General features: G+C 73.5%; 46 protein-coding genes (1 of these 46 cut by a window edge). 15 read left to right on the top strand and 31 right to left on the bottom strand.

Annotated elements, in window-relative coordinates; all coding sequences use genetic code 11:
• The 6 genes from WA788_RS20000 to WA788_RS19975 form a co-directional block, all read right to left on the bottom strand.
• Positions 1-558, bottom strand: the start of a protein-coding gene (locus tag WA788_RS20000; RefSeq protein ID WP_335979204.1) for a hypothetical protein. It extends 2,931 nt beyond the left edge of the window; only the first 558 of its 3,489 coding nucleotides appear in the window; its start codon is at positions 556-558; its stop codon lies off the left edge, out of view.
• The gene (gene eccB / locus WA788_RS19995; protein WP_335979202.1) at positions 551-1,927 is read right to left on the bottom strand and encodes a type VII secretion protein EccB; all 1,377 of its coding nucleotides are present in this window, start codon (positions 1,925-1,927) and stop codon (positions 551-553) included. Before eccB ends, WA788_RS20000 begins: the two co-directional genes overlap by 8 nt.
• Before the next feature lie 34 nt (positions 1,928-1,961).
• Positions 1,962-3,362 (bottom strand): type VII secretion integral membrane protein EccD, encoded by a 1,401-nt coding sequence (eccD, locus tag WA788_RS19990; protein WP_335979200.1) that lies wholly within the window; start codon positions 3,360-3,362, stop codon positions 1,962-1,964.
• 142 nt (positions 3,363-3,504) lie between these two features.
• Complete coding sequence (gene eccCa, locus WA788_RS19985) at positions 3,505-7,452, bottom strand: type VII secretion protein EccCa (protein WP_335979198.1); 3,948 nt, start codon at positions 7,450-7,452, stop codon at positions 3,505-3,507.
• 1,517 nt (positions 7,453-8,969) lie between these two features.
• Positions 8,970-11,090 carry a galactosylceramidase gene (locus WA788_RS19980; RefSeq protein ID WP_335979196.1) on the bottom strand — a complete coding sequence of 707 codons (2,121 nt, stop codon included), beginning with the start codon at positions 11,088-11,090 and terminating at the stop codon, positions 8,970-8,972.
• Positions 11,091-11,115: 25 nt separating this feature from the next.
• Positions 11,116-13,680 (bottom strand): MGH1-like glycoside hydrolase domain-containing protein, encoded by a 2,565-nt coding sequence (locus WA788_RS19975; RefSeq protein ID WP_335979193.1) that lies wholly within the window; start codon positions 13,678-13,680, stop codon positions 11,116-11,118.
• Between the two features lie 538 nt (positions 13,681-14,218).
• On the opposite strand from WA788_RS19975, the gene WA788_RS19970 reads away from it, so the two are divergent.
• Positions 14,219-14,977 (top strand): thioesterase II family protein, encoded by a 759-nt coding sequence (locus WA788_RS19970; RefSeq protein WP_335979191.1) that lies wholly within the window; start codon positions 14,219-14,221, stop codon positions 14,975-14,977.
• Between the two features lie 37 nt (positions 14,978-15,014).
• Here WA788_RS19970 and WA788_RS19965 read toward each other — a convergent pair whose 3' ends face one another.
• From WA788_RS19965 to WA788_RS19925, 9 genes are all read right to left on the bottom strand, one after another.
• Positions 15,015-15,539, bottom strand: a complete 525-nt coding sequence (locus WA788_RS19965) for a GNAT family N-acetyltransferase (protein WP_335979344.1) — start codon at positions 15,537-15,539, stop codon at positions 15,015-15,017.
• A gap of 226 nt (positions 15,540-15,765) precedes the next feature.
• The gene (locus WA788_RS19960; protein ID WP_335979189.1) at positions 15,766-16,782 is read right to left on the bottom strand and encodes an ABC transporter permease; all 1,017 of its coding nucleotides are present in this window, start codon (positions 16,780-16,782) and stop codon (positions 15,766-15,768) included.
• Complete coding sequence (locus WA788_RS19955; protein ID WP_335979187.1) at positions 16,779-18,395, bottom strand: sugar ABC transporter ATP-binding protein; 1,617 nt, start codon at positions 18,393-18,395, stop codon at positions 16,779-16,781. Before WA788_RS19955 ends, WA788_RS19960 begins: the two co-directional genes overlap by 4 nt.
• Positions 18,395-19,558, bottom strand: a complete 1,164-nt coding sequence (locus tag WA788_RS19950) for a substrate-binding domain-containing protein (protein WP_335979186.1) — start codon at positions 19,556-19,558, stop codon at positions 18,395-18,397. The genes WA788_RS19955 and WA788_RS19950 overlap by 1 nt, the downstream gene beginning before the upstream one ends.
• A 564-nt stretch (positions 19,559-20,122) precedes the next feature.
• A complete protein-coding gene (araA, locus tag WA788_RS19945) occupies positions 20,123-21,628 on the bottom strand; it encodes an L-arabinose isomerase (protein ID WP_335979184.1) in 1,506 nt (501 codons plus the stop codon).
• Positions 21,625-22,413, bottom strand: coding sequence for an L-ribulose-5-phosphate 4-epimerase (locus WA788_RS19940; RefSeq protein WP_335979182.1), 789 nt, complete (start codon positions 22,411-22,413; stop codon positions 21,625-21,627). The genes araA and WA788_RS19940 overlap by 4 nt, the downstream gene beginning before the upstream one ends.
• An 89-nt stretch (positions 22,414-22,502) precedes the next feature.
• Complete coding sequence (araB, locus tag WA788_RS19935) at positions 22,503-24,170, bottom strand: ribulokinase (RefSeq protein WP_335979181.1); 1,668 nt, start codon at positions 24,168-24,170, stop codon at positions 22,503-22,505.
• Between the two features lie 296 nt (positions 24,171-24,466).
• A complete protein-coding gene (locus WA788_RS19930; RefSeq protein ID WP_335979179.1) occupies positions 24,467-25,528 on the bottom strand; it encodes a LacI family DNA-binding transcriptional regulator in 1,062 nt (353 codons plus the stop codon).
• A 329-nt stretch (positions 25,529-25,857) separates the two neighbouring features.
• Complete coding sequence (locus WA788_RS19925; protein ID WP_335979177.1) at positions 25,858-26,298, bottom strand: GNAT family N-acetyltransferase; 441 nt, start codon at positions 26,296-26,298, stop codon at positions 25,858-25,860.
• A 307-nt stretch (positions 26,299-26,605) separates the two neighbouring features.
• Here WA788_RS19925 and WA788_RS19920 point away from each other — a divergent pair, with 307 nt between their 5' ends.
• From WA788_RS19920 to WA788_RS19910, 3 genes are all read left to right on the top strand, one after another.
• Positions 26,606-27,454 (top strand): oxidoreductase, encoded by an 849-nt coding sequence (locus WA788_RS19920; protein ID WP_335979175.1) that lies wholly within the window; start codon positions 26,606-26,608, stop codon positions 27,452-27,454.
• Complete coding sequence (locus WA788_RS19915; protein ID WP_335979172.1) at positions 27,454-28,083, top strand: TetR/AcrR family transcriptional regulator; 630 nt, start codon at positions 27,454-27,456, stop codon at positions 28,081-28,083. The genes WA788_RS19920 and WA788_RS19915 overlap by 1 nt, the downstream gene beginning before the upstream one ends.
• Before the next feature lie 65 nt (positions 28,084-28,148).
• Positions 28,149-28,685 (top strand): GNAT family N-acetyltransferase, encoded by a 537-nt coding sequence (locus WA788_RS19910; protein WP_335979170.1) that lies wholly within the window; start codon positions 28,149-28,151, stop codon positions 28,683-28,685.
• A gap of 40 nt (positions 28,686-28,725) precedes the next feature.
• On the opposite strand, the gene WA788_RS19905 is transcribed toward WA788_RS19910, so the two are convergent.
• The 10 genes from WA788_RS19905 to WA788_RS19860 all read right to left on the bottom strand — a co-directional run bounded on the left by WA788_RS19905 (position 28,726) and on the right by WA788_RS19860 (position 41,796).
• Entirely contained in the window at positions 28,726-29,490 is a 765-nt protein-coding gene (locus WA788_RS19905) for a 3-hydroxybutyrate dehydrogenase (protein ID WP_335979168.1), read from the bottom strand.
• Entirely contained in the window at positions 29,487-30,359 is an 873-nt protein-coding gene (locus WA788_RS19900; RefSeq protein ID WP_335979166.1) for a VOC family protein, read from the bottom strand. The genes WA788_RS19905 and WA788_RS19900 overlap by 4 nt, the downstream gene beginning before the upstream one ends.
• Before the next feature lie 4 nt (positions 30,360-30,363).
• Positions 30,364-31,176, bottom strand: coding sequence for an alpha/beta fold hydrolase (locus tag WA788_RS19895; protein WP_335979165.1), 813 nt, complete (start codon positions 31,174-31,176; stop codon positions 30,364-30,366).
• 113 nt (positions 31,177-31,289) lie between these two features.
• Entirely contained in the window at positions 31,290-32,738 is a 1,449-nt protein-coding gene (locus tag WA788_RS19890; RefSeq protein WP_335979164.1) for a dihydrolipoyl dehydrogenase family protein, read from the bottom strand.
• Position 32,739: 1 nt separating this feature from the next.
• Positions 32,740-33,303 (bottom strand): hypothetical protein, encoded by a 564-nt coding sequence (locus WA788_RS19885; RefSeq protein ID WP_335979163.1) that lies wholly within the window; start codon positions 33,301-33,303, stop codon positions 32,740-32,742.
• A gap of 146 nt (positions 33,304-33,449) precedes the next feature.
• Positions 33,450-34,892 (bottom strand): aldehyde dehydrogenase, encoded by a 1,443-nt coding sequence (locus tag WA788_RS19880; RefSeq protein WP_335979161.1) that lies wholly within the window; start codon positions 34,890-34,892, stop codon positions 33,450-33,452.
• Positions 34,889-37,240 carry a hydantoinase B/oxoprolinase family protein gene (locus WA788_RS19875; protein ID WP_335979159.1) on the bottom strand — a complete coding sequence of 784 codons (2,352 nt, stop codon included), beginning with the start codon at positions 37,238-37,240 and terminating at the stop codon, positions 34,889-34,891. The genes WA788_RS19880 and WA788_RS19875 overlap by 4 nt, the downstream gene beginning before the upstream one ends.
• 10 nt (positions 37,241-37,250) lie before the next feature.
• Complete coding sequence (locus tag WA788_RS19870; RefSeq protein WP_335979157.1) at positions 37,251-39,353, bottom strand: hydantoinase/oxoprolinase family protein; 2,103 nt, start codon at positions 39,351-39,353, stop codon at positions 37,251-37,253.
• A gap of 20 nt (positions 39,354-39,373) precedes the next feature.
• Positions 39,374-41,008, bottom strand: a complete 1,635-nt coding sequence (locus tag WA788_RS19865; protein ID WP_335979155.1) for an FAD-dependent monooxygenase — start codon at positions 41,006-41,008, stop codon at positions 39,374-39,376.
• The gene (locus WA788_RS19860; RefSeq protein WP_335979153.1) at positions 41,005-41,796 is read right to left on the bottom strand and encodes an alpha/beta fold hydrolase; all 792 of its coding nucleotides are present in this window, start codon (positions 41,794-41,796) and stop codon (positions 41,005-41,007) included. The genes WA788_RS19865 and WA788_RS19860 overlap by 4 nt, the downstream gene beginning before the upstream one ends.
• A gap of 260 nt (positions 41,797-42,056) precedes the next feature.
• Between WA788_RS19860 and WA788_RS19855 the strand changes: the two genes are divergently transcribed.
• Positions 42,057-42,641 (top strand): TetR/AcrR family transcriptional regulator, encoded by a 585-nt coding sequence (locus WA788_RS19855; protein ID WP_335979151.1) that lies wholly within the window; start codon positions 42,057-42,059, stop codon positions 42,639-42,641.
• A gap of 41 nt (positions 42,642-42,682) precedes the next feature.
• Here WA788_RS19855 and WA788_RS19850 read toward each other — a convergent pair whose 3' ends face one another.
• Positions 42,683-43,405 carry an IclR family transcriptional regulator gene (locus WA788_RS19850; protein ID WP_335979342.1) on the bottom strand — a complete coding sequence of 241 codons (723 nt, stop codon included), beginning with the start codon at positions 43,403-43,405 and terminating at the stop codon, positions 42,683-42,685.
• Between the two features lie 180 nt (positions 43,406-43,585).
• Between WA788_RS19850 and WA788_RS19845 the strand changes: the two genes are divergently transcribed.
• The 3 genes from WA788_RS19845 to dmpG are packed head-to-tail and all read left to right on the top strand — an operon-like array spanning position 43,586 to position 46,394.
• Complete coding sequence (locus WA788_RS19845) at positions 43,586-44,404, top strand: 2-keto-4-pentenoate hydratase (protein WP_335979149.1); 819 nt, start codon at positions 43,586-43,588, stop codon at positions 44,402-44,404.
• Complete coding sequence (locus WA788_RS19840) at positions 44,401-45,348, top strand: acetaldehyde dehydrogenase (acetylating) (protein WP_335979146.1); 948 nt, start codon at positions 44,401-44,403, stop codon at positions 45,346-45,348. The genes WA788_RS19845 and WA788_RS19840 overlap by 4 nt, the downstream gene beginning before the upstream one ends.
• On the top strand, positions 45,345-46,394 hold the full coding sequence (gene dmpG, locus WA788_RS19835) for a 4-hydroxy-2-oxovalerate aldolase (protein WP_335979144.1): 1,050 nt from the start codon (positions 45,345-45,347) through the stop codon (positions 46,392-46,394). Before WA788_RS19840 ends, dmpG begins: the two co-directional genes overlap by 4 nt.
• A 39-nt stretch (positions 46,395-46,433) precedes the next feature.
• Here the strand turns inward: dmpG and WA788_RS19830 are convergent, their stop codons facing one another.
• From WA788_RS19830 to WA788_RS19820, 3 genes are all read right to left on the bottom strand, one after another.
• Positions 46,434-47,078: a TetR/AcrR family transcriptional regulator gene (locus WA788_RS19830; RefSeq protein ID WP_335979142.1), complete on the bottom strand. Its 645-nt coding sequence runs from the start codon at positions 47,076-47,078 to the stop codon at positions 46,434-46,436.
• Between the two features lie 77 nt (positions 47,079-47,155).
• Entirely contained in the window at positions 47,156-47,581 is a 426-nt protein-coding gene (locus WA788_RS19825; RefSeq protein ID WP_443034069.1) for an organic hydroperoxide resistance protein, read from the bottom strand.
• Between the two features lie 98 nt (positions 47,582-47,679).
• The gene (locus WA788_RS19820) at positions 47,680-48,492 is read right to left on the bottom strand and encodes an alpha/beta fold hydrolase (protein WP_335979140.1); all 813 of its coding nucleotides are present in this window, start codon (positions 48,490-48,492) and stop codon (positions 47,680-47,682) included.
• A 189-nt stretch (positions 48,493-48,681) separates the two neighbouring features.
• Here WA788_RS19820 and WA788_RS19815 point away from each other — a divergent pair, with 189 nt between their 5' ends.
• Positions 48,682-49,254: a TetR/AcrR family transcriptional regulator gene (locus tag WA788_RS19815; protein WP_335979137.1), complete on the top strand. Its 573-nt coding sequence runs from the start codon at positions 48,682-48,684 to the stop codon at positions 49,252-49,254.
• A 17-nt stretch (positions 49,255-49,271) separates the two neighbouring features.
• Here WA788_RS19815 and WA788_RS19810 read toward each other — a convergent pair whose 3' ends face one another.
• The gene (locus tag WA788_RS19810; protein WP_335979135.1) at positions 49,272-49,838 is read right to left on the bottom strand and encodes a TetR/AcrR family transcriptional regulator; all 567 of its coding nucleotides are present in this window, start codon (positions 49,836-49,838) and stop codon (positions 49,272-49,274) included.
• A 129-nt stretch (positions 49,839-49,967) separates the two neighbouring features.
• Between WA788_RS19810 and WA788_RS19805 the strand changes: the two genes are divergently transcribed.
• From WA788_RS19805 to secY, 4 genes are all read left to right on the top strand, one after another.
• Positions 49,968-50,582, top strand: coding sequence for a cysteine hydrolase family protein (locus WA788_RS19805; protein WP_335979133.1), 615 nt, complete (start codon positions 49,968-49,970; stop codon positions 50,580-50,582).
• A gap of 230 nt (positions 50,583-50,812) precedes the next feature.
• Complete coding sequence (locus WA788_RS19800; RefSeq protein ID WP_335979338.1) at positions 50,813-52,348, top strand: MDR family MFS transporter; 1,536 nt, start codon at positions 50,813-50,815, stop codon at positions 52,346-52,348.
• A gap of 94 nt (positions 52,349-52,442) precedes the next feature.
• Positions 52,443-53,501: an acyl-CoA dehydrogenase family protein gene (locus tag WA788_RS19795; protein WP_335979131.1), complete on the top strand. Its 1,059-nt coding sequence runs from the start codon at positions 52,443-52,445 to the stop codon at positions 53,499-53,501.
• 116 nt (positions 53,502-53,617) lie between these two features.
• On the top strand, positions 53,618-54,931 hold the full coding sequence (gene secY / locus WA788_RS19790; RefSeq protein WP_335979129.1) for a preprotein translocase subunit SecY: 1,314 nt from the start codon (positions 53,618-53,620) through the stop codon (positions 54,929-54,931).
• Positions 54,932-55,002: 71 nt separating this feature from the next.
• On the opposite strand, the gene WA788_RS19785 is transcribed toward secY, so the two are convergent.
• Positions 55,003-55,524, bottom strand: coding sequence for a nuclear transport factor 2 family protein (locus WA788_RS19785; protein WP_335979128.1), 522 nt, complete (start codon positions 55,522-55,524; stop codon positions 55,003-55,005).
• An 87-nt stretch (positions 55,525-55,611) separates the two neighbouring features.
• On the opposite strand from WA788_RS19785, the gene WA788_RS19780 reads away from it, so the two are divergent.
• Positions 55,612-55,935, top strand: coding sequence for an ArsR/SmtB family transcription factor (locus WA788_RS19780; protein ID WP_335979126.1), 324 nt, complete (start codon positions 55,612-55,614; stop codon positions 55,933-55,935).
• Positions 55,936-56,258: 323 nt separating this feature from the next.
• Entirely contained in the window at positions 56,259-57,524 is a 1,266-nt protein-coding gene (thrS, locus tag WA788_RS19775; RefSeq protein ID WP_335979124.1) for a threonine--tRNA ligase, read from the top strand.
• Positions 57,525-57,553 lie beyond the last annotated feature (29 nt).

The following is a 57,553-nucleotide window of genomic DNA, read 5'->3' as shown; positions in this document are numbered from 1 at the left end:
GGCGCCGTCGGGCAGCGCGCCGCGCACCCACACCCCGCAGGGCAGCGGTTCCACGACGGCGTAGGGGCTGGTGGCCCAGGGGCGGTCGGCCATGGAGAACTGCCAGCGGGGCTTGGGGAAGCCCATCGAGTCGTGCTCGACCGGGCGGCCGGGGCGCAGCCGCAGCCAGCCGGAGCCGTGGCCGCCGGGGATGTAGAGCCCGCCGCCCGCGGTGGGGAGCACCTCGCCGTCGGGCACCACGACGACCTTGCCGAGTTCCTCGGCGATCCGCTGGCCGGCCCGCCGGATCTCCGCGGAGGTGCCGTTGCCGAAGACCATCCGCAGGCTGCCGCCGCTGTCGGCCAGTGCGCGGGCCATGGCGTCGGCGGCGGTGTCCGGGGGGATGCCGGGGACGTCCACGACGACGACGGTGTGCTGGTCGTCGCGGGCGAGGGCGCCGGCGAAGCGCCAGGCGGCCTGGTCGTTGCGGCCCTTGGTCTGGAGGAGCAGCGCGTCGCCCGCCGGGCGGCACTGGAGTGCGGGGCCGGGCGGCAGCAGGGACTTGATGCTCTTAAACACCGCTGCCTCCCGTGCCGCTGGTGCCCGGCTTGGTCAGTTCGGGGCCGGTGGGGAGCAGGGCGAGCAGGTCGTCGGGGAGCACCGAGACGAGTCCGGACAGGCCGAGCGCGGCGGTGGTGTCGTCGTTGGCCAGCCGGTAGGCGGTGCCGTCGTCGGTGATGAGGAAGGTCCGCGGGTGGGTGGCCTTCTTGAGCACCTCCTCGCGGCTGGCGGCGACGACGCCGTGGCCGGGCGGGACGACCACGGCGCGGCTGCCGGTGGCGGCGGCGCCGGTCTCCAGGACGACCTGCGAGTCGAGCGTGCGGCCGTCGACCTGCTGGGCCAGGCACACCGCCTGCCCGGTGCCGGCGACGGCGGGCGCGCCGGCCACGTCGGGCAGCGCGCCGGCCATGGCGGGGTCGTCGGCGATCTTCACGGCGGCCAGCGCGGAGGCGGGCACCTGGAGCGGCGCGGGGATGTGCGGCTGGGCGGCGAGCAGCGCGGACTCGGTGGCGGTGGTGCGGGCGACGCCGTCCCGGGTCATCACGTAGTAGTGGCCCGCGCTCCCGGTCGGGTCGGACGAGGTGTCGGCCGCGCCGCCCGCCGCGGTGCCCGTGGTGAACAGCTGCCCGACGGTGACGGTGTGTCCGGCGACCTTCCCGGCGGGTTCGCCCAGTCCGGCGGGGCGGATCGCGGTGAGGGCGCGGCCGGTGGGCACCGCGGCGAGCCAGTCGGCGGGGGCGGCGGTCTGCCGGTCGGTGTCCAGGCCGAGCGCGAGCAGGGTGGCCTGGCCGGGGACGGGGTACTTGGTGCCCTTCCACAGCAGGAAGCGGGTGCCGTCGGGGCCGGCGAGCAGCGCCTGCCGGCCGGCGGGGACGGCGGTGGTGTGCCCGGCGGGGCTGAGGTCCAGGCTCTGCCCGCCGTTGAGCTCCGGGCGCAGGCAGCGGGTCCAGGTGTTGCCGAGCACCTCGGCGGGGGCGGGGACCTCGTCGGGTGCGCCGGGGATGCCGACGGCGGTGCCGTGCGGGATGCCCGACAGGTCCTGCTGGGAGACGGTGTGCGCGGTGGCGTGCCCGGCGAGCAGCAGCACCGAGGCGTAGTTGCGGACCGGGCGCAGCACGCCGCCCACGTACAGGTAGCGGTTGCCGGTCTCCTTCTCCACGATGTAGGCGCCCGAGGCGCGCCAGGAGTGGTCGGGGGCGGGCGCGATCAGGCCGTAGACGCCGAAGCCCACGCAGAGCAGGAGGACGATGCCCACGCCGAAGAAGGTGCCGAGCGAGGCGCGGCGGGTGGGGCTGTCGCCGCGGCCGGGGTCGCCGCTGACGAGTGCGGTGGCCAGTCGGCCGACGGCGAACTGGTAGGCCTGGACGTGGTCGCGGCGGGTCTGCACGGGGTGGTCCTCCTCTCGGTTCCGGTCCGGGTGCTCAGCTCGTCATCTCGCGCAACCGCGCGTAGACGTGCAGGAGTTGCAGGAGCAGCGGCAGCAGCGCCATGGCGACGAGCATTTCGGTGATGTCGCCGCTGTGGCCCCATACGGGCAGCAGGCGGCCGGTCGGCAGCCGCCAGGCGGCGGCGAGCAGGGCGACGACGGTGAGCAGCAGGAGCGCGACGGCCACGCCGCGGTGGCCGGTGCCGCCGGTGGTCCACTGCTGGAGGAGCAGCAGCGCGAGGCCGCCGCCGGCGGCGATGACGGTGGGCACCCGCTGGAGGGTGCCGGTCAGGCCGCGGGAGCGCAGCAGCACCGCGGCGCCGAAGACCAGCGGCAGCGCCCAGCCGATCCAGCCGTGTTCATGGACCATGAACCAGAACACGACGCCGAAGCAGAGTGCGAAGCCGATGCTGAGGGCGTCGAGGTAGGAGGTGGCGGCGCGGACCCGGCGCTCGACCCGCTCCTGCGGTTCGGGCTCCACGTCCTCCTGCAACTCGGCTGCGTTGTGCGGCAGTTGGGGTACCCGCAGCCGGGCGGCGCGCAGGGTGATCCGGGGGGCGAAGTGGCCGAGGACGAACAGGGCGACGCCGGCCACGGCGACGGCCTGGCCGGTGCGCCAGTCGAAGGCGGTGCGCACTCCGATGGTGGCGGCCGTGGCGGCGGCGACGACGGCCGCGGTGCCCGGCACCAGGAAGGGCGTGGCGCGCAGGGCGACCAGCGCGACGGCGACCGCGGTGACGCACCCGGCGGTGACCAGCAGCCCGGGCACGCCCGGGTCGAAGCCGCCGCCGGGGCCGGTGCGGAAGGACAGTCCGGCGAGCGCCGCCATGGCCAGTGCGGCGATGCCGCCGGTCAGTACGGCGGCCGGGTCGGCCGTGAACCGGGCGCCGGTGACGGCGGCCGCGGTGAGGACCACGGCGGCGGCGCCCGCGCCGTATCCGGCGAAGTCGCCGGGGCCGCCGCTGAGCAGGGCGAGGGCGAGGAAGGCGGTGGCGAGCGCGGCCATCGTCAGGGCCAGCGCGCGGGTCAGTTCGGGGCGCCAGCGGCCGGGCAGGGCGCCCACGACGTGGGCGACGCCGTCGGCGATGTCGTCGAAGTGCAGGGTGGGCAGCGGTTCCTCGACCGGGCGCAGGTGGAGTACGTCGCCGTGGTGCAGGCCGAGTGCGTCGGGGGTGCCGTCGGGGTCGAGCGGCGGCTCGCCGAGGCGTTGCAGGGACCACGGCGTACCCCGGTCGCGCACGTCGGAGACGACATGCTCCACGAGGACGGGCAGCAGCGCGGCCAGCGGCAGCGTGACGGGGATCGCCAGGTCGGCCCGGCCGCCGGGGCCGACGACGGTCACCCGGCACACCTCGGTGCCGGTGCCTGCTGCGGGTATCACGGAGGCACTGGTCATCGCGTCGCTCCTGTGCGGTGGGGCACGCCGCCGCCACGGCCGCCGCGGGCGGCTCGGGAGGTGGCGACGGGGGTACGGTCGGCGGTGGCCCTGCGGCGGCCGGGGGCGGGGCGGCCGGGGGCGGCGTGGCGGCGGTTGCGCTTCACTCGGCGGCCACCAGTCCGGTCTGCATGAGCTTGACCGCGCGGCGGGTGACGAGTTGGGCGCGGCCGGCCGGCAGGGTGCGCGGCTTCGCCTCGCCGATGAACTTGCCCTCCTCCTTGGGGTAGGAGAAGAGCAGGGCCGGGTTGCCCAGCTCCCACAGGCGGCGCAGCACCGGGTCCATCATGGCCCGCATCGCCCCGGAGGTGCTGCGGGCGACCACCAGGTGCAGCCCGATGTGCGGGGCCTGGGCCAGCAGCGGCACCAGCGGGGTCATCGGGGAGGGGGCGCCGGGCGCGCCGGAGAACAGGTCGTAGTCGTCGATGAGCACGAACAGCAGCGGGCCGCTCCACCAGTCGCGGCGGGCCAGGTTCTCCGGTGAGATGTCGGCGCCGGGCACCCGCTTGCCGACCGACACCGCGGCGCTGGCGGCGAGTTGGCCGAGCGCGTCGCTGTCCACGACGTAGCCGACCCGGTACGCCTCGGGGACGGCGGTGAGCAGGCCGCGGCCGGGGTCGGCGACCATGATGCGGGCTTGCTCGGGGGTGTAGCGGGAGGTGATGGCGGCGATCATCAGCCGCAGCATGTTGGTCTTGCCGGTCTCGCTGTCGCCGAAGACCATCAGGTGCGGGGTGGTGGCGAAGTCGTGCCAGGCCGGTTCGAGGCGCTGTTCGTCCCAGCCCATGCAGACCCGCAGGTCGCCCTCGGCGGGCGGGAGTTGGGCGGCCGACAGCCGGCTGGGCAGCAGCCGGACGCCGGGGGCGGGCGTGCCGGTCCAGAAGGCGCCGATCTCCGCGACGGCCTCCTTGGTGGCCGCGGTCAGGTCCTCGGTGTGCGGGGAGCTGTCCAGGCGGGGCAGCGCGGCCAGGAAGTGGTGGCCGCCGGAGGTCAGGCCGCGGCCGGGCTGGTGCGGCACGGCCGCGGCGGCGCGGGCGCCGACCTCGGACTCCAGGGTGTCGCCGAGCCGCAGTTCGAACTTGGTGCCGAGCAGGTCGCGCAGCCGGGGCCGGAACTCCGACCAGCGCACCGCGGAGCCGATCACGTGGATGCCGAAGGACAGTCCGCGGGCGGCCATGTCGATGACGCGCGGCTCGATGTCCTCGTAGTCCTGGCGGAGCGTGCCCCAGCCGTCCACGACGAGGAACACGTCGCCGTAGGGGTCGTCGATCTCGCCGGCGGCGCGCTGGGCGCGGTAGCCGGCCATGGACTCCAGGCCGCGGGCGGCGAACTCGCTCTCGCGGCGCTCCAGGAGCTGGGTCAGTTCGGCGACGGTGCGCTGCACCCGGTCCCGGTCCAGGCGGGTGGCGACCGATCCGACGTGCGGCAGGCCGGAGGTGGACACCAGGCCGCCGCCGCCGAAGTCCAGGCAGTAGAACTGGATCTCCTGCGGGGTGTGGGTGACGGCCAGCGCCATCATCATGGTGCGCAGCATGGTGGACTTGCCGGTGCGCGGCGCACCGACCAGGCCGACGTGGCCGTCGGCGCCGGACAGGTCGGCGGTGAGCAGGTCGCGGGACTGCTCGTAGGGCTTGTCGACCATGCCGATCGGGAAGCGCAGCGACGCCAGCCGCGGGTAGTCGGCGGCGCTCATGCCGCGCTCGGGGTCCGGCACGATCGCGGGCAGCACCTGGTCGAGGCTGACGGAGGAGTCCAGCGGCGGCAGCCACACCTGGCGGGCGGGCGGCCCGGCGTCCTCCAGCCGGTCGACGAGCACCTCGAGCAGGCTCTCCTGGCTGAGCGGTTCGCCGTCCGGGCCGACCTTCGGCCGGGCCTGCTCCTCGGCGGCCCTGGCCGCCTCGGCCAGCGCGGCTTCCTGCTCGGCGCGGGCGGAGAGCAGTTCACCGGTGCGGTCCAGTCCGAAGGCGGTGACCTCCTGGGCGGCGCGCTGCTGCGCGGCGGGGTCGGCCCCGGCGGCGGGTTCGGGCGCCGGGCCGGAGACGTAGGCGGCCTTGAACCGTACGAGGTTGGTGGTGTCCACCTTCAGGTAGCCGTTGCCGGGCGCGGAGGGCAGTTCGTAGGCGTGGGAGACGCCGATGACGCTGCGGGACTCCATCGAGGAGAAGGTGCGCAGGGCCAGCCGGTAGGACAGATGGCCCTCGACCTTGTGGATGCGGCTCTCGTCCAGGCGCTGCGAGGCGAGCAGCAGGTGCACCCCGAGGCTGCGGCCGAGCCGGCCGACGGACACGAACAGGTCCACGAACTCCGGTTTGCTGGCGAGCAGTTCGGAGAACTCGTCCACGATGATCAGCAGCGAGGGCAGGGGGGCGAGGGTGGCGCCGGCCAGCCGGGCCTTCTCGTAGTCGAAGAGCGAGGAGTGGCCGGCCTCGCGCAGGAGTTCCTGGCGGCGGATCATCTCGCCGTTGATGGAGTCCCGCATCCGGTCGACGAGGTGGATCTCGTCGGCGAGGTTGGTGATGACCGCGGAGGTGTGCGGGAGGCGGTCCATGTTGAGGAAGGTCGCGCCGCCCTTGAAGTCGACCAGCACCAGGTTGAGGACCTCGGAGGAGTGGGTGGCGGCCAGTCCCATCACCAGGGTGCGCAGCAGTTCGCTCTTGCCGGAGCCGGTGGCGCCGATGAGCAGGCCGTGCGGGCCCATGCCGCCCTGCGCGGACTCCTTGAGGTCGAGTTCCACCACCTCGCCCTCGTCGGTGACGCCGAGCGGGACCCGCAGCCGGGCCGACTGGCTCAGCCGGGGCCGCCACTTGGCGGTGGCGTCGAAGGTGCGGGGGTCGCGGATGTTCAGCAGAGACGTCAGGTCGAAGTCGGACTCCAGCGGCCGCTCGGTCAGGTCGATGGCGCCGCCGGTGCGCAGCGGTGCCAGGCCGCGGGCGAGGGTCTCGGCGGCGACGGCGCTGAGCGCGTCGGCGGAGGCGGAGGCGGAGGCGTCGTCCCCGGCGGGGAAGCTGACGGTGCCGTCGCGGACGGTCAGCCGCAGCACGTCGTCGCCGCCGAGGAGGGTGCCGGTGGCGTCCAGCAGCAGGGTGTTGCGCAGTCCCTCGCCCAGCAGCCGCGAGCTGTCGGGCAGCCGGACGCCCTGGGCGACGACCACGACGAAGGGCTCGGTGACGTTGGGCGAGGCGTCCGGGTCGTGGTCGGGGCGGTCGCGCACCTCGGGGCCGAGCAGCGCCATCAGCTCGTCGTGGTCGCCGGCGGCCAGCCGTACGGCGCCCGCGTCGTCCTGCTCGTCGGGGTGGGCGTTGTGCGGCAGCCACTTGACCCAGTCCCACTCGGCGCGGGCGGCCGGGCTGCCGAGCACGGCCACGCGCAGCTCGTCGGGGGCGTGCAGCACCGCCAGTTGGGCGATGATGGCGCGCATCAGCGCCAGCGCCTCCTGGCCGTCGCCGGCGAACTCCACCCGGGCGAAGCGCCGCAGCGCCACCGGGATCGGCAGGTCGGGCACGGTCTGGTGGGCGCGGGTGAAGCGGCGCAGCGAGATCGCGGTGAGGGGTTCGAGGTCCTCGACGGGCTTCGTCTGGGGCGGGAGGAAGGCCAGTTCGGCGCGGCGGATGCCCATGCCGATCCGGACCCGGGCGAAGTCCTCGTGGCTGGGCCGGCGTTCCCACAGCCGCGGCCCCATCGCGAACGCCCACAGCTCGCGCGGGTCGGGGTTGTCCCACAGCAGGGCGGCGCGCTGCTCGGCGGCGGCGGTACGGGCCTGGCGGCGCTTCTGCGCGAGGTAGCGGAGGTAATCGCGGCGTTCGGCCCGCATCCGGCGGCGGCGTTCGGCGCTGCTGCGACCGACCTGGGTCAGCGTCATACTGATCATCGCGACGCCCATCATCCCGGACATCATGTAGGTGGTCGGGCCCATGCTGCGGACGCTGAACATCAGCACCATGGCGCCGGCGCCCAGCCCCATCGGCAGATACAGCAGGGCCGAACCGAAGTCCACGCCGGCGGGTTCGCCCAATACCGGCGGCTCCGCGAGCTCCACCTGCCCGTCGGGCATCGGTGGCCCGTCGCGACGAGGTGAGCGCTTCACCGGCTTAATGGCCAACGCGGTGACTCCCGGTGTGATGGTGCATGCCGCTTCTTCCTGGGAGGCGACTATAGGGAATCCAGTCAGCGTTGCAACAGTCCCCCATTTCTTTTTTCACGCGCCCGACCTCTTGCCGTAACCGCTTCCCCGGGCCGTTCCGTGACCGGTTCGGCTGTCCGCATGCCCGCTTTGCACCGCGCGATCGGGCAGCGAAGGCTGTCTATTCCGGCCGCCGCCAACGGGCGGCCCGCCGATAGCAACAGGCGATTATTCCCCGGGCATTCACCTTTAGTCCTCCGCACGTCGGTTACCTCGGTTCCGGGTGGTCACGAAGTGGACACGGCGGTGTCGGCGGAAGGGACGGAGACTTCGAGACGGACGGCATCGCCGCAGGTGGCATGAGGTTTACGGATGCCGCCGCGCCCGTTCGCCAGGCACCCGGGCGACCTCGTCGGCGGTGGGCGGCGGCCGTCGATCGCCGCCCCGCGGCGGGCCCGCGCCGCGTGTTTCACCGACTGTTTCACCATGCAACCGGTCAGCGCGGAAGCGCGCATCGGGCAGCCGGCCACCGGGAATCGGATCACCCGCGCGCCCCGCGGACCGACTCCCGACTTCCTCCCCCACCGCGCACGGACGGGGAAAAGACGGCCCGAACAGCGCCTTCTGCGACCAAGAACCCAGTCGGGACAAAGGTCCCCACCGAGCCGACATCCGACAAAGCGGTCACAGTCGGCTCACGGAACCCCGCCACCGGCCTCCGCGGCGGCCAGCTCAGGAGGGCCGGAGCAGACCACCCGCCCACCGCGGCCCGCGCGCCCACCGGTTTCGCACAGCCCGCACCCCCGGGAAGCCCGCGTCGGCCGGCGGGAACACCACATTCGCTCTCGGCCCACTCCAATTCGCCGCCCACGGCCCACTCCGCGCATTCCGCGAAGCGCCGCACCCATTTCCGCGGTGGCGAACTGCGGAGCCCATTCCACGAAATGGCGGGCCGCCGCCCATTCCGGCACCGAACATTGGCGCCCCCGGCCGCTGTTCCCTTCCCGCGGCACCCGCCGCCGGCGCCGCACCGGCCCGCCGGCACCGCCCCGCCATGGGCGCGCTCCCACCGCTCGACCTCTCCGCGTCCCCGCAGGCCGCAGGCTACCGACCGGTACCGACACGTACGACGGGCGCCGTCGCGGCCAGGCCACGACGGCGCCCGTACGTAAGCCCACCAGGCAAGACGCGGTCCGTACCAATTACCGCGCACCCGGGAGCCATCACGACACGCCCGGGGTCTCCCCACTTTCTCCACGACCGGACGTGTGGTCGGCCGGGTGAAATACCGCCGACATGGTGGTGGCCGCATGACTGCACTCGGTCACCGGAATTTCCCCAGTGCCCGGCGAGCGGTGCGAACCGCCCGCCGGGCACCCGGCCGCCGGACCGGCCCAGGAGTCGAAAACGGAACCCCCGCAGGTGCGTTGGCCGCGGCCGGCGTCCGGCTAGGGAGCGGTGGGCACCGCGGTGGCGGTGAGGTCGTCGAACTGGGTCGCCGTCCCGTAGGTGTCCGTGCCCAGGCCCACCTGGCCCTGGGCATAAGTGGAGTCCGTGACGTCCGCGACGGCCGCACCGTCGATCCGCGCGGTGATCCGGGCGCCGGCGAAGGTCAGTTGCAGTCGCGACCAGCTGTCCGCGGAGACCCCGGGAACCGTGCCCGAGGCGAGCACGCGGGTGGCCCTGTCCGGCGCGAGGACCTCCAGCGACCAGCTGCCGGAGTCCGCGAGCTTCAGGGAGTAGCCCTCCCACGCCGTGATCCGGCCGGTGCCCACCGTGTTGAGCTGACCGGCCACCCGGCCCATCAGCGTGGAGGTGGTGCCCTGCCCGATCCGCGCCTTGACCGACACCGTGTAGTCGCCCCACGTCGCGTCACCCACCAGCGTCAGCGGGCTCGGCACCCGCGCCCACTGGATCGGCTGCCGGCTGATCATCTGCTGGAGGCACTTCCCCCGGCCCCGGCTGCCGACCGCCGACTGCGCGCCCGCCTGGCAGGGTTCGACCTGGAAGGCGCCCTCCATGTCGGAGACGTAGCGCGCGCTGGCCCCGTCGCGGTAGCCGTTGAAGTCCTCCCGGTACGGCAGCGGCATCGGCTTCGAGGCGGGTGCCTTCGCCGCGGCCCCGCCCTTCCCGCCGGACACGGTGGTCAGCGTGGTGACGGTGCCGGGCTGGAGCGTGGCGGTGTGCGCGCCGCCGGCCGCCGCCGGCACGTCGGCGCCGTGCGCGAACCAGTCGGCCGGGTCGGTGGAGTCCAGCGTGGTCGTCCACCGGTGCAGCGCGCCGCGCGGCAGGCCACCGGAGGGCGTCAGCGACACCGTCTGCGGCGCGCTCGCGCCCGTCGTCTCGAAGACGGTGGTGTACGAGGGGTGCGCGCCGGGCGATCTCAGCGTCACATAGGTGCCGCCGCCGTCGAGGTAGCCGCTGGCGGAGTCGATGTACTGCCAGCCCGGATGGGTGAACTGCGCGGTCTGCGCGACCGTCCACAGCGTCGGACCCAGCTGGTAGGCGCCGCTCCAGGGCTCGTTCGCCTTCAGCAGCCCGCTGCCCTGCATCTGCACCGTGGGGTACCAGGCGTACGCCACTGGCCAGTTGATGAAGCCGGTGATGCGCGCGTCGACGTACTCGTGGTTCATCTCGGCCGCCAGCCGGTCCGCGCCGGTCAGGTAGTTGTTCCAGCCGGACTCGCTGGCGAACAGCGGCTTGCCGAGGCTGAGCGCGTCCGGGGTGCTGGAGCAGTGCACCGCGGTGCAGGGGTAGTGCACCCCGACCACGTCGGTGGCCGCGTCGAACGCCGGGTCGTTCTTCATGTCGGTGGCGACCTGCCAGCCGGCGTTGTCGGCGGCGACCACCTTCACCGAGCCGTAACCGTCGTGCTGGAGCGTGGACTTCAGCTGCTCGTACCAGGCCGCGTCCCAGCCCTTCTCGTTCCAGCCGCCCAGGTAGTCGATGTGCAGGCCGTGCTGCTTGGCGCAGCCGAGCCAGCTGGTGAGGTAGCGGATGTTGTCGGCGGACCAGAAGCCGCCGTCGAACCAGCCGGGCGCGCCCCACTCCAGCCCGTAGAACTGGATGTCGGGGTTGCGCTTCTGGGCCTGCTCCATCAGCCACCACTCGTAGCCGCGGTTGCAGTCCACGTCGGTGGCGGTGCGCATGTGGCTCTGCTCGGCGCCGTTGCTGGAGTTGGTGTCGGAGCCGATCTCCACCTTGAGGATCTGGAGCGAGGCGCCGTAGCCGGGCTTGAACATGTAGTCCAGCAACTGGCTGCGCTCGGGTTCGGGGTAGTCGGTGAGCAGCCGCGAGGTGCCGCCGCCCCCGCTGATCGCGCCGACCCCGGCGAAGGTGCGGCCGGTGCCGTTGCCGTCGACCGTGATCTGCTGTCCGCCCGGCTGGGTGGCCGCGCTCGCGCCGGGCGGCGGGGCGAGCAGTGCCACGCAGGCCAGTAGCGCGCTGCCGACCACCAGCGCGACGCGGTGCGGCAGCCGCCGCTGTCCGCGCGGCCGGCGCAGTCCGTGCGGCCGGCGCAGCGGGGCTCTTCGGGCGCGGGGCGCCGGGGGTGCCGTGGGAGTTGCCATCAAAGGTCGCCCTCCTTCGTCCGGGTCAGAGCCTGATGTGGGAGCGGCCCTTGGGGGCCTTGGTGGTGCGCGGCCGGCCGTGGTCGGGATGGACCTCGATCTGCGTGATGCCGTCGGCGTTGAGGTCGAAGGCGGCGCCGGTGTCGCCGAGCAGGAAGTTGCGGACCGCGACGCGTGCGCCGGTGGCGCGGAAGACGACCTTGCCGTCGCGCGCGAGGGTGGTGCGGTGCGGGCCGGCCGACACGTCGTAGCGGTGGCCGCGCAGTTGCACGTTGGACAGGGTGTTGGTGCCCGGCAAGGTGAGCGAGCCGAACATCAGCGCCGACGGGTCGCCGTCCCAGGGGTTGTCCGAGAGCAGCTCGTGCAGGCCCTGCACCGGCATCGCGTTGGACCAGGAGTAGGTCCGCCAGGCCGAGTCGACCGCCGGGCCCATGATGGACTGCCCCGGTTCGGGGTCGAAGGACTCGGGGAACCAGCCGTCGTTCGTCCAGGAGTCCAGGTACATCGAGGTGCTGCGGGTGGCGAACATGCCGGCGATGTCGTCGAAGCCGTAGCGCTTGACGCCGTCGTAGACGGTGGCGTTCATCGGCGGCCAGATCGCGCCCTTCCACTGCTCGGGCGCGGAGCCCTCGCCGTAGCGGTCGAAGAACTTGAAGTGCTCGGACTGCGGGTGCACCGGGCCGCCGGAGCAGTACGCCGGGTCGTTGCGGGCGATGCTGGGCACCACGTAGTCGCCCCAGAACATCTCCGGGTCCAGCAGGTGCGCCATCATCGTCCTCGCCCGCTCAGGCGTGGCGATGCCCGCGAACAGCGGGTAGAACACGGTCGGCGTGACCACCTCGTTCCAGCTACCGTCGAGGTAGCGGCTGAGGTACAGGCCCTTGCCGGGGTGCCACAGGCGGTCGTTGAGGCGCTGCTTGATCGTCGCGTACTGGGCGGTGAAGCGGCGGGCGTCGGCGGCCTCGCCGAGGACCGTCGCCATTTTCGCCAGCGTCTCGGCGAGCAGGGCGTAGTAGGAGTTGAGCGGCACGTCGGTGAGGTTGGTGTTGTCGCGCTTGTCGCCGGAGCCGCCGACCTTGGCGATGCGCTGGTAGTCGGCGTAGACCGGCAGGTCGTCCAGGCCCAGGTGGTTGCCGCGGCCGCCGACGCGGTCGCCGAAGTACGGTGCCTCCAGCAGCCCGTCGCCGTCGGCGTCCCACTCCGGCATCAGGTCGTTGAAGGCGACCAGGTGCGGGTACGCCTTCTCCAGGACGGTGCGGTCGCCGAACTTCGTGTACAGCCGCCACACCGCGTACGCGTGCATCGGCCCGGAGTTCTCCTGGTCGTAGCGGGGGCCGACCAGGTCCACCTGGTTGGGCGGTGCGGGCTGGTCGAAGACGTCCGACTCGTGCTGGGTGGCGAGGGTCTGGCTGACCAGGGCGGCGTCGATGCAGTCGAAGGAGGAGTCCCAGCCGGTGAACAGCCCGCCACCGCCGCCCCAGCCCCACAGCACGTAGTTGCAGTGGTAGGTCCGGTCGTAGTTGGTGTTCAGCGACAGCGCGTCGCGCACCGCGTCCGCTGCCTGGCCGACCGGGCCGGAGCCGGTGAGGTTGGTGTCGCGGATCGCGGCCTGGGCGGCGGCGAGTTGGCGTTCGGCCTGGTGCGGCTCGGGCGGTGCGACCTTCGGGGTGCCGTGGTCGCTGATCGCCGCGGCGAAGGTGATGCTCTCGCCCTTGGCGAGTTCGTAGCGCAGGGCCGCGGTGGCGTCGCCGGCCGCGCCGGTGCCGCCGGTCATCGCCTTGGTCAGGTCGGTGACGGAGGCGTAGCAGGCGGCGCTGACCGGGGGTTCGGTGGGGGTCAGCCGCAGGTGGCCGGTGGCGGAGGTGTCCACCAGGCCGGGCGCGGAGCCGATGACACTGTTGCCGTCGAGCGCGAAGCTCGCGGTCTCCCCCGCGGTGGCGCCCCACGGCGTGCCGACCTCCAGGAAGACCGTGGTGTCGTCGGCCAGCGCGGTGACCGTGGCGACCACCGAACTGCCGTCGCCGGTGCGGGCGTAGCGGACCACCAGGTCGCGCTTCTGCTGCTGGGCGAGGTCGTACTTGGCCTGGATGACGGGGAGTTTGGCGGTGGCGTCCGCGACCTCGGTGGCCGACCACTGGTCGGGGTGGGCGATGACCTCCTTCAGCGCCTCCAGGTGCGCGGGCATCACCGAGCGGTCGTCGCTGCTGATGTGGACCTGCTTGAAGCTGCCGTCGGGGGCCATCGGGCCGATCCGCCAGAGGTTGTTGGTCATCTTCTCGCGGATGACGGTGTTCGCCTTGGTGAGCAGGACCACGCGCACGGCGAAGCGGGCCTCGCCGGTGCCGACGAAGAGCGCGCCCGTCCAGTCCTGCTCCTTGACGCCCGGCATCGCGAACGGCCGCTTCAGCGTCGGGTACGGCAGGGGCGAGGACTGCCCGCCGTGGTTGCCCGCGGTGTCCGCGGCGGCCGCGGCCGTGCCGTCGGACGTGGTGCCGTCGGCGGCCGCCGCGATGTTATCGCTCGCAAGCGCGACCACCGTGCCGCCGATGCCGGTCGCTCCGGCCGCCTTCAGAAAGCTTCGCCTGGGCATGTGACGATGGGTCATAAGACCTTCCGTTCCAGCGTCTGACGGGCCCTGCGCTTGACAACGGAGCAGGCCGGTACGGCACCGCCCGCCGCAGGACCCGGGGGGCTCACTGCCCCGAGGGGGGTTACGGCATGAACTGCATCACGGGCGACTCGAATTGTTAGCGCTCACGCGACGGGTGTCAACAGATCCGACATAGTTGCTCCCGCGGCCCCCGAACCCACCGCCGGCACCCCCCCCCCGGCCTCGGCGTCGACGGCCAAGTCGGCCCGCAGACCTGGCAGATGCTCGTCGGCAGCTGACCGCCAGGCGCCTTGCGCAGCGTGGGCGCGGGGCGGGCGGGCCTTCGTGGCCGCCCGCCCCGCGCTCCTCCGTGACGGGCACCGGGGCGTCCGTTGGCCGTCCGGGGCGGCCGACACAGCGGTGTACGACCCCTATTGGGCGGAGACGGACAGGGGAGCTCCGGGGATTTTCCGGGGTGGCCCGGCGGGGGGCGGCTTGTTATGTTGCGGCGGAGAGCCGAACCCGACGATGGAGCAGCATGCCTTCCGTGGAAAATCTCTGGTGCCGTCGCTTTGTTCCCGCTCAGGACCCGGCCGCGCGCCTTGTCTGCCTCCCGCACGCGGGGGGTTCGGCGCCCTACTTCCGCCCGGTGTCGATGGCGCTCGGCAAGGAGTTCGACGTGATCGCCGTGCAGTACCCGGGCCGGCAGGACCGCCGCAGTGAACCGCCGATCACCGAGATGTCGGTGCTGGCCGACCGGGTCGCGGAGATCCTCGCCGCCGAGGACGACCTCCCGCTGGTCCTGTTCGGCCACAGCCTGGGCGCGATCCTCGCGTTCGAGGTGGCCCGCCGGCTGGAGGCGGAGGGCCGGCCTCCGGTCCGGATCGTCGCGTCCGGCCGCCGCGGACCGGCCACCCGCCGCGAGGAGGCCCTGCACCGGCTCGACGACGCCGGGCTCATGGCCGAACTGCGCTCGTCGGACGGCACCCACACCCTCCTGCTGGAGGACGAGGAGCTGATGCGCGCCGCGCTCCCGGCCCTGCGCGCCGACTACCAGGTGGCCGAGTGCTACGCCAGCGAGCCGTCGGCGACCGTGCGCAGCCCCATCACGGTGCTCACCGGCGACCAGGACCCCAAGACGACGCTCGACGAGGCCCGGCAGTGGGAGCAGCACACCACCGGCGGCTTCGAGTTCGAGGTCTACCCGGGCGGGCACTTCTTCCTCGGCCAGCACATCCAGCCGATCATCGCCCTGCTCCGCAAGCACCTCACCCCGGCCTCCGCACCGACCAGCTGACCGCTCCGACCGGCCTCCCCGCCTGCTGGGCGCGGGTTCAGCGCCCGGGCGGCAGGAGGTCGGCGCGCCAGCGCACTTCGCCGTCGTGGAGCTCGCCGGTCGGGGCGAGCCCCGCGGCGGTGGCGACGGCGGCCGAGGCCGCGTGGTCCGGGTGGACGTGCGCGAGCACCGTACGGACGTGGTGGGCGGCGAGATGGCGGACCAGCCCGCGGGCCGCCTCCTTCGCGATGCCGCGGCCCTGCCACAAGGTGCCCACCACCCACGCGACCTCCGCGTACGACGCCGCGCCCGGCGCGACGCCCGGGCCGCTGCCCAGCCCGCCGCCTGCCCCACCGTCCCGCACCGTCGCCTGCACGGTGCCCGCGAGCCGCCCCTCCGCGCGCAGCCGGATCACCCAGTTCAGCCAGGTCACCCCGGGCTCGGGCGCCCCCGCGACCAGCCGCTCGTACCGGGCCCGCAGCCCCGCGGGCGTCTCCGGCGCCCCGCCGATGTAGCGGTGCAGCGCCGGATCGCCGAGCACGGCCGCCATCGGCTCCGCGTGCCCGGCCTCCAGCGGCAGCATCTCCAGCCGCTCCGTGCCGAACCCGCCGCCCACCGAGCCCACCGCGCCCACCGCGCACCCCTCTTCCCCGCCGCTGCTGACACCACGGCCCCAGGCTACGGCAGCGCGGGCCGCCTCCCCGAAGCGGCGAGGCGGCCCGGGCGAACCGGCGGCCGGAAGCGCCGGGAGGCCGGAAGCGCCGGAAGCGCCGGAAGCGCCGGGAGAGCCGGGAGAGCCGGGAGCAGCCTCAGCGGCGCTTGGCCACGCTCCGCGCCCGCAGCCGGTCCGCGGTGATCGCCAGCCCCAGCACGCAACCGAGCACGATGTTCGTGTAGTTGGGGTTGATCTGAAGGGTCGTCAGGCCGTTGTTGATCAGCTCCAGCAGGATGGTGCCCGCCACGATCCCGAGGATGCGGCCCTGTCCGCCGACCAGGCTCACCCCGCCGATGACCGCCGCGGCGATCGCCGACAGCTCCCAGCCGACCCCGACGCCGCTGGCCGAGCCGACGCCCATCCGGCCGAGCACCATCATCCCGGCGAACGCCGACAGCAGGGAGCTGGTGACGTACATCGACACCACCCGCCGGTCGCCGCGGATGCCGGCCAGCCGCGCCGCCTCGGGGTTGCCGCCGACCGCGTAGACCTGCCGCCCGGCGTACGTGCGCTCCAGGAAGAACCACGCCGCGATCGCCACCACCGCGAACAGGATCAGCGGCAGCGGGATCTGCGCCACGTACGTCTGGCCGACGTCGCCGAACAGCCCGCCGATCCCGGTGATCGAGGTGCCCGAGGTGATCGCGAGGGTGACGCCCTGCGCGACGGTGTACGTGACGAGGGTGACGACGAACGGCGCCATCTTCAGCCGGGTGACGGCCAGTCCGTGCAGCAGGCCCACCGCGCCCGAGATCACCAGCGTGACCAGGATCGCCAGGATCGGCGGCAGCCCGGCCCGTACGTTGAACCAGGACATCAGGATGACGCTGGTGCCCAGCAGCGCGCCCACCGACAGGTCGATGCCGCCGGTGAGGATCACCAGCGACTCCCCGATGGCGATCAGGCCGTACTGCGCCAGGTCGAAGCCCATCCCCTGGAGGTTGACCGCTCCGGCGAAGGTCGACTTGTCCACGGCCAGCGCGACGAAGACGACGACGCAGGCGGCCACCACGCCGACCTCGGGCGTTTCGATCAGGCGGCGGAGGAACGAGGGGCCCGGCGCGCTGCCGGGGTCCGCCTCGGTCGGCGCCGGTGCGGTGCTGGTCTTCATGCGCTTGCCTCTCCCTGCGGGCCCGCGCCCGGCCGCGTCCCGGCCGCCGCGGTCATGATCGCTTCCTTGCCGAACCGGTCGCGGGGGATGTCGTCGACGATCCGCCCGTGTGCCATCACCACGATCCGATGGCAGATCCACAGCAGTTCCTCCAGTTCGGAGGAGGCCACCAGCACCGCCATGCCCTGCTCGGCGGCGGCGTCGATCAGGCTGTAGATCTCGGCCTTCGCCCCGACGTCCACCCCGCGGGTCGGCTCGTCGAGCAGCAGCAGCTTCGGCTCGGCGGCCAGCCAGCGCCCGAAGACCGCCTTCTGCTGGTTGCCGCCGGACAGCGCCCCGATCGGCTGCTCCGGGCTGTGCAGGCGTACGCCCAGGTCGCCGATGATCCGCGCCGCGTGCGCCTTGTCCGCCTTCGGCCGCAGCACACCGCGGCTGCTGATCCGCCGCAGCGTGGTCAGCGTGACGTTCCACCGCACGGAGTGCGCCGCCAGCAGCGACTGCACCTTGCGGTCCTCCGGGACCAGGCCGATCCCCTTCTCGACCGCGTCCGCCGGGTGCCGCGGGCGGAAGTCGCGGCCCAGGAACTCCACCGACCCGCCGGTGCGCGGCTGCGCGCCCATCACGGTGTGCAGCAGCCGGCTGCGGCCCGATCCCATCAGTCCGGCGACGCCGACGATCTCGCCGGCGCGTACGTCCAGGTCGACCGGGCCGAGGCCGTCGGCGGTCAGCTCGCGGGTGCGCAGCACCGCGGTGCGCTCCACCGTGGACGGCGGCGCGAGGTCGGCGCGGGCCAGCTCGCTGCCGACCATCTCGCGGATCATCCGCTCCTCGGTCGCCTCCTGCGGGGTGAGGTCGGCGACGAGCTTCCCGCTGCGCAGCACCACCACCCGGTCGGCGATCGCCTGCACCTCGTCCAGGCGGTGGCCGATGAAGAGCACCGCGCCGCCGGCGGCGGCGTGTGCGCGGGCCAGGTCCAGCACCCGTTCGGCCTCCACCGGGCCGAGCGAGGAGGTCGGCTCGTCGAGGATCAGCACGACCGGTCGGTGGCCCCACGCCTTGGCGATCTCGATCATCTGGCGCACCGGCACCGGGAAGCGCTCGACCGGGCGGTCGACGTCGACATGGGTGACGCCGACCTCGGCGAGCAGTGCCCGTGCCTCCTCCCTGGTGCCGGTGCGGTCGAACACCGCCCGGCCCAGCAGCCCGCCGCCGGCCCGCTGCGGGCGCCGCCCGAGCAGCAGGTTCTCCGCGACGCTCAACTGCCCGACCAGCGGGAACTCCTGTGCCACCAGGGCCACTCCCAGCTCGCGGGAGTGGTCGGGGCGTCCGGGCTGGAGCGCCCGGCCGGCGACCTCGATGGTGCCGGTGGTGGGGGTGACGGTGCCGGACAGCACGCCCATCAGCGTGGACTTGCCCGCGCCGTTCTCCCCCACCACCGCGACGATCTGACCGCGGGCCAGGTCCAGCCGCGGGATGTCCAGCACCTTCACGAGGCCGTACGACTTGCTGACGTCGCGCAGCGACACCGCGCTCTCCTCGGCCGCGCCGCCCCGCTCTCCCCCGCCGCCCGGGCGGTCCTCGCCGCCCGGGCGGGTGTCGGCGGAGCCGGCCATCAGCCGATCCCCAGGCTGGTCAGCTTGGCCTGGTAGTCGGCGAGGTTGGTCTGGGTGACCAGGCCGACGCCGGAGCTGAGGGTGATGCCGTCGCTCTCCAGGTACGGCTGCGCGATCTTGAGGGTGGCGTCCTTGCCGAGCACCTTCAGCGCCGCCAGCAGGTAGGCGCCGGTGTAGCCCTGCTGGTAGGGCTGCTGGAGGACGGTGGCCTGGATGACGCCGGACTTGATGAACTTCAGCGTCTGCGGGTCGCTGTCGTCGGAGATGATCTTGATCTTGCCGGTCTTGCCGGCCGACTGGACGGCCTGGCCGGCGGACGGGCCGTCGTAGGAGTACACCCCGTACAGGCCGTTGACGTTCGGGTTGGTCTGGATCGCGGTCTCGGCGTTGGACAGCGCCTTGGAGGCGTCCATGCTGTCGCTGAGCTTCTGGGCGACCTTGATGCCAGAGCCCTTCAGGGCGTCCTCGAAGCCCTGGATGCGCTCGACCGCGTTGGAGGTGGTCAGCGAGCCGACCAGGATCACCACCTGGCCCTTGCCGCCGAGCGCCTGCTTCATCGCCTCGCCGGCCTTCTGGCCCGCCTGGTAGTTCGGGGTGCCCAGGTAGAGCGCGGCGCCGTCGTCCTTCGGCAGCGGGGAGTCGATGGCGAGCACCGGGATGCCGGCCTTGTTCGCCGAGGCGATCGGCGCCTTGATGGCCGTCGGGTCGATCGCGGAGACGCTCAGGCCGCTGATGCCCTGGCCGCGCAGCGTCTGGATGATCGACAGCTGCTGGTCGAGCCGGCCGTTCGCCGGGGCCTGGTAGGCGCCCTTGACGCCGAGTTCCTTCAGGCCCTTGTTGAAGCCCACCTTGCCGGCGTTCCAGTAGTCGGTGGCGACGTTGACCACCATCGCCTCGTTGAGCTTCGACAGGTCCTTGCCGGCCAGCGCCTGCTTCAGCGCCGCGTCGAGCTTGGCGAGGTTCGCGTCGTTGAACGCGATATCGCCCTTGATCGCGGTGGCGGACGAGGCGGAGGAGGTCGAGTTGCCGGAGTTGTCCGAGGAGGACGAGCCGCCGGCCCCGCTCTTGCTGCACCCCGCCGCCGCGAGCACCACGGCGAGGGTCACGGCCGCGGCGCCCCAACGCCCGTATCCGGAAACGACGGCACCTTTGGCATCACGCATGGGCGAACTTCCTGTTCGGACGGTGACCTCGCGGTCATTGAGAGCGCTAACAATCCACTGAGTGGATCACATCCGCGGGCGTGGGCCGCATCATCCCCAACGCAGCTCACACAACCGGGCGGAGCGGTCGACGTTCACAGCCACAGGGGCCCGAACCGTCTGCACCAGTCGTGGCGGGTTCCTGTCACCCGCCGCCATAGAGTGTTAGCGCTCACGGAATCACCGTCAAGATGTTGAGCCGAGAAAAACCCCGTGGATCGCGAAGAGGTCGGCCCACGTCGCGGCAGACCCGCCGAAACGCCCGCACACGCTGCGGCTTCGCCCGGACTGCCCACGTCCGGAAGGGAGTTGACGGTACACATCGTGTACGCGCACATGCACCGGGGACGGCCGCACACCCGCACATCAGGGCCGCGCCGAGGGGGTGCGGGGACAGGTGCCGCGCACGCGCGCCGGGCACCGGCACGCACACGGGCACGGCGACGACCTCCGCCCGGGCGGCCCTCCCGTACCGGCGGGAGGGCCGCCCGGGTGGGGCGGGCGGAAACGGGTGCCGCGGCGCCCTCACAGGCCCCCGGCGAGCCGGTAGTACGCCTGGTTCCAGCGGATCTCCTTGGCGAACTGCCGGATCTCGGTGCTGCCGTCGATGAGCAGCAGCTCGGTGCGGAGCATGTCCGCGAGGTCGGCCAGCTCCTCGGCGCCGACGGCGGTGGACAGCACCGTGTGGTGCGGCCCGCCCGCGGTCAGCCACGCCTCGGTGGAGGTGCGCAGGTCCGGCGCGGGCTTCCACACCGCCCGGGCGACGGGGAGCGCGGGCAGCGGCTCCAGCGGGGCCACCACGTCGATCGTGTTCGCCACCAGCCGGAAGCGGTCGCCGACGTCCGCCAGGCCCACCACGACCGCCGGGCCGGGCCGGGCGTCGAAGACCAGCCGCACCGGGTCCTCCCGGCCGCCGATCGACAGCGGGTGGATCTCGCAGCTCGGCCGGTCCGCGGCGATGCTCGGGCAGACCTCCAGCATGTGGGCGCCGAGGATGAGTTCGCTGCCGGGCGCCAGGTGGTAGGTGTAGTCCTCCATGAAGGAGCTGCCGCCCGCCTGCCCGGCCCCGGCGGCCTTGAGCGCGTGCAGCAGCGCGGAGGTCTTCCAGTCGCCCTCGCCGCCGAAGCCGTAGCCGTCGGCCATCAGCCGCTGCACCGCGAGCCCGGGCAGCTGCCGCAGCCCGCCCAGGTCCTCGAAGTTGGTGGTGAACGCGCCGAACCCGCCGTCGTCGAGGAAGGCGCGTAGGCCCAACTCGATCCGGGCCGCGTACCGCAGGGACGCGTGCCGCGCTCCCCCCGCGGCCAGTTGCGGGTCGAGCCGGTAGGTGTCGGCGTACTGCGCGGTCAACTCCCCCACCGCCGCGTCGCCGACCGCGTCCACCGCGGCCACGAGGTCGTTGACGCCGTAGGTGTTGACCGACACGCCCAGCCGCAACTGCGCCTCGACCTTGTCGCCTTCGGTGACGGCCACGTCCCGCATGTTGTCGCCGAACCGGGCCAGCCGCAGCGTGCGCAGCGCGCCGTAGCCCAGCGCGGCCCGCATCCAGGCGTGGATGCGGGCGAGCACCGCGGGGTCGGAGACATGGCCGGCGACGGTCTTGCGGGCCACGCCGATCCTGGACTGTATGTACCCGAACTCGCGGTCGCCGTGGGCGGCCTGGTTGAGGTTCATGAAGTCCATGTCGATGGTGGACCACGGCAGTTCGACGTTGGCCTGGGTGTGCAGGTGCAGCAGCGGCTTGCGCAGCAGGTCCAGCCCGGCGATCCACATCTTGGCGGGCGAGAAGGTGTGCATCCAGGCCACCAGGCCGACGCACCGCGGCGCGGAGTTGGCGGCGAGCACCACCTCCGTGATCGCGGCGGCGTCGGTCAGCACCGGCTTCCAGACCGTGCGGACCGGGGCGCCCGGGGCCGCGGCGAGCCGGTCGCAGATGGCCTGCGACTGCTCGGCGACCTGGGCGAGGGTGTCGTCCCCGTACAGGCCCTGACTGCCGGTGAGGAACCAGATCTCGGGTGCGGCGGGCGATGTCATGCCTGGGACTCCTTGCCGACGGACGGCCCCTGCTGGCCGTAGACGTTCTGGTAGCGGTCGTAGAGCCGGTCGACCGCGCCGGGGTCGATGGGCAGCGGGGCGCCGAGCTGGCGCGAGATGTGCACGCTGCGCGCGACGTCCTCGCACATCACCGCGGCCTTCACCGCCGCGCGCGCGTCGCGGCCGACGGTGAACACGCCGTGGTTCTGCATCAGCACCGCGGGCGAGCGGTGCCCGGTCAGCGTCTCCACGATGCCGCGGCCGATCGAGTCGTCGCCGATCAGCGCGAACGGGCCGACGGGTATCTCCGCGCCGAACTCGTCCGCCATCGCGGTCAGCACGCAGGGCACCGCCTCCCCGCGGGCCGCCCAGGCGCAGGCGTAGGTGGAGTGGGTGTGCACCACGCCGCCGACGTCCGGCATGTGCCGGTAGACGTAGGCGTGGGCGGCGGTGTCGGACGACGGTGCCAGGTCGCCTTCGACCACATTGCCGTCGAGGTCGCAGACGATCATCGCCTCGGGGGTGAGCCGGTCGTAGTCCACGCCGCTGGGCTTGATCACGAACAGGTCGCGGCCCGGCACCCGGCCGGAGACGTTGCCGGCCGTCCACACCACCAGCTGGTAGCGGACGAGTTCGCCGTGCAGGTCGCTGACCTGGCGGCGCAGTGCGGCGACGGCGGCGGTCCCGGGCCCGGTAGCGGTCACGGCCCCGGCCCCGGTGGCGGTCACGGTGGAGTCCTGCTGCTGGTGCTGTTCCTCTTGCTGCTGCTGTGGGTTGCTGCTCATGGCAATGCGGACCTCGCAGGATGGGTGAGCGTTAACAAAGAGGGGGTGAGCGCTAACACTTGGCTGGTCCGAGTCCGGGTCGGCCCCGGTCAGACCGCCCCGGCGGCCTCGGCGCGCAGCGAGCGCAGCCGGTGCATCGCGTCGCTGCCGCCCCGGCCGAAGTGGTCGTGCAGCTCGCGGTACTCGGCGTACAGGCGGTCGTAGGCGGCCGCACGGGCGGGGTCGGGCAGGTAGGCGCGGCGCTCGATCCGGCCCATCGCCGCGGAGGCGGCGCGGATGTCGGGGTGGGCGCCGGCGGCGACGGCGGCGTGGATCGCCGAGCCCAGCGCGGGCCCCTGGTCGGAGGCCATCAGGTTGATCGGGCGGCCCAGTACGTCGCTGTAGGTCTGCATCAGGAAGCGGTTGCGCAGCAGGCCGCCGGCCGCGGTGAACTCCGTCACCGGCACCCCGGACCGCTCGAACGCCTCCACGATGGTGCGGGCGCCGAACGCGGTGCCCTCGATCAGGGCCCGGTAGACGTCCTCCGGCCGGGTGTCGAGGGTCAGCCCGACCAGCAGCCCGGACAGGTGGTGGTCCACCAGCACCGACCGGTTGCCGCTGTGCCAGTCCAGCGCGACCAGGCCGTGCGCGCCCACGGCCTGCGCCGCGGCCTTCTCGGTGAGCAGTTCGTGCGCGGAGATGCCGCGCCGGCGGGCCTCGTCGGCGTACTCCTGCGGGGTGGTGGTCCGCACCGCCCAGGCGAAGAGGTCGCCGACACCGCTCTGCCCGGCCTCGTAGCCCCAAAGGCCGGGCACCACACCGTCCTTGACGACCCCGCACATGCCCGGGACCTCGGCGAGCACGTCGGAGTTCATGATGTGGCAGGTCGAGGTGCCCATGATGGCCAGCATGTGGCCGGGGTCGAGCGCCTGGGCGGCGGCGGAGGTGACGTGCGCGTCCACGTTGCCGACCGCCACCGGGGTGCCGGCCCGCAGCCCGGTCAACGCCGCCGCCCGCGCGGTGAGTCCACCCGCGGCCGCGCCGAGCTGCGAGAGCGGGTGCTCCAGCTTGGCGGTGAAGTCCGCGAAGTCCGGGTGCAGCGAGGCCAGGTACTTCGCGTCGGGGTAACCGCCGTCCTGCCGGATGCCCTTGTAGCCGGCCGTGCAGGGGTTGCGGCTCTCCGCGCCGGTCAGCTCCCACACGATCCAGTCCGCGGCCTCGATCCAGCGGTCGGCGGCGGCGTAGACCTCCGGGTCCTCGCGCAGCAGTTGGAGCGCCTTGGCGTACTGCCATTCGCTGGAGATCTTCCCGCCGTACCGGCCGAGCCACGGCTGCCCGCTGTCCAGGGCGCGTTCGACGATGAGGTCCGCCTCGGGCTGCGCCGCGTGGTGGCGCCAGAGCTTGGGGTAGGCGTGCGGCCGGCCGGCGAAGCGCGGCAGCTCGCTGAGCGGTGTGCCGTCGGCGGTGGTGGGCAGCACCGTGCAGGCGGTGAAGTCGGTGCCGATGCCGACGACCTGCTCCGGTCGCACCCCGGCCGCGGCCAGCGCCCGCGGCACCGCGAACCGCAGCACGTCCCGCCAGTCCTGCGGCACCTGGAGCGCCCAGTCCGGGGGCAGCGTGCGGCCGCCGCCGGGCAGCGCGTGCGACACCACGCCGTGGGTGAACTCGTGCACCGCGCTGCCCAGTTCGCGGCCGTCCTCGACGGCGACGACGAGCGCGCGGCCGGAGAGCGTCCCGAAGTCGACGCCGACGGTCACGGCGGGTGGATCGGTGGTCATGTCTGCCTCCAGTCGTACGAGGGCGCCGGGCGCGGGCGGAGCGCCCGGCGGCCGCTCGGGTGGGGTGAGGTGAGGTAGGTGGGGGGTGGCGGGCCTGCGGGCGGGGGCTCACGTGTTCCCGCGGCGGGGGCGGGGTGGGTCCGCCGTATGGACGGGGCGGGTCCGGCTCGCCCCGCCGTTCGGGCGGGCGCCGGGGCGGTCGGGCGGTCCTGCCCTCGGTCGGGGGTGGGCACCCGCAGCGCCCCGCCCCGCTCCCGCACCGCGGACCGCCGGCTGTCAGGTGCCGCCGGGCGCGGCTAGGACGGGGTGCTGCTGCGGCGGACGATGAGGCGCGGCTCGATCACCACGCGCTCGTCGTCGTCACCGGTCGACCCGGCCTCCAGTCTGCTGATCAGCAGCCGGATGCTGGCCTGGCCGACGGCGGCGAAGTCCTGGCGGACGGTGGTGAGGGGCGGCGCGAAGTACTCGGCCTCGGGGATGTCGTCGAACCCGGCGATCGCGACCTGGCCGGGCACCGACAGCCCGGCCTCGCGGAAGGCGCGCAGCACTCCGAGCGCCATCTGGTCGTTCGCCACGAACACCGCCGACAGCCCGGTGGCGCCCGGGCGCGCGCCGCGCGCAACCACCCGGCCGGCCAGCTCCTGCCCGGCGCGGTAGCCGCACAGCGGTGTCCAGTCGCCGATCAGCGGCTCGGGCACCTCGGCGCCGGCCTCCTCCAGCGTCGTGCGCCAGCCGACGGCGCGGGCCTCGGCCTCGAACCAGCTCGGCGGCCCGGCGACGTGCCACACGGTCCGGTGCCCGGCGGCCAGCAGGTGGCTGGTGACCAGGCGCGCGCCGAGTTGCTGGTCGACCGACACGCCGGGGATGGGCAGCGAGTGCCCGCCCTCCACGGTCACCACGGGGAAGGGCAGCTTCAACTCGGCCAGGGCGCTGACCGCGTCGCGGTGCGGCACTATCACCACGATGCCCTCCACGCCCCAGTCGCTGAGGTGGTCGATGGCCTCGCGCAGCGCCGCGGCGGTGTAGCGGCGCAGGGTGACCGTGGAGACCATGTAGCCCTCCTCGCGGGCGGCCTCCTCCAGCCCGAACAGGGTGCTGGACGGGCCGAACAGCGTGGGGTTGCACGCCACGACGCCCAGGGTCAGGGTCCGGCGGGTCACCAGCGCGCGGGCCGAGGAGTTGCGCCGGTAGCCGAGTTCCTCGATCGCCCGCTGCACGTCGGCCCGGGTCGTCTCCCGCACGTTCGGGTGGTTGCTGAGCACCCGGGAGACCGTCTGGTGTGACACTCCGGCCAGTTGGGCGACGTCCGCCATCGTGGGCGCCCTCCGCCTTCCGGCGCTCTCCGCAGTCTGCGACATGACCCTCCGATCGGTGACGAGGTAATTGTTAGCGTTCACAGCGAACGCGTCAAGGTCATGACGGCAATCGGGTGGCGAAGCCCCCACCGGCCCCGCCACCTCTCCTCGGGGCGTACCCCACGCACCCCGTCCCCCGCCGCGGCAGCGGCAGTTGGGCACCGAAAGCGGTGGGGCGACCGTATCCCGGAACGCCCGCGCCGCGCGGCCCGACGCGCCGCCCCCGGCTCCGCGGCTCGCGGGAGGCAGCCAGGGGCCGTCGGACACGCCCCGGCGCCCGACGGTCGGGGGCGTCCACGCCACGGCACGGCACAGCGCCGCACCGGAACAGGTCACCCCCGCCGGCGCTCACGGGTGAGGGCGTACTCGACGTCGCCGTGTTCGGCGCCCGCGATGGGATTGGGCCATTCCTCGAAGAAGGTGCGGACCAGGCAGAGCCCGGCCTTCTCCATGACGCGCCGGGACGCGGTGTTGACGGTCATCGTGGTTGCCACGATCCGGTCCGCCCCCAGTTCGGCGAACGCGTGGTGCACCAGGGCCCGTGCGCCTTCCGTGGCATAGCCGAGGCCCCAGGCGGACGGCAGCAGCCGGTAGCCCAGTTCCGTGCCGCCGCCGCTCAGCCCCGCGCTGGTCGCGGGCCGCAGCGAGAACCACCCGAGGAACGCCCCGGACCGCCGCTGCACCGCCGCGAAACAGCCGTGCCCGCGCGGCGGTTCGCCGTACTCGCGCAGCATGCGCGGGAGCTGCCGGCCCACGACCACGGACCGGGGCACGGGACGGCCGAACGCCGATGTACCGCATGACGTCGGGGTGGCCGTGCAGGGCGGCGAGATCGCCGGCGTCCGCCTCGGTGAAGCGGCGCAGGGTCATGCGCGCGGTGTCCAGACGGCTCTCCACGACGCCGATTCGAGCAGGCCGTCCGCCGCGGGGCAACCGCGTTTCCCGCGGCCCGGCCCCCGCCGCATCCCACCGCACGCGCATCCCGAGAATCTACAGCTCGATGACAAAAATCGACGAGGTGTAGACTTTTTACCGGCGGGGCCGGACGGGTTTCCCGCGCAAGCTTCTGGAGGAGTTGTGGTGCAGCAGCAGAACTGGCTGATCACGGGTGTGAGCACAGGTCTCGGCCGGGCGTTCGCGCAGGCGGCGCTGGACGCCGGGCACACGGTCGTCGGCACGGTCCGCGCCGAGCGGGACCGGGCGGCGTTCGAGGAGCTGGCGCCCGGTCGCGCGCACGCCCGCATCCTCGACGTGACGGACGACGGCGCCGTGGTCGCGGTGGTCGACGAGGTGGAGCGCGCGGTCGGCCCGCTCGACGTGGTGCTCGCCAATGCCGGGTACGGCCTGGAGGGCACCTTCGAGGAGACCCCGCTGGGCGAGGTGCGCCGCCAGTTCGAGGTCAACGTCTTCGGCGCGATGGCCACCTTGCAGGCCGCGCTGCCCCACATGCGCGCACGCCGCCGCGGCCGCCTCATGGCGGTCACGTCGATGGGCGGGCTGATGGCGGTCCCGGGCATGTCGGCGTACTGCGGCAGCAAGTTCGCCCTGGAAGGGGTGCTGGAGGCGCTGGGCAAGGAGGTCGCGCAGTTCGGCATCCATGTGACCGCGATCGAGCCCGGGTCCTTCCGCACCGACTGGGCCGGGCGGTCCATGACCCGCGCCGCGCGTACGGTCGACGACTACGACGAGCTGTTCACGCCGATCCGCCAGGCGCGGCAGAAGGCCAGCGGCAACCAGCTGGGCAACCCGGCGAAGGCCGGGGAGGCGGTCGTGCGCATCGCGTCGGTGGAACAGCCGCCGGCGCATCTCGTCCTCGGTTCCGACGCGCTGCGCCTGGTGGCCGCCGGGCGGGCGGCGGTGGACGAGGACATCCGGACGTGGGAGGAGCTGTCGCGGACGACGGACTTCGCGGAGGGGGCGCAGCTCTGATGCCCGAGCCCCGAAGCGACCCCCGCCCCGCGCGCGGCCGGCGCGCCGGTGAGCGCAAGGGCGACCTGCGGGAGCGGGCGATCCTCGACACGTGCGAGGCCCTGCTCGCGCGCAAGGGGTACGACGCGATGACCGTCGGCGACATCGCCCAGGGCGCCGGGATCACCCGCGGCGCGCTGTACTTCTACTTCGGCTCGAAGCAGGAAGTGGTCACCGCGCTGGTGGCGCGGACCGTCGAGCACCTGTGGGAGCGGTCCCGGGCCACCGCGCGCAGCGACGACCCGCGCCTGGCCGTGGCGGCGGCGATGCGGCGCACGGTGGAGCTGTGGCGCGAGCACGGCCTGGTGATGCGCACCGCGATCGACCTGTCGTTGACGGTGCCGGAGATCGGCGCGCTGTGGGACCGTACGGCCGACCTGTTCATCGCGGCGATCACCGCCGTGCTGGAGCGGGCCGGGGTGCGCGCCGGCGAGGGGCCGGACGGGGCGCCGGCGATGGGGCGGGCGCTGTGCTGGATGGTCGAGCGGAGCTTCTACCACGCGTGGCAGCCGGACTCCCCCGACCGGCTCCAGGAGGCGTCCGCGACCTGCGAGCACATCTGGCTGACCTGCGCGGGCCTGGCACCCTGACGCAGCGGCGGTCGGGCGCGGAAATCCGTTTGCCCCCGCCTGCCGCGGCCCGGTAGGAAGCTCGCATGCTACGAGGCGACAAGGTCGGGCTGCGGGCCCGCCACGAGGACGACTACCCCGTCCTGCGCGAGGAGATGTTCAACGACGTCGTCTACTCCTCCCGGTCGGGTGTCGACCCGTGGCGTCCGGTCCCGGCCAGTGCGAAGGACCCGCGGCTCGCGGCCGACGGCAAGGACGACACCGCCGTCCCGTTCGCCGTGGTGGACCTGGCGGACGGCGCCCTGCTCGGCACCGCCACCCTGTGGGGCATCGACAGCCACAACCGCCTCGCGCACGTCGGGGTCGGGCTGCGCCCCCGCGCCCGCGGCCAGGGCTACGGCACCGACGCCCTCGCGGTGCTGTGCCACTACGCGTTCGTCGTCCGCGGTCTGCGCCGCCTCCAGGCCGAGACCCTCGCCGACAACACCGCGATGCTGCGCGCCGCCGCGACCAACGGCTTCGTCCGCGAAGGCGTGCTGCGGGCCAACGCCTACGTCCTGGGCGAGATCCTCGACGAGGTCGTCCTCGGCCTGCTCGCCGAGGAGTGGCCCCCGGCCTCCTGACCCCCGGCCCCTGACTCCTGACGGCGCGGCGGGCGGCCGGTCAGGCCGCGCTCCACCCGCCGTCGAGGACCAGCTCGGTGCCCGTGACGGACGCCGCCTCGGGCCCGCACAGGAAGCTCACCGCCCCCGCGACCTCCTCGGGCTCGACCAGCCGCTTGACCGCCGAGCGCGCCAGCAGGACGTCGGACACCACCTGGTCGGCCGCCAGCCCGTGCAGCGCGGCCTGGTCGGCCAGCTGCTTCTCCACCAGGGGCGTGCGCACGTAGCCCGGGCACACGCAGTTGCTGGTCACGCCCTTGTCGGCGCCCTCCAGCGCGATCACCTTCGACAGCCCCAGCAGGCCGTGCTTGGCGCTGACGTACGCGGACTTGTACGCGCTGGCCCGCAGGCCGTGGATGCTGGACATGTGGATGATCCGCCCCCAGCCGCGCTCGTACATGCCCGGCAGCACCGCCCGGCTGAGCAGGAAGGGCGCCTCCAGCATCAGCCGCAGCATGAAGGCGAACCGCTCGGGGGCGAACTCCTCGACGGGCGCGACGTGCTGGACGCCGGCGTTGTTCACCAGGATGTCCGCGTCCAGCGTCAGCCCGGCCAGCTCGGCGGTCCGGCTCAGGTCGAGCACCAGCGCCTCGCCGCCGATCCGCCCGGCTGTCTGCGCCGCGCCCTCGGCGTCGACGTCGCACACCACGACGTGCGCGCCGAGCCCTGCCAGCCGGGTCGCCACGGCCGCCCCGATGCCGCTCGCCGCGCCGGTGACGACGGCCCGGCGGCCGGACAGGTCCGGACCTGCGGACGCGCCGGTCACGACGCCTGCTCCGGTGCGGCGAACGGGTTGGCCTCGGCGTGCCGGTGCCCCCAGACGTCCGGGACCCCGAAGTCGTGCGGCAGCCAGTCGTCGCCGACCTCGATGCCGCCGCAGCCGATCTCCAGGTGGAACCCGCTGGGGTTGCGCAGGTAGAAGGAGATCGCCTTGTCGTTCATGTGCCGGCCGAGGCCGATGGAGATCGGTGCGTCGTTGGCCACCGCCCGATCGTACGCCCGCCCGACGTCGTCGATCGAGCCGTGCTCGAACTCCAGGTGGTGGATCGACGCGGTGTCCGCGTGGGCGAGCGCGATGCTGTGGTGGGCGGAGTTGCAGCGGAAGAAGAACAGACCGGGGGCGCGGTAGTCGGTCAGCCTGAACTCGAGCACGGACTCGTACAGCTCCCGCAGTTCGACGAGTCGGGGGCCGGCCAGCACGAAGTGGCCGAGGCCGGTGACGCCGGGGTGCGCGCCCGGCCGGGCGACGCTGGTGCGGGCCTTGGCCTCGCCGACCGCCAGCTCCACCCGGTAGCCGACCGGGTCGGTGAACCAGCGCATGGCGGTGGCGCCGCGCAGCCCCGTCTCCTGCGGCGAGCCGTCCTCGACCGTGTACCCGGCGTCGGTGAGCCGCCGGGTGAGCCGGTCCAGTTCGTCCGCGGTGTCGACGATCCAGCCCAGCTCGCGGGGGGAGTCCTCGGTCGACGGGTGGAGGGCCACGCGGTACTTGAACAGGTCGAGTTCGGCGAGCGCGACCTCGGTCGTCCCGAACGCCACCGTGGTGACGCCGACGCCCAGCGTGCGGCTGAGCAGGTCGGTCCACGCGTCGACGTCGGTGACGTTGAGCCCGACGTATCCCAGTCTGCGGATTCCCACGGCCTCAGCCCTCCACTGCGGCGGCCGCGCCCCGCAGGAACGTACCGACGATGTGGTTGAACTCCGGCGCGCGCTCGTACTGCACCCAGTGCCGGCAGTGGGGCAGCACCCGCAGTTCGGCGTCGGGTATGCCGTCGAGGATCGTGGCCGCCCAGGCCAGCGGGACGGTCTGGTCCTCCCGGCCCCAGATGAGCAGCGTGGGGGCCAGGACGAGCCCCAGGTCGGGGGTGAGGTCGCCGAAGTCCGGGGGGATCGGCAGTTCCGGGTGGGCCTTGCGGCTCGCCGCGTACCGCTCGTCGATCAGGGACGCGGTCGCCAGCTTCTCGTCGAAGACCATCATGCGGACGAACTCGGCCATCGCCTCGCGTGACGGCCGCGGGTCGGCCATGTAGGCGAAGAGGCGCTCCAGCCCGGCGGGCCACGGCGGCGCGTCCTTCGGGAGGACTCCGCCGGGGGCCATGAGGACGACCCGGTCCACGCGTTCGGGGTGGCGCATCGCCATCCGCATCGCGACGGCGCCGCCGTAGGAGTTGCCGACCAGGTGGGCGCGCTCGATCCCGAGGGCCGTCAGCGCGCGGCTCACGCGGTCCGCCGCGTGGAAGATCAGCGGCTCGTCGGTCCGCGGCCGCGTGGAGTCGCCCCATCCGGGCAGGTCCACCACGATGTTCCGGTGGTCGGCGAAGGCCGGCAGGTTGCCGCCGAAGTTGCTCATGCCCGTGGCGCCGGGGCCCGAGCCGTGCAGCCACACGATCGCGGGGCCGGAACCGACGTCGGTGTAGGCCAGTCGGACGTCCCCGAGATCCACTGTGCTCGTCACTCCGAGCCCCTTTCTCCAGTGTATGTAATGCTCGCTACAGACTTTACACGCGCCGTGGTCCCCGCCCCCGGTCGCCGTCCGACGGGACGGGGGCGGGATACCGGCCGGCGCGCTCAGCGGCCGTACGCCTCCAGCAGCCGCAGCCACACCTCGCTGACGGTCGGAAAGGCCGGAACCGCGTGCCACAGCCGGTCCAGCGGCACTTCCCCGGCCACCGCGACCGTCGCGGCGTGCAGCAGTTCCGCGACGTCGGGCCCCACGAGGGTGAAGCCGACGATCACCTTCCGGTCCTCGTCGACCACCATCCGGGCGCGGCCCCGGTAGCCGTCGGCCTGCAAGGCGGCGCCCGCGACGGCGGCCAGGTCGTGGTCGACCACGCGGGTACGCAGCCCGGCGGCCTCGGCGGCGGCCGCGGTCAGGCCCACGGACGCGATCTCCGGCTCGGTGAAGACCACCTGCGGCACCGCGCGCGCGTCGGCGGTCGCCGCGTGGCGGCCCCAGGGGCCGTCATGGACCGCCTCGCCCTTGGCGCGCGCCACGATCACGTCGCCCACGGCGCGGGCCTGGTACTTGCCCTGGTGGGTGAGGAGCACGCGGTGGTTGACGTCCCCGGCGGCGTACAGCCACCCGCCGCCGACCGGCGCGCCGCCCTCCCCCACGACCCGCATCGTCTCGTCGACGGCGAGCCAGGCCCCCGGGGTGAGGCCGACCGCCTCCAGCCCGATGTCCTCGGTGTTCGGGGTGCGGCCGACCGCGACGAGGAGTTCGTCGGCCTCGATCTGCTCGCCGGTGGCGAGGGTGATCGACACGGTGCCGTCCGCGGCGCGCTTCACGGCCGCGGCCTCGTCCCCCACCCGCACCTCCGCACCGGCCTCGCGCAGCGCCTCGGCGACGTACTCGCCGGCGAACGGCTCCGCCGCCGGCAGCACCCCGTCCCGCGCCAGCACCGTCACCGACGCGCCCAGGCCGGCGTACGCGGTGGCCATCTCCGAGGCGACCACTCCCCCGCCGATGACGGCGAGCCGGCCGGGGACCGCGGTGGCCGCGACCGCCTCCCGGCTGGTCCACGGCGCCGCCTCGCGCAGGCCGGCCACGTCCGGGACCAGCGCGCCGCTGCCGGTGGCGACGACGACCGCGTGGCGCGCGGTGAGCGAGACCGCCGAGTCGTCCTCGCCGGTCGTCACCTCGACGACGCGGTCGGCGGCGATCCGGCCGTGCCCGCGGTAGAGCGGTACGCCCACCTGTTCCAGCCAGGCGGCCTGGCCGTCGTCCTGCCAGCCGGAGGCGAAGGAGTCGCGGCGCCGCAGCACGGCGGCCGCGTCCAGCGAGCCGGTCACCGCCTCCCGCGCGCCGGGAAGGCGGCGGGCCGCCCGCAGCGCCGCCGCGCTGCGCAGCAGCGCCTTGGTCGGCATGCACGCCCAGTACGAGCACTCGCCTCCGACCAGTTCCCGTTCGACGATCGCGGCGGTCAGACCGCCCCGCACCACCCGGTCGGCGATGTTCTCGCCGACCGGACCGGCGCCGATGATGACGACGTCGTATGCGGCAGTCGTGGTGGTCACGTCAGTTCTCCTTGTGCGCGGAGCCGAGGCGCAGGGCCGAGACGAGGAAGAAGACGCCGCCGAGCACCGCGTAGCCGGCAATGTTGCTCAGCTTCGGGTCCGAGGCGGAGGCGCCCATGACGAAGGAGGCGCCGGCCAGCACCGAGATGCCGCCGCTGAGGATCATCGGCCACTGGCCGCCCATGGCGCGGCGGCCGATCCCGACGATCAGCTGGACGGCGCCGGAGACGATCGCCCAGGCGCCCCACACGCGCAGCACCGCCGGCACCCCGGAGGCGCAGGCGGCGGCGAGGCCCGCGGTGGCGAGCAGGCTGATCGCCATGTTCGCCTGGAGGCCGCGCACCTGCTTCGACCCGCCGGAGGAGCGGAAGTCGACGACCGCCGCGGCGACGTCGAACAGGGGGTACACGATCAGCAGGACGACGCCGAGCGGCCCGATGTGGGACTTGTCCACGAACATCAGGGCCGCCCAGACGAGGGCGAACGCGAAGCGCGTGAAGTACAGCCGGCGCAGCGCCGGCGCGAAGCTGACGGCGGCGGGTGAGTCGTCGACGACGGTGGTCACGATGGTCCTCTCGGGACGGTGCGGTGCGAGTCGTCGGCCTCTCTGTGGAGACCGAACGTTCTCTCTCTTTCTAGAGGATGACAACAGCGCCGCCCCGTTGTCAAGACAGAACGTTCTCTCTCGACAGGGGCGGCCCCGTCACGGGGTCACCGGTAGATCGACTTCACCTGCTGGTAGCTGTGCAGGGCCTCCGGCCCGAACTCCCGGCCCAGCCCGCTGGCCTTGATGCCGCCGAACGGCGCCGCGGGGTCGACCGTGTAGTGGTTCAGGCCGATCGTCCCGGTGCGGATGCTGCGGACCACCCGCATGCCGCGCTCCTCGTCGGTGGTCCACACCGCCCCGCCGAGGCCGTACTCCGAGTCGTTGGCGATGCGGACGGCGTCGTCCTCGTCGGTGTAGGCGATGACGGACAGGACCGGGCCGAAGATCTCCTCGCGGGCGATGGTGCAGGCGTTGTCGACGTCGGCGAAGACGGTCGGGGCGACATAGAAGCCCTTGTCCAGGCCCGCGGGCCTGGCGCCGCCCGCGACCAGCCGGGCGCCGTCGGCCAGGCCCTTGGCGATGTAGCCTTCGACGCGGTCGCGCTGGCGCGCGGACGCCAGCGGGCCGACCTGCGTGCCGCGGTCCATCGGGTCCCCGACAATCAGGCCGCGGGCCAGGGACGCCACCGCGTCGACCACCTCGCCGTAGCGGCTGCGCGGGGCCAGGATGCGGGTGCAGGCGAAGCACGCCTGGCCGTTCGCCAGCATCGTCGCCTGGAAGAAGGGTTCGCCGATCGCGGTGTCGAGGTCGGCGTCGTCCAGGATGACGGCCGCCGACTTGCCGCCCAGTTCCAGCGTCACCGGACGCAGCAGGCTGCCGCAGGCCACGGCGATCCGCCGCCCCGCCTCGGTGGAGCCGGTGAAGGCGACCTTGTCGACGCCGGGGTGGGCGACGAGGTAGGCGCCGACCTCGCGGCCGGCCGGGACGACGTTGACCACGCCGGGCGGCAGGCCCGCCTCCTCCACGGCCTCGGCGAAGAGCACCGCGTCGAGCACGGTCTCCGGGGACGGTTTCAGCACGAAGGTGCATCCCGCGGCCAGGCCGGGCGCGTACTTGGTCGACGACAGCAACTGGGGCGAGTTCCAGGGCACGATCGCGGCCACCACGCCGAGCGGCTCCCGGCGGACATGGACGGGCGCGCCGAGCATGCCGTCGCGCACGTCCTCTCCCGGGTCGTCGCGGACCAGGTCGGCGTAGTAGCGCAGCAGGGTGGCCGGCAGGCCGCTCTCGATCTGCTCGGCCAGTGCGATCGTCATGCCGTTCTGGGCGCTGACGGTGCGGGGGATCTCGTCCGCCCGGCGCTGAAGCGCCGCGGCGAGGCGGTGCAGTGCGTCCGCCCGCCGGGCCGGTTCCCAGGCCGACCAGCCTTCGGGGTCGTCGAAGGCGGCGCGGGCGGCGGCCACGGCAGCGTCGATGTCCTGCGGGGTGCCGTCCGGGACGCTGCCGAGGACTTCCTCGGTGCTCGCGCCGAGGACGGTGATCCGCTCCCCGGACGCCGGTGCCACCCACCGGCCGCCGATGAAGAGTGCCTCGTGGTGCGGGTTCACACGGTCTCCTTCGGGCGGGCGTCCGACGCCCAGCCCCGGTAGTGGTCGGTCGGGAGGGGGTGGGCGACGGGCACGACGCGGGAGTTGACCGCGGTCAGGCAGCCCGGGCAGAACAGCTGCCGGAAGACGACCTGCTCGTCCACGTACACCGACGGGTCGGGCCAGATGTGGGGGCCGGCCTCGGCCGGTGCCGCGTCGCGGGCGGCCAGTGCCGAGACGTACGCGCCGCCGGCCAGCGGGCCGATCTCGGTGGCGCAGTGGACGCACACCACGGTGTCGCCCTGCGGCGCCTGCCGGACCGCGAGGTTGTCGTCGAGCCGGCGCAGCCCGCGCAGGTCCGGCGTGCCCGTCGGCACGAGGACGCTGCCGGGCCGGCCGGCGTCCGCGGCGCGGCGCTGCCGCAGCCGCGCCCGGCGCTCGGCGGACTCGCCGGGGTCCACCTCGCCGTCCGCGCCGAGCACGACGCCGTAGACGTCCCGCGCGGCGGCGGGCGACACCCGCACCTGCCGCACGTCGTCGCGGACGTGCTCGGCCGGGCGCAGCAGCGGGTCGCCGTAGCCGCCGCCGGCCTGCCAGTGCAGGTAGAGCGCGTCGCCGGGGCCGAGGCCCGACTCCCCCTCGCAGGGCAGCACCTCGATCGTGCCGCCGAGTTCGTCCAGGTCGGCCGGGACGGTGCTCGCGCCGGCGAGCTGGGGGACGCCGATCCCGCGGACCACCAGGTCGAGTTGGGAGTTGCCGGGGTAGCCGCCGGCCAGGCCGACGTTCTGGTTGGCGGCCTTGCCGGTGCCCGAGACGACCAGGGACATCGTCGTGTCCTGGTCGGGGTGCTGCACGTAGCAGACCGAGCCGCTCATCCCGCCGCGCTGCCGGCCCGGGCCGCCGGAGTCGGTCTGCTCCCGGCGCCACAGGGCGACCAGCGGGTAGAGGTACTCGGTCATCTCCACGTCGGGGGCCCGGGCGGAGGGGATGATCAACCGGCCGCCGGTGTCGACGCCGTCGTACTCCACCTGGGCCCCGTAGCCGCCGGCCATGACGTCGAAGACCGGCGACACGAAGGGCTTGCTGCCGCCGCCGCGGACGTCGACGCCCGACACGACGCACAGGTCCGTGGTGCCGTTGCAGATCGACTGCACGTCCGCGCGGTGCGCCGGTTCCGCGTCGAGCATCTTGGCGAGCACCTCGGCGACCAGGTTGCCCGAGCCCCACGCCGGGCCGAAGGGGCCCTTGCCGACGGCGGCCGGGAACGAGGCGTTGGTGAGGGTGTCCTCGTCGGTGACGATCTCGAAGCAGCGCATCAGGCCGCCGGCGGCCCAGGGGATGTCGCCGGCCAGCAGCGGCAGCATCGTGAAGACGATGCCGGCCCGCAGGCCCGGGTAGGGGCAGTTGATGACGCCGGTCTGGCCGGCGGTGCCGCGGAAGTCGAAGACGAGCCGGTCGGCCTCCTTGGTCATCGCGACCTGGATGGCGTGCAGGCCGCGGTCGCCGGCCCGGGACTGCTCCTGGTAGCCCACCGCGGTCCAGGTGCCGTCGGGCAGGGCCGCGAGCTTCGCCCGCAGCCGGCGCTCGGCGTCGTCCGTCATCCGGCGCATGACGGCCTTGACGGTGTCGGCGCCGTACCTGGCGACGAGCCGGAGGATCTGCTCGCCGGCGTTCCGGTTCGCGGCGATCTTGGCCCGCAGGTCCAGGCCCACCAGGTGCGGCAGGCGGGAGCGGCGCACCCAGGCGTCGGCGACGTCGCGTTGCAGCACACCGTCGCGCACCACCTTCACCGGCGGGGTGGGGACCGCCTCGCCGAACACGTCCTGGGCGGACGGGCTGAAGGAGCCCGGCCGCGGGCCGCCCAGGTCGACCTGGTGGGCGATGGCCGTCGTCCAGCCGAACAGCCGGCCCTCGTGGAAGACCGGTGCCAGCACCGCGGCGTCGTTCTGGTGCAGCCCGCCGCCGATCCACGGGTCGTTGCACAGGAACATGTCGCCCTCGGCGATGCCCGGGTTGTCGCTGCGGTGGCGCAGCGTCCAGGTGATGGCCAGGTCCATCGAGCCGATCAGCCCGATGTTGTAGGCGCCGACCTGGACCTGCTCGCCGAGTTCGTCGCAGATGGAGAAGTTGAAGTCGTTCGACTCGGTGACGACGTGCGAGCCGGACATCCGCCGCAGCGTCTCGCCCATCTCCTGGGTGATCGCCCACAGCCGGTGCCGGACCACCTCGTAGGTCAGGGCGTCGACCCGGGCGGTCCGCTCGTCGTCGATCCGGTGCAGCGGCAGGGCGGGCGAGATCTGCCGCAGCAGTTCCTCGCGGGGCAGGGGCCGGCTGGTGAACTCGTCCGCCCCGGGGATCTGGGATGTCATGGATGCGTCCTCACTGGTAGCGCAGAACAAGGTTGCCGAGGCGGTCGACGCGGCCGGTGGCCCCGGCGGGGACCACGACCACGGTGGTCGGCACGTCGACGATGGCCGGCCCGACGAGTTCGTGGCCCGCGCGCAGCGACGCGTAGTCGTAGACGGGGGTGGGCACGTAGCCGGTCCGGGAGTCCAGGCAGACCTCGCGCGTGCCGAGCAGTGCCTCGGCCGGGTCGGGGCCCGCGGCCTCGGGGACGGCGGGGAGCTCGACGGGGAAGCCGAGTGCGGCCTTGGCCCGCACCCGGTAGGTGATCGCCTGCACACCCGCCTCGCGGTAGCCGGCGCCGCTGCCGTTGATCCGCTCGTAGTTCTCCTCGAAGCGCGCCAGGATCTCGCCGGCGGTGTGCTCGGTGAACTCCGTGTCCGGCACGGGCGTGGCGAGTTCGGTGACCTGCATCGAGTACCGCAGGTCGATCTCGCGCTGGAGCACCACGTCCTGGAACGCCACCTGCTGCCGGGCCAGGGCGTCGCGCAGGTCGGCTTCCAGGCGGGCGTAGTGCGCGGCGAGCACGCCGGGGTCGACCGGGAAGGCGGACGGGTCGGACAGTTCGGCGCTCATCGCGATGTCCGAGGCGGCGAGCCCGTACGCCGAGAAGGCGGAGGCGACCGGCCCGAGCGGGATGACGATCTCGCTGACGCCCAGGTCCTGGCAGTAGCCCGCGCAGTGGGCGGGTCCGGCGCCGCCGAAGGCGTAGACGACGAAGTCGCGGGGGTCGTGGCCGGCCTGCACCACGGCGCGCCGCAGCAGGTCGCCCGCCTGCGCGTTCTGCACTTCGTGGATGGCGATGGCGGCTTCCTCGACGGTCAGACCGAGCGGTTCGGCGACGTGTGCGCGGATCGCCTCGCGGGCCAGGTCCGTCCGCAGCGGCTTGCGGCCGCCCAGCAGCCCGCCCGGGCCGAGGATGCCCAGGACCAGGTTCGCGTCCGTGTTGGTCGGGCGGGTGCCGCCGTTGCCGTAGCACGCCGGGCCCGGGACGGCCTCGGCGCTCTGCGGTCCCAGCCGCAGGTTGCCGCCGCGGTCCACGCAGGCCAGGGCGCCGCCGCCGGAGCCGATGGTGTGCACGCGGATGGTCGCCGCGTTGATCGGGAACTGGTTGACGACGGACCCCGGCGCCATCACCGGCTCGCCGTCGACGATGAGGCCCGCGAGGAAGGTGGTGCCGCCGACGTCGGTGGTGATGACGTTGCGGTGCCCGAGCTGCTCGGCCAGCCGCATCCCGCCGATGACGCCGCCGGACAGCACCGACCCGACGGTGGTGATGGCGTGCTCGGGCGCCCGGTCGGCGGTGATGGTGCCGCCCTCGCTCTGCATGACCAGCAGCGGCCCTTTGAGCCCGCGCTCCTCCAACTGCCGCTGGAGCGGGAGGAGATAGGTGCGCAGCCGCGGTCCGATCTGGGCGTTCATGATCGTCGTGGAGGTGCGTGAGAACTCCCGGATGCGCGGGCTGACCTCCGAGGAGAGCGTGACGTACAGGTCCGGGGCGACCTCGTGGACCAGCTCGCGCACCCGCCGCTCGTGGACGTCGTTCTTGAACGACCACAGCAGGCAGACCGCGATCGCCTCGACGCCCTGGTCCACCAGGGTCCGGGCGACGCTGCGGACCTCGTCCTCGTCCAGCGGGACCAGGACGGTGCCGGCGTGGTCGATCCGCTCGGTGACCTCCAACGCCCGGTACTTCGGGATCAGCGGGGCGGGCTTGCGCTGCCGCAGGGTGTCCTGGACCTCGTGGGCCGAGCGGCCGAGGGTGCGGCCCTCGGCGTTCATGATGTAGATCGCGTCCCGGTGGCCCTTCGTGGCGATCAGGCCGACATCGGCGACCTGGCCCTGGACGAGGGCGTTGATCGACGCGGTCGTGCCGTGCGCGATGTAGTCGGTCTGCGTGAGCAGTTCGCGGACGTCGATGCCGAGCTCGCCCGCGATGTCCTCGATCGCGCGCATGACTCCGGTCTCGCGGTGCGGGGGTGTCGTCGGTGTCTTGGCCGACACGATCCGGCCGGCACCGTCCGAGGCGACCGCGTCGGTGAACGTGCCGCCGACGTCGATGCCCAGTGCGTATGACATGTGCCCTCTCCTGATGGTCTCTACGGCCGGCGGGCGGCGGCCCGCCCGGTGGCGGTGTGCAGCAGTGCGCCGGGGTCGGCGTCCGCCCCGCCCATCCAGGCCACGTGGCTGTCGGGTCGTACGAGCAGCAGCTCGGCCGGATAGCGGTCGGAGTGCTCCGCGGGCAGGTCGGCCACCGAAAGGGGCACCCCCAGCGCGTCGGCCGCCGCCTTCCAGGCCGCCGTGCTGACACCCGGGTCGGTGCGCAGCAGGGTGAAGCCGGGGCCGAGCACGTCGAGCACGGACCGGTCGTCGTCGAGCCAGGCGTGCGGCAGCCGGAAGCCGGGCTGTGCCCGCCGCAAGTACGTCCCCATGGCGATCTCCGGCTGCTGTCGGCCGCCGACCACCAGGGGCGAGCCCGCGTAGTGGTAGCCGAAGCTGAAGCCGTCGGGTGAGTACCGGGGCGGCTCGCTGACCGCGAGCCGGCGCGCGAACTCGGCCCTGGCCCGCGCGCCTTCGGCGCCGGGCCGGTGGATGCCGGGCGGGAAGCCCGCGAACGCCTGGTGCGCAGCGGCGCCCACCGCACGGGCGAACTGCTCGCCCACTGGCTTGCGTTCCAGCTCGTAGGCGTCCAGCAGCTCCGCCGGCGCCCACCCGTGGTGGACGGCGGCGAGCATCCAGCCCAGCGCCGCCGCGTCCTGGATGCCGGCGTTCATGCCGAAGCCGCCGACCGGAATCCACAGGTGCGCGGCGTCCCCGGCCAGGAACACCCGCCGCTCCCGGTAGCGCTGGGCGACCAGGCGGCGGCCGGTCCAGCGCACCACGCCCAGCACCTCGTGCGGGACGCTCTCCCCCACCGCGTCCCGCAGGAGCGCTTCGGGGTCCTCGGCCCCGGTGTCGTGCTCGGGGCCGAAGGCGACGTGGTGCAGCCACAGTTCGCCGCCGTCGATGGCGATCAGCGAGGAGATCCGGCGGCCGTACGTCCAGTACGTCCATGCCCGGTCCCGCGCGGCCAGCCGCCCGAGGGCGGGCGAGCGGTAGAGCGTCGAGACGAACTGCTGGATCGCGTCGACGCCCTCGTAGCGGATGCCCAGTTGGCGCCGGACGGTGCTGCGGGCGCCGTCGCAGCCGACCACGTAGGCGCAGTGCAGGGTGCGCAGCGCGCCGGCGCTCTCCACGACCGCTTCGACGTGGTCGTCGTACGGACGCAGCCCGACCAGCCGGGTGCCGCGCTCGAGGGTGACGCCCGGCAGCGCGGTCGCGCGCCGCTCCAGGATCGGTTCGAGGAAGAGCTGGGAGATGCGGTGCTGGGGCTCCGGGGTGGGCCAGTCCTGCTTGCCCGCCCCGTCCAGGACGTCGCGGGATGCGGGCAGGTCGAGCCGGTAGATCTCCTCGCCGTTCAGGGTGGTCCGGTAGTGGATCGACGTGGGGTGGTCCTGGGGCAGGCCGGCCCGCCGGATGTCGTCCGCGAGGCCGAGCCGCCGGAAGATCTCCATCGACCGGGCCGAGGTGGTGTTGCAGCGGGGGTTGGCGCCGCGTTCCTCGGTGGCTTCCACGACGTGGCAGGGCACGCCGCGCCCGGCCAGGTCGAGGGCGAGGGTCAGACCGGCCGGCCCGGCGCCGACGATCAGCACCCCGACCTGCTCCGGTGTATTGCTGCTGATGGGCTCTGTCATGCGCTCAGGAACTCTCCTACCAGGCGGTGGAACGTGTCCGGCCGGTCGACGTGTATCCAGTGCCCCGCGCCGGCCACGACCTCCAGCCGGGCGTCGGGCAGGGCGTCGGCCAGGCGCCGGGAGACCTCGACCGGCGAGACGCGGTCGCGCTCCCCGTGCAGCGCGAGGACCGGGTGGACGATCGTGGCGGGGTCGGGGGGCGGCGGGCCACCCACGACCTCGGTGAACATCGACCGGAACGCCTGCTCGGCGCCCGGGCGCAGTGCCTGCCGCAGCCGGATGACGGCGAGTTCACCGAGCAGCGCCTCGTGGCCGGCCTCGTCGGCGACCAGCCGGCCGAGGGTGGCGCGCATGGACGCCAGGGTCGGATCGTCGTAGAAGGGCACCTTCGCCGGCAGCGGCCCGGTGCCCGCGCCGCCCATCAGCACCGCGCGCCCGATCCGGTCGGGTGCCCGGGCCAGCAGGGCCAGCGCGGCGGCGCCGCCCGCGGCCGAGTTGCCGACCAGGTGCGCGCGTTCGATGCCGTGGCGGTCGAGGAGGTCCACGATCTGCCGGGCTCTGGCCGCCGCCCAGGCGCGCGGGCCCGCCAGCCCGCCGGTGCCGGCGATCCGCGTGCCGAAGCCGAGGAGGTCGGGGGCCAGGCAGCGGAAGTCCGCCGCGAGCCGGGTGCGCACGGCCGCCCAGTTGCTGTCGGCGTCGACGCCCGGTCCGCCGCCGTGCAGCAGGACGAGCGGGGGCCCGGTCGAGGCAGTGGCGTGGGCCCGCCTGCCGGGCTCGGGAACGTTCAAGGCAAACCTCGCTTCGTTGCGACGGTCGTGTGCGCCTGCGGGCGGACGGGGCGGCGCCGGGAGCTGCGCCGGGCGCGGACCACCCGTCTGTATGTAGCGTTCACTCTACGATGTGGCCGAGGCGTTGACCAGCAGGAGCGGCCCCGCCCGACGCGCCTCAGGATGGCAACGGTCCGGCCGCGCTGTCAAGACAGAACGTTCTCTCTAGCTAGCCGACCTGGCCGAGACCGAACGTTCTGCCATTTGTTAGTCTGGGCACCATGAGTCGGAGTACAGAGGGTGGCAGCACCTCGGAGGCGAGAGCCCGGCTGCTGAACACGGCCACGCGGATCTTCTACACCGAGGGAATCCACTCCGTCGGCGTCGACCGGATCGTCGCGGAGGCCAAGGTCACCCGGGCCACCTTGTACCGGCACTTCCCGGGCAAGGAGGAACTCGTCCTGGCCTACCTCGCCCAGGCCGACCAGGGCATCCGGGCGCAGGTCGCCGAGGCCGTCGGGAGCAGCCCGTCGCCGCGCGAGCAGATCCGGGCCGTCGCCCGGTCCATCACCGACGGCATCCGCTCCCCCGGGTTCCGCGGCTGCGCCTTCCTCAACGCCGTCGCCGAGTACCCCGACCCGTCCCACCCGATCCACCAGGCCGTCATGGCCCACCGGGACTGGTTCCTCCAGACCCTCACCGACCTGATCGCGCAGGCGGGCGAGGGCCCCGCCGACGCCGCCGGGCGGCACCTGGTGATGCTCCGCGACGGGGCGATGGCCGCCGGCTGCCTCTTCGACCCCCAGCTGATCTCCGAGACCTTCCTCGACGGCGTCGACGGCCTGCTGCGGGTCCGCGGCGCCTGAACCCCTGGGCCGCGGGCGGCCGTCACCTCGTCACCCCCTCCTCACCTGCCTGAACGCAGCGCGCGGGACAGCCCGAGGGCCGCGGTCCGAACCGCCGGTGCCAGTCGGGCCGAGCGGAAGCGGGCGCGGGGCACGGCCACCGACAGCGCGGCGACGGCGGTCGCCCCGTCGAAGACGGGCGAGGCGATGCAGCACACGCCGACAGCGGCCTCCTGCTCCTCGTGGGCGAGGCCGGCCGCCTGGATCTGGCCGACGAGGGTGCGCAGCCGCGCCGGGTCGGTGACCGAGTGCGGGGTCAGCCGGGGCAGGGGCGCCGCCAGCACCTCCTCGATCAGCTCCTCGCCGGCGAACGCCAGCAGCGCCTTGCCGACCCCGGTGCACGTCAGCGGCAGCCGGCCGCCGATCCGGGAGGGCAGCACCGGCGCCCGGTGGCCGTGGATGCGCTCCACATAGACCACCTCCCGCCCCTCCCGGATGCCGAGGTGCACGGTCTCGTGCGTGGCCTCGAACAGATCCTGGAGGAAGGGCAGCGCCACCTCGCGCAGGTGGAAGCGGCGCGGCACCAGTGAGCCCAGCTCGAACAGCTTGCCGCCGAGCCGGTAGCCGTCGCCGTCCCGGTCGAGCAGGCCAAGGCGCACCAGGTCCGCGCAGAGCCGGAACGCGGTCGTCTTGGCCAGCCCGGTGCGGGCGGCGATGTCCGTGAGACGGAACGCGCCGCCGTCCGGCTGGAAGCACTCCAGGACGGCTGCCGCCTTGTCGAGCATGTTCCCCTGGCTGCTGTTCCGTGTCATGGAACGTATTTTGCCGGTCCCGAAAGCCTCCTCCTATACCTGGGAAACGCCCCGGCGGTCGGCCACCCCAGCGCCGGTCCCGCGACTCCCCTTCCCGGAGGAACCCTTGATGCCTGCCCCGCACCGCCGCCCCGCCGTCAACGGCGGACGGCCATGACCGCCCCCGGCCCCGACGGCGTGGCCGAGGCGGCCGCCGTGCTGGCGGAAGCCGCCCGTACCGGAACGCCCTGCCCCCCGGTGCGCTCGCTCCTGCCGCCCGCGGACCTCGAGGCCGCCTACGCCGTACAGCGCCGGCACGTCGCCCGCGCCGTGGCCGAGGGGCGGCGGCCGGTGGGCCGCAAGATCGGTCTGACCTCGCCCGCCGTACAGCGCCAACTCGGCGTCGACCAGCCCGACTTCGGCGTGCTCTTCGCCGACATGGCGGTGCCCGAGGGACAGCCGGTCGCCGCCGGGCGGCTGCTCCAGCCCAAGGTGGAGGCGGAAGTCGCGCTGGTGCTGGGCGCCGACCTGCCGCACCGGGAGCCGACCGCGGCCGACCTGCTGCGGGCCACCGCGTTCGCGCTGCCCGCGCTGGAGATCGTCGACAGCCGTATCGCCGGCTGGGACATCACCCTCGTGGACACCGTGGCCGACAACGCCTCCTGCGGCCTGTTCGTCCTGGGCGGCACACCGGTGCCGCTCGACCGGGTCGACCTGCGCGCCGCGCGGATGACCCTGGTGAAGAACGGCGAGACGGCCTCCCAGGGCACCGGCGCCGACTGCCTGGGCAGCCCGCTGACCGCCGCCCTCTGGCTCGCCGCCACCCTCAGCCGGCTCGGCGACCCGCTGCGGGCCGGCGAGATCGTCCTGACCGGCGCGCTGGGCCCGATGGTGGCCGCCGCCGAGGGCGACACGTTCAACGCCAGCATCGACGGCCTCGGCACGGTAGGCGCCGAGTTCGCGACCGCCGCCCCGCAAGGAGCCGGCGCATGACGGCGAAGGTCGCCGTCATCGGGTCCGGCAACATCGGCACCGACCTGATGATCAAGATCCTGCGGCTGTCAAAGACCCTGGAGATCGCCGCCATGGCCGGCATCGACCCCGCGTCCGACGGCCTGGCCCGCGCCCGCCGGCTGAAGGTCGCCACCACCCACGAGGGCGTCGACGGGCTGGTGGCCATGGACGAGTTCGCGGACGTGTCCCTCGTCTTCGACGGCACCTCCGCCGGCGCCCACCGGCGCCACGACCGGGTGCTGCGCGCGCTGGGGCGTACGGTCGTCGACCTCACCCCCGCCGCGCTCGGCCCGTACGTGGTGCCGCCGGTCAACGGCGAGGCGCACCTGGACGCCGGCAACGTCAACATGGTCACCTGCGGCGGCCAGGCCACCATCCCCGTCGTCGCCGCGGTCGCCGCCGTCACGCCGGTGCACTACGGCGAGATCGTCGCCTCGATCGCCTCCCGCTCGGCCGGCCCCGGCACCCGGGCCAACATCGACGAGTTCACCGAGACCACCGCCTCGGCCGTGGAGAAGGTCGGCGGCGCCGCGCGCGGCAAGGCGGTCATCGTGCTCAATCCGGCCGCCCCCCCGCTGATCATGCGCGACACCGTGCACTGCCTGGTCGGCGACTGCGACGACGCCGCGGTCACCGCGTCGGTGCAGGAGATGGCCGAGCGCGTCCGGACCTACGTACCGGGCTACCGGCTGAAGCAGAAGGTGCAGTTCGACCGGGTGCCCGGCGACGACCCGCTGCGCTCGCTGCTGCCGGCCGCCATGCGCTCGGGGCAGGCCGCGAAGGTGTCGGTGTTCCTCGAAGTGGAGGGCGCCGCCCACTACCTGCCCGCCTACGCCGGCAACCTCGACATCATGACCTCGGCCGCGCTGCGCACCGCCGAGCGCCTGGCCGCGCACCGCTCCGGAAAGGCGGCGACCCGATGACGTCGCTGTACGTGCAGGACGTGACCCTCAGGGACGGCATGCACGCCGTCCGGCACCGCTACACCGTCGACCAGGCCCGTACCATCGCCACCGCCCTGGACGCCGCCGGGGTCGCCGCGATCGAGATCGCCCACGGCGACGGCCTGTCCGGCTCCAGCATCACCTACGGCATCGGTGCCCACACCGACTGGGAGTGGATCGAGGCCGTCTGCGGCGCCGTGACCCGCGCGGTGCCCACCACGCTGCTCCTGCCCGGCATCGGCACCCTGCGCGACCTGAAGCAGGCCCACGCGCTGGGCATCCGGTCGGTGCGGGTGGCCACCCACTGCACCGAGGCCGACATCTCCGCCCAGCACATCGCCGCCGCCCGCGAGTCGGGCATGGACGTGGCCGGCTTCCTGATGATGTCCCACATGGCCGAACCGGCCGAACTCGCCCGCCAGGCGAAGCTGATGGAGTCCTACGGCGCCGGATGCGTCTACGTCACCGACTCCGGCGGGCGCCTGACCATGGACGGGGTGCGCGACCGCTTCCGCGCCTACCGCGACGTCCTCGACCCGGCCACCGAGTTGGGCATCCACGCCCACCACAACCTCGGTCTCGGCGTGGCCAATTCCGTCGTCGCCGTCGAGAACGGCGCGGCGCGGATCGACGCGTCGCTGGCGGGGCAGGGCGCGGGGGCCGGCAACTGCCCGCTGGAGGCGTTCGTGGCCGTCGCCGACCTGATGGGCCTGGACCACGGCTGTGACCTGTTCCCGCTGATGGACGCCGCCGACGACCTGGTGCGCCCGCTCCAGGACCGGGAGGTGCGGGTGGACCGCGAAACGCTGACCCTCGGCTACGCCGGGGTGTACTCCAGCTTCCTGCGGCACGCCGAGGCAGCGTCCCACCGGTACGGCGTCGACACCCGGGCCATCCTCGTCGAGGTCGGGCGGCGCCAACTGGTGGGCGGGCAGGAGGACATGATCACCGACATCGCCCTCGACCTCGCCGCTGCCGCCGCGCCTGCCTCGTCGCCTTCGCCTTCGACGTCGACCGGTTTCTGACCCCCCGGTCCGACCCGCGCCATCAGGAGGCGTGCGCCGTCAGGAGACGTGCGCCGGTCCGCGGCCCCGCTGCTCCGCGAGGCCGCGGACCAGGGCGACGATGCCGCCGACCTGCGCGCTGTAGGCGGCGCCGTCGAAGCTGTTGGTCACCGCGAGCCCGTCGATCATGGCCTGGCCGAGCACGGCGATCCGGTCCACGAGCGCCGCGTCGGCCTCCTTGCCGTCCGGCGCGAGCACGGGCGTGAGGGCTTCCACCCACGAGGCGCGGGCGTAGGCGCGGATGCGCCGCACCGTGGTCAGCACCGACTCCGCGTCCTTGTGCGGGCCGACGCTGATGGCCAGCAGGATGCGCAGGTACTCCGGCCGCTCGTCGAGGGAGGCGCAGGCCGCGGTGACCCACTTCTCGAAGCGTTCGAGCGGTTCGTGGCCGTCGTAGGACGAGGGGTTCGGGAATGCGGCGTGCAGTTCGTCGAAGGTGCGTTCCAGCAGGGCCGCGAGGACGCCGAGCTTGTTCCCGAAGTGGTAGTAGATCGAACTGGCCGGCAGCCCGGACCGGGCGGTCAGGTCCGAGATCGACATGCCGTCGTACCCGCGGCTGGTGACGAGGACCCGTGCGGCGTCCAGGATGGCGCCGCGGCTGCTCACGGGGGCGCCGGTCGTCGCGGGGTCGGTTTCCTTCACCACCCGTCAATGATAGGGGCAGGCAGGGGCCGCTCCCCCGGGCACGGTCCCTGCCTGTCGCCCCGCCGGCCGGTCGGCCGTCAGACGAGGCTCAGCGCCACGTCGATGTTGCCGCGCGTGGCGTTGGAGTACGGGCACACCTGGTGTGCCTTCTCCACCAGTCCGCCCGCGACGGCCGGGTCCACGCCCGGCAGCGACACCTGCATCTCGACGGCCAGGCCGAGGCCGCCGTCGTGGGTCTTGCCGATGCTGACGCGCGCGGTCACCAGCGAGCCGGTGATGCTGACGCCGGCCTGCCGGGCGACGAGGCCGAGCGCGCCCTGGAAGCAGGCGCTGTAGCCGGCCGCGAAGAGCTGCTCGGGGTTGGTGCCGACGCCGCTGCCGCCCATCGCCTGGGGCATGTTGACGACGACGTCCAGCTTGCCGTCGTCGGTGGCGACGCGGCCGTCCCGGCCGTTCTCCGCGGTGGCGACGGCGACGTACAGGACGTCCAGTGACTGACTCATGATCAGGTTCTCCTCGATGGTGTCTCGGTGGGGTGCGGTGGGGTGGTGCGGGAAGGCGGGCGACGGTCCGGTCGGGACCGCGCCGGGATCGAGCGGGCTCAGCGCGCGGCCTGCTCGATGATCTTGGTGACGGCTGCGGGCCGGCTGACCATGACCGCGTGGGAGGCCTTCACCTCGCTGACGTGCGCGTGCGCGCGTGCGGCCATGAAGCGCTGGACGTCCGGGGCGATCGCGTGGTCCTCGAGGGTGACCAGGTCCCAGGAGGGGATGGTGCGGAAGGCCTCTTCGGCGCTGGGGTCGGTGACCGCCTTCGTGTTGGCCGGGCGCTGGGCCGCGGCCAGGTCGGCGGCGGTGTCCGGGTCCACGTCGCCCGCGAAGAACTGCCGGAAGTGCGCCGGGTCGATGGACACCTCGGTGCCGCCCGGGACCTGGGTCGAGATCAGCGGCAGTGACGGCGTGGTCCTGGCGGCGAGGTCGCCGACCGTCTCGCCCTTCTCGGGGATGAAGCCCGCGATGTAGACGAGGGACTTGACCTCGGGGTCCGAGGCGGCGGCGTTGGTGATCACCGCGCCCCCGTAGGAGTGGCCGACCAGGACGACCGGGCCCTTGATGGTGGACAGGTAGCTGGAGACGTACGCCGAGTCGCCGGTCAGCCCCTGGAGGGGGTTGGCGATGGCGCGCACCGGATAGCCGTCGTGGCGCAGTTCGGTCATGACCGACGACCAGCTGGACGAGTCGGCCCACGCCCCGTGCACCAGGACGACGGTCGGCTTGGGCTGCTGGGCGCGCGGGCCGGCGCCGTGGTCGGCGGCGTCGGCGACGCCGGGCAGCAGGGTCGCGCCGATCAGCGCGGCAGCGGCGGCGGCACCGGCGCCGGCGAGTGCGGTACGGCGGGAGAGACGGATACGCATGGTGGAGCCCTTCTTGAGCGAGGCGTGGCTGGAGGGGGTGATCCCTCGGCGCGGGAGAGTCGTCCGCTGCGACCGCGCCGATGCCATGGGCTTCCGCCCCTCCGCCAGGTAGACTAACTAGTAACTCTACCGACGAGGGACACAGTGCCACACGGAACCGCCCGGGGCAAGGCGAGAGGAGCCCGTACCATGAGCGATGTGAACGTGCCGGTACGAGAACGCCTGATCAACGCGGCCACCGAACTCTTCTACGCACACGGCCTGCGGGCGGTGAGCGCGGACCGGATCATCGAGCGGGTCGGCACCACGAAGGTGACCTTCTACCGGCACTTCAGGACGAAGGACGACCTGGTGGTGGCCTACCTGGAGGGGCGCGCCGCACTGGAGCGCGAGGCCATCGACGCGGTGATCGCCCGGGCCGGCGGCGACATCGACACGGCGCTGCGGCTGATCGCGGAGGCGATCGGCGCCATGGCGTGCAGCCCGGGCTTCCGCGGCTGCGCCTTCATCAACGCGGCCGCGGAGTACCCCGATCCGGCCGGCGCCGTACGCCAGGTCGTCCAGGCGCACCGGGCCTGGTACACGAAGACCTTCGAGCAGCTCATCGCGCCGCTCGGGCTGGCGGAGCAGGCCGCCGCCGCGGAGGACCTGATGGTGCTGCGCGACGGCGCCATGGTCTCCGGATACCTCGGCGACCCCGCGGGCGCGGCCGGCTCCTTCCTGCGCGGCTGCCAGGCGATCCTCCACCGCCCGGCCGGCTGACCGCCGCCGACACGGCCTCAGGCGAGCAGCAGCCGCAGTTCGTCGCGAACGGCGAGGAGGGCGTCCACGCTCTGCTCGGCGCGGCTGATGACGAGGGCCCCTTCGACCGCGCTGACGGCGAGCGTGGCCACGCGGTCGGCGCGTGAGGCGTCGATCCCGCGCGCGGCGAGGTGACGGGCCAGTGACCCTCGCCACGCCCGGAAGAAGTCGGCTCCCGCGTCCCGGAGTTCGGGCACCCGGGTGGAGCGCTCGATGCAGATGGGCACGACCGGGCACCCGGCGGTGAAGCCGGACCCGGCGAACTCCGCGGCGACCGCGTCGACGCACGCCGCCACGAAGTCCGCGGCCGAGCCGGCGCCGGCCGCGGTCGCCTCGATCCGCTCCAGCAGTTGAGCGGTCCGCAGGGCGACCACCTCGGCGGCGATCTCGTCCTTGCCGCCGCGGAAGTGGAAGGTCACGGACCCGCGCGGGGCACCCGACGCGTTCACGATGTCGCTGATGGCGGTCGCGCCGTACCCCTGTTCGCGCATGGCCCGCATCGACGCGCGGATGATGCGGTCCCGCGTGTCCGTCCGCCGCCCCATCACACCCTCCTCGCCTGTCTCCCCACGCTACCAGGACGTACGTACGAGCGAGCAGCGTTGCTAGTATGACCGTACGAGCTAATTCGCCGGGCCGCCGGCGCCCGGACCGACGCAAGCGGAAGGAAGACCATGTACACCCGCGCACGCACCGCCCTCGTCCTCGTCGACGCCACCAACGACTTCATCTCCGAGCACGGCAAGGCGTGGCCGGGGCTGCGCGAGGTCTGCGAGGAGGTCGGCACGGTGCCGAACATGAAGCGGACCCTGGAGGCGGCGCGCGCCGCCGGCGTCCAGGTGCTGCACGCGCCGATGGTGACCCAGCCGTGGGACTACGGCCCCTGGCACCACCGCACCCCCAGCCACGACGGCATGGCCCACGCCCAGCTCTTCCAGGCCGGGAGCTGGGGTGCCGAGTTCCACCCCGACTTCACACCCGCCGACGGCGAGGTCGTGGTCACCCCGCACAAGACCTTCGACGCGCTGCACGGCACGGACATGGACACGCAGCTCCGGCAGCGCGACATCGACCACCTGATCCTCTGCGGCCTGACCACCAACACCTGCGTGGACTCCACCGGCCGCGACGCCGTCGAGAAGGGCTACCACGTGACCTTCGTGTCCGACGCGGTGGCCACGTTCACGCGAGCGATGCAGCGCGCGACGATCGAGCTCAACTGGCCGCGCTACGCCCACCGGATCGCGACCGCCGACGAGGTCGCCGACTCCCTGGCGCACGCGCGCTGACGCGCCGCTCGCGGGCAGGGCTTCCTCGTACCGTTTTTAAGAGACAGAACGTTCTGCCTCATTTTCTTGGTAGGGTGACTGGGCGAGCCCCGGGCAAGGGCGTTCGGCGCGACCCGACGCGCCGCGCTCGACCCGGGCTGCCCACCACGTGAGGAAAACCCATGCCCACCCTGCCCGAAACAGGTGTGCCCTCGCGCACCCCTCGCAAGGACGGGGGCGCGCCTGAGCCGATGGCCCATCCGCAGATCATGCGCGCCCTGTCCGGACTGCTGCTCGGCCTGTTCTGCGCCATCCTGTCGGAGACCGTCGTCACCAACGCGCTGCCGCGGATCATCGGCGACATCGGCGGCGGCCAGAGCGCCTACACCTGGGTCGTCACGTCCTCGCTCCTCGCCGTGACCGCCTCCACGCCCCTGTGGGGCAAGCTCGCCGACCAGTTCAGCAAGAAGGTCCTGGTCCAGTCCTCGCTGGTCGTCTTCGTGGCCGGCTCCCTGATCGCCGGCTTCGCGCAGAACCCCACCACGCTGATCACCGCGCGGGTCGTCCAGGGCCTGGGGGTCGGCGGGCTGTCGGCCCTCGGGCAGATCGTGCTCGCCGCGATGATCTCCCCGCGCGAGCGCGGCCGTTACTCCGGCTACCTGGGCGCGACCTTCGCCGTCGCCACCGTGGGCGGCCCGCTGCTCGGCGGCGTCATCACCGACACCTCCTGGCTCGGCTGGCGCTGGTGCCTGTTCGTCGGCGTGCCCTTCGCCGTCATCGCGCTGGTCGTGCTCCAGCGCACGCTCAACCTGCCGGTGCCCCGGCGGAAGGCCACCGTCGACTGGGCCGGCGCCTTCTTCGTCACCGCCGCCGTGTGCGCGCTGCTCATCTGGGTCACCTTCGCCGGCGACAGGTACGCCTGGCTGTCCTGGCAGACCTGCGCGCTGGTGGGCGCGTCGGCCGTGCTGGCGCTCGTCTTCCTGTTCGTCGAGACGAAGGCCGCCGAACCGGTCGTCCCGCTGCGCCTGTTCCGCAACCGCACCGTCGCGCTGGCGTCCGGCGCCTCGCTCTTCGTCGGCGTCGCGCTGTTCGCGGGCACCGTGTTCTTCAGCCAGTACTTCCAGCTCGCCCGCGGCGCGACACCGACCATGTCGGGCCTGATGACGATCCCGTTCATCGCCGGCCTGTTCGTCTCCTCCACCGTCTCCGGACGGTTCATCAGCCGCACCGGCCGCTGGAAGGCCTGGCTGGTGACGGGTGGCGTCCTGCTGACGGCGGGCGTGTCCCTGCTGGGCGCGCTGCGGTACGACACCCCGTACGCGTACGTCGCCGGCGGCATGGCGCTGATGGGGCTCGGCGTCGGTACGACCCTCCAGAACCTGGTGCTGTGCACGCAGAACCAGGTGTCCTCCGACGACCTCGGCGCGGCGTCGTCCACCGTGACCTTCTTCCGCTCGCTCGGCGGCGCGGTGGGCGTCTCGGTGCTCGGCTCGGTGCTCACCACCAGGATCGGCGACCACGCCGCCGGCACCATCGGCCGGCTCGGCCCGCAGGACCGGGCCGCGGCCGCGAAGGCGTCCGGTGGCGGCGAACTGCCCGACCCCGCCGCGCTGCCGCACGCCGTCCGCGACTGGCTGGAGGGCGCCTACGGCCACGGCATCGGGGACGTCTTCCTGTACGTCGCCCCGATCGCGCTGCTCGCCCTCCTGGTGACCCTCTTCATCAAGGAGGTGCCGCTGCGCTCGTCCGGCGGCCCGGAGCGGCCCGCGGACGAACCGACCCCGTAACTCCCGCACTTCTTCACGCGCGACGGCTTCCCCCGCACAGGCGGCCGGCCGTCGTCGGTACCCGCGCGTCCACCACAGAAGGGATCGCGTTTCCATGATGAACAGTTCACCGCTCACCCCCTCCGGGCAGATCCTGCGGCTCAACGCCGAGGAGACCGAGCAGCGCGGCCGGCCGGCGGCGGCGAGCCTCGACGTCCTGCGGGACAGCGGGGCGCTGGCGCTGCGCACGCCCCTCGAGTACGGCGGGGAGTGGGCCGACGCGCCGGCGGCGGTGCGCCGTCTCGCCGAACTGGGGCGCGGCTGCCCGTCGGCCGCATGGGTCGCGGCCACGTCCGCCACGGCCAAGACGCTCCTCGCCCAGGGTCTGGGCGCCGACGCCCACAAGGAGGTCTTCGGCGACCCGGACTCCCTTGCCTGCGGCTCCGGCCACCCGTCCGGCCGCGGGGTGCGGGAGGCCGGCGGGGTACGGGTCAGCGGCCAGTGGGACAACGTCTCCGGGTGCGAGGCGGCCGCGTGGGCGAACCTCGCGGTGATGGTCGACGACGCATACCACGTCGCAGCCGTGCCCCTCGGGGACCTGCGCGTCGAACGCAACTGGCACATGGCGGGCATGCGCGGCACCGGCAGCCAGCGGCTCGTCGCCGACGGTCTGCTGATACCCGCGCACCGCATCGCACCCGGCGGCCCGCCCCGGCGCCAGGACCAGCTGTTCTTCGCGCTGTGCCTGCTCGCACCGGTGGTGGGCGGCGCGCGGGGCGCGCTCGACACGGTGGAGGCGATGTTCCGGTCCGGCCGCAAGCCCTACATGACGGGCTACGCCGGCATGGGCGACTCGCCCGGGGCCCGGCACTGGCTGGCCAGGGCCGCCTGGCTGGTGGAGCGGGCCGAGCGCACCGCGCTGACGACCGCTCAGGACAGCACGCGGGAGGACCTGGACGAGGCGGCGGGCGCGCGGCTGCGCGCGGGGATGGCGGATGCCGCCAAGGACTGCCGGGACGCCGTGGAACTCATGCTGGACCTGCACGGCGCCGCCGGTTTCCGGGAGACGAACGCCTTGCAGCGCTACTGGCGGGACATCGCGGTGGCCGGCCGCCACCCCCTGCTCTGCGGCTACCTCGCCGCCGAGAACCTCGGCACCGCGCTGGTCTCCTGATCCGACCTGGGCCGGCGCCCGAACGCCAGTCCCGCTCCCCTCTGCCGACAGTCCCCTTTGCCGACAGTCCCGACCCGCGACGGCGCCCGCGCGCGCCCAGGATCGCCGGAGGTACCGTGTTCGCCGCGTTCGCCCGTGCATTCACCACGCCCGACCTGCGCAGGAAGCTGCTCTTCACGCTCGGCGTCGTCGTGGTGTACCGGCTGGGCACCCACATCCCGATCCCCGGCGTCGACTACCGGGCGATCCGGCAGTGCCTGGACCAGGCCTCGGGCAGCCAGGGGCTGTTCGGGCTGGTCAACCTCTTCAGTGGCGGCGCGCTGCTCCAGATCACCGTCTTCGCGCTCGGCATCCTCCCGTACATCACCGCCAGCATCATCCTGCAACTGCTGACCGTGGTCGTCCCGCGGCTGGAGGCGCTCAAGAAGGAGGGGCAGGCCGGGACGGCGAGGATCACGCAGTACACCCGGTACCTGACGGTGGCGCTCGCCCTCCTCCAGAGCACCGGCCTGGTGGCCACCGCCCGCGGCGGCGGCCTCTTCTCCACCTGCACGGTCTCCGGCGGCATCGTCCCGGACCAGTCGGTCTTCACCACGGTGACGATGGTCGTCTGCCTGACGGCAGGCACCGGCGTGGTCATGTGGCTCGGCGAGCTGGTCACCGACCGCGGTATCGGGAACGGCATGTCGATCCTGATGTTCGTCTCGATCGCCTCCACCACCCCGTCCGCGCTGTGGGCGATCCGGAAGCAGGGCTCCCTGGCGGGCGGCTGGATCGAGTTCGGCGGGGTGCTCGCCGTGGCGCTGGCCGTCGTCGGGTTCGTGGTGTTCGTGGAGCAGGCCCAGCGCCGTGTCCCGGTGCAGTACGCCAAGCGCAGCATCGGCCGCCGGTCGTACGGCGGCACCTCCACGTACATCCCGCTGAAGCTGAACCAGGCGGGCGTGATCCCGGTCATCTTCGCCTCGTCGCTGCTCTACCTCCCGGCGCTGGCCGCACAGTTCGCGGGCGGCGACGCCGGGTGGAAGACCTGGGTCGGCGTGAATCTGACCAGGGGCGACCATCCCGTCTACGTCGTCGTGTACGCCGTGCTCATCGTGTTCTTCGCGTTCTTCTACGTCGCGATCAGCTTCGACACGGACGAGGTCGCGGACACCATGAAGCAGTACGGGGGCTTCGTGCCGGGGATCAGGTCCGGGCGGGCGACCGCGCGGTATCTGAGCTACGTGCTCAACCGGATCACCTGGCCGGGCGCGCTGTACCTGGCGCTGATCGCCCTGCTGCCCACCGTCGCGCTGGCCGTGACCGGGGCGAGCCAGGACTTCCCGTTCGGCGGGACCAGCATCCTGATCATCGTCGGGGTGGGCACGGAGACGGTGAAGCAGATCGAGAGCCAGTTGCAGCATCGCCACTACGAGGGCCTGCTGCGGTAGGCGCGCGGCGCGCCGACCCGCCGGGGCGGGGCGGGTTCGGCGCGCGGGCGCGGCCTGGTGCCCGGGCGGTGTCAGACCGGGTCGACTCCGGCCACCATCGGCGGGGTCGGGACGACCGGGAACGTCTGGAAGTACAGGTGCTCGACGCGGCGCAGCCGAATCCGCCATCCGTCGGGGGTGCGGACCCAGTCGTCGTGCCAGTAGCCCACCGCGTGGGTGTTGCTCCTGCCGTCGCGGCTCACGTGCGTGTGCCAGTGCGGGGCGATCGAGTGCGCGGTGTCGCCGTCGATGGTGACAGTGGCGTGCCCTTCGATGTGCTGCCAGACGTCGAAGGAGAGCCCCAGGCCCTCCTTGCCGCCGACGAGGCCCTTGCCGCGCATCAGCTCCGCGTAGCCGGCGAGGTCGAAGACCCGGCCCCCGGCAGCGGTCGCGTCGATCTCGGCGTCGGGGGTGAAGAGCTGACCCCACTGCGCGAGGACGTCCGCGTCCCCGCTGTCGGCCTGGTGCAGGTCCTGCCCCAGGCCGTAGAGGGCGACCTTGTCCTGGATCTCCAGTCGGTCGCACAGGTACTGAATCCGGTCGGCGTCACTCATGGCTCTCCTCGCGCGTCCTGATGCCGGGCCACATCAACCACATTTCCAAGAATGTGGAAATGTGGTTGCGACGCTACCATGGGCTCCATGCAGCGCAGACCCCGCATGTCACCGCCCATGCCCCTGCCGGACCTGGCCCGGCTCTTCGCAGTGCTGGGCGACCAGAGCCGGCTGGCGGTCGTGCGGCTCCTGCTCGACGGCGAGCTGCGGACGGCCGGCCAGATCGCGGAGCAGGTGTCACTGCCGGCCTCGACGTGCTCCTACCACCTGACCAAGCTGCTGAACGCGGGCGTCACGACCTGCCAGGCCGAGGGCGCCTACCGGTTCCCGGTCCTGCGCCGCGCCGAACTGGAGCGGGAGTTCCCGGGCGTCCTCGACCTGATCGCGAAGGGCGCGCCGCAGACCGTCTGACGGCGGCTCGGCTCGTGCGGGGCCGGCGGGGGACCGGAGAGCCGCGCGGGGCCGTCCTCACCCGGGGACCGTACCGCGCGACGCACGGGAGCGGCACCGTGGCCGTGACCGCCGGCGGAAAAGCGTTGGCGGCCGGTGCGGCGGCGCTGTTAGGTTCCCCGGTATGAAGCGCGCCGCGATCAACGCCACGACGACGCCGGAGAGTGTCCCGGCGCGCTGATCGATGTCTGTCAGTCCGAAGCCCCGGGGCGGCCGCCCCGGGGCTTCGTGCTGTCGTGGTGGGCCGCCCCGCCGACCCCACCACCGCAGGAAGGCGGCACACCATGGACGAAGTTGTTGACGAGGCCTCGCACGAAGCCGTGCACGACCACCGCGAACTCGGCCGCGAGCTGGGCCTGTTCGGCAGTGACCCGCTGATCGGCGCGGGGCTGCCGTACTGGCTGCCCGACGGCGCAGCGGTGCGGCACGCGCTGGAGGAGTACATCCGCGGGCGGGAGCGCGCGGCGGGCTACCGGCACGTGTACTCGCCGGTGCTCGGCAAGCGCGAGCTGTACGAGGTCTCCGGGCACTGGGCCCACTACCGCGACGACATGTTCCCGCCGATGGACGTCGGCGGCGAGCAGATGGTGCTGCGCCCGAGCCTGTGCCCGCACCACGCGCTGCTCTACCGCTCGCGGTCCCGCAGCTACCGCGAACTGCCGCTGCGCATGGCCGAACTGGGCGGGATGTTCCGCGCCGAGCTGTCGGGCGTGCTCGGCGGGCTGACCCGGGTGCGGGCGATCCAGCTCAATGACGCGCACATCTTCTGCACCCCCGGACAGGTGGAGCAGGAGGCCGCGGCCGCGCTGGAGCTGATCGCGTCCGCGTACGCCGCGATGGGCCTGCGTGCCGCGCGCTACCGGCTGTCGCTGCCGGGGCCGGGCGGCAAGTACGCGGCCGCGCCTGAGATGTGGCAGCGCGCCACCGACGCGCTGGTCGGCGTCCTGGCCCGGCTCGGCCTGCCGTACGAGGCCGAGCGGGGCGAGGCCGCGTTCTACGGCCCGAAGATCGACGTGCAGGTCGCCGACCACGCCGGGCGGGAGTCGACCCTGTCCACCGTGCAGGTCGACTTCCACCAGCCCGAGCGGTTCGACCTGGGCTACGTGGGCGCGGACGGCGCGAGGCACCGGCCGGTGATGGTGCACCGCAGCGTCGTCGGGAGCGTGGAGCGCGCGGTGGCGCAGCTGGTGGAGGTGCACGGCGGGGCGTTCCCGGCCTGGCTGGCGCCGCTCCAGGTCGCGGTGCTGCCGGTGGGGCCCGAACAGGCCGGTGCCGCCGCTGAGTTCGCCGCGCGCTGCGCCGGACTCGGGTTGCGGGCGGAGGTGTCGGCCCCGGAGCAGGGCAGTCTCGGTGCGCGGGTGCGCCGGGCGCGCCTGGTGCCGTACCAGGTGGTGGTCGGGGCGCGGGAGGCGGCGGGCGGCCTGGTCGCGCCGCGGCTGCGGGACGGCCGGCGCCTCGACCCGCTGCCCGGGCGCGAGTTCGCGGCGCGGGTGGCCGCGCTGGTGGGCGCGTACGAGGTGCGGCTGTGGGACGGGCCGGGCGCGGGGTGACGGTGCGGCGGGCGCGCTCTCGAGTTCGG

Source organism: Streptomyces sp. CA2R106 (assembly GCF_037034245.1).
Lineage (GTDB): Bacteria > Actinomycetota > Actinomycetes > Streptomycetales > Streptomycetaceae > Actinacidiphila.
This window is presented reverse-complemented; position numbering and strand designations above follow the sequence as displayed.

Bases quoted from the DNA above. Each gene is read 5' to 3' on its own strand.
- eccD (WP_335979200.1), bottom strand. From the start codon at position 3,362: ATGACCAGTGCCTCCGTGATACCCGCAGCAGGCACCGGCACCGAGGTG.
- eccCa (WP_335979198.1), bottom strand. From the start codon at position 7,452: ATGCCCGACGGGCAGGTGGAGCTCGCGGAGCCGCCGGTATTGGGCGAA.
- WA788_RS19980 (WP_335979196.1), bottom strand. From the start codon at position 11,090: ATGGCAACTCCCACGGCACCCCCGGCGCCCCGCGCCCGAAGAGCCCCG.
- WA788_RS19975 (WP_335979193.1), bottom strand. From the start codon at position 13,680: ATGCCCAGGCGAAGCTTTCTGAAGGCGGCCGGAGCGACCGGCATCGGC.
- WA788_RS19970 (WP_335979191.1), top strand. From the start codon at position 14,219: ATGCCTTCCGTGGAAAATCTCTGGTGCCGTCGCTTTGTTCCCGCTCAG.
- WA788_RS19965 (WP_335979344.1), bottom strand. From the start codon at position 15,539: ATGCTGCCGCTGGAGGCCGGGCACGCGGAGCCGATGGCGGCCGTGCTC.
- WA788_RS19960 (WP_335979189.1), bottom strand. From the start codon at position 16,782: ATGAAGACCAGCACCGCACCGGCGCCGACCGAGGCGGACCCCGGCAGC.
- WA788_RS19955 (WP_335979187.1), bottom strand. From the start codon at position 18,395: ATGGCCGGCTCCGCCGACACCCGCCCGGGCGGCGAGGACCGCCCGGGC.
- WA788_RS19950 (WP_335979186.1), bottom strand. From the start codon at position 19,558: ATGCGTGATGCCAAAGGTGCCGTCGTTTCCGGATACGGGCGTTGGGGC.
- araA (WP_335979184.1), bottom strand. From the start codon at position 21,628: ATGACATCGCCCGCCGCACCCGAGATCTGGTTCCTCACCGGCAGTCAG.
- WA788_RS19940 (WP_335979182.1), bottom strand. From the start codon at position 22,413: ATGAGCAGCAACCCACAGCAGCAGCAAGAGGAACAGCACCAGCAGCAG.
- araB (WP_335979181.1), bottom strand. From the start codon at position 24,170: ATGACCACCGATCCACCCGCCGTGACCGTCGGCGTCGACTTCGGGACG.
- WA788_RS19930 (WP_335979179.1), bottom strand. From the start codon at position 25,528: ATGTCGCAGACTGCGGAGAGCGCCGGAAGGCGGAGGGCGCCCACGATG.
- WA788_RS19915 (WP_335979172.1), top strand. From the start codon at position 27,454: ATGCCCGAGCCCCGAAGCGACCCCCGCCCCGCGCGCGGCCGGCGCGCC.
- WA788_RS19910 (WP_335979170.1), top strand. From the start codon at position 28,149: ATGCTACGAGGCGACAAGGTCGGGCTGCGGGCCCGCCACGAGGACGAC.
- WA788_RS19875 (WP_335979159.1), bottom strand. From the start codon at position 37,240: ATGACATCCCAGATCCCCGGGGCGGACGAGTTCACCAGCCGGCCCCTG.
- WA788_RS19870 (WP_335979157.1), bottom strand. From the start codon at position 39,353: ATGTCATACGCACTGGGCATCGACGTCGGCGGCACGTTCACCGACGCG.
- WA788_RS19865 (WP_335979155.1), bottom strand. From the start codon at position 41,008: ATGACAGAGCCCATCAGCAGCAATACACCGGAGCAGGTCGGGGTGCTG.
- WA788_RS19855 (WP_335979151.1), top strand. From the start codon at position 42,057: ATGAGTCGGAGTACAGAGGGTGGCAGCACCTCGGAGGCGAGAGCCCGG.
- WA788_RS19850 (WP_335979342.1), bottom strand. From the start codon at position 43,405: ATGCTCGACAAGGCGGCAGCCGTCCTGGAGTGCTTCCAGCCGGACGGC.
- WA788_RS19845 (WP_335979149.1), top strand. From the start codon at position 43,586: ATGACCGCCCCCGGCCCCGACGGCGTGGCCGAGGCGGCCGCCGTGCTG.
- WA788_RS19840 (WP_335979146.1), top strand. From the start codon at position 44,401: ATGACGGCGAAGGTCGCCGTCATCGGGTCCGGCAACATCGGCACCGAC.
- dmpG (WP_335979144.1), top strand. From the start codon at position 45,345: ATGACGTCGCTGTACGTGCAGGACGTGACCCTCAGGGACGGCATGCAC.
- WA788_RS19825 (WP_443034069.1), bottom strand. From the start codon at position 47,581: ATGAGTCAGTCACTGGACGTCCTGTACGTCGCCGTCGCCACCGCGGAG.
- WA788_RS19820 (WP_335979140.1), bottom strand. From the start codon at position 48,492: ATGCGTATCCGTCTCTCCCGCCGTACCGCACTCGCCGGCGCCGGTGCC.
- WA788_RS19815 (WP_335979137.1), top strand. From the start codon at position 48,682: ATGAGCGATGTGAACGTGCCGGTACGAGAACGCCTGATCAACGCGGCC.
- WA788_RS19810 (WP_335979135.1), bottom strand. From the start codon at position 49,838: ATGGGGCGGCGGACGGACACGCGGGACCGCATCATCCGCGCGTCGATG.
- WA788_RS19805 (WP_335979133.1), top strand. From the start codon at position 49,968: ATGTACACCCGCGCACGCACCGCCCTCGTCCTCGTCGACGCCACCAAC.
- WA788_RS19800 (WP_335979338.1), top strand. From the start codon at position 50,813: ATGGCCCATCCGCAGATCATGCGCGCCCTGTCCGGACTGCTGCTCGGC.
- WA788_RS19795 (WP_335979131.1), top strand. From the start codon at position 52,443: ATGATGAACAGTTCACCGCTCACCCCCTCCGGGCAGATCCTGCGGCTC.
- WA788_RS19785 (WP_335979128.1), bottom strand. From the start codon at position 55,524: ATGAGTGACGCCGACCGGATTCAGTACCTGTGCGACCGACTGGAGATC.
- WA788_RS19780 (WP_335979126.1), top strand. From the start codon at position 55,612: ATGCAGCGCAGACCCCGCATGTCACCGCCCATGCCCCTGCCGGACCTG.
- thrS (WP_335979124.1), top strand. From the start codon at position 56,259: ATGGACGAAGTTGTTGACGAGGCCTCGCACGAAGCCGTGCACGACCAC.